At 50.4% G+C, this 57,671-nt stretch carries 52 protein-coding genes (2 of these 52 cut by a window edge); 22 read left to right on the top strand and 30 right to left on the bottom strand.

Annotation, left to right across the window (positions count from 1 at the left end; genetic code table 11):
- The 4 genes from dnaX to ABEB26_RS02540 all read left to right on the top strand — a co-directional run.
- On the top strand, positions 1 to 617 hold the 3' portion of the coding sequence (gene dnaX / locus ABEB26_RS02555) for a DNA polymerase III subunit gamma/tau (protein ID WP_345720380.1). Its footprint begins 1,117 nt before the window's first position; the window shows 617 of its 1,734 coding nt (coding positions 1,118-1,734); its start codon lies off the left edge, out of view; it ends in the stop codon at positions 615 to 617.
- A gap of 80 nt (positions 618 to 697) precedes the next feature.
- Positions 698 to 1,006 carry a YbaB/EbfC family nucleoid-associated protein gene (locus ABEB26_RS02550; protein WP_345720658.1) on the top strand — a complete coding sequence of 103 codons (309 nt, stop codon included), beginning with the start codon at positions 698 to 700 and terminating at the stop codon, positions 1,004 to 1,006.
- Between the two features lie 70 nt (positions 1,007 to 1,076).
- The gene (gene recR, locus ABEB26_RS02545) at positions 1,077 to 1,691 is read left to right on the top strand and encodes a recombination mediator RecR (RefSeq protein WP_345720379.1); all 615 of its coding nucleotides are present in this window, start codon (positions 1,077 to 1,079) and stop codon (positions 1,689 to 1,691) included.
- A gap of 83 nt (positions 1,692 to 1,774) precedes the next feature.
- Entirely contained in the window at positions 1,775 to 2,137 is a 363-nt protein-coding gene (locus ABEB26_RS02540; protein WP_345720377.1) for a roadblock/LC7 domain-containing protein, read from the top strand.
- 61 nt (positions 2,138 to 2,198) lie between these two features.
- Here the strand turns inward: ABEB26_RS02540 and ABEB26_RS02535 are convergent, their stop codons facing one another.
- From ABEB26_RS02535 to ABEB26_RS02510, 6 genes are all read right to left on the bottom strand, one after another.
- Complete coding sequence (locus ABEB26_RS02535; protein ID WP_345720376.1) at positions 2,199 to 3,461, bottom strand: glycosyltransferase family 87 protein; 1,263 nt, start codon at positions 3,459 to 3,461, stop codon at positions 2,199 to 2,201.
- Between the two features lie 21 nt (positions 3,462 to 3,482).
- Positions 3,483 to 6,419: a glutamine amidotransferase gene (locus ABEB26_RS02530; RefSeq protein ID WP_345720375.1), complete on the bottom strand. Its 2,937-nt coding sequence runs from the start codon at positions 6,417 to 6,419 to the stop codon at positions 3,483 to 3,485.
- Positions 6,420 to 6,688: 269 nt separating this feature from the next.
- Positions 6,689 to 7,651, bottom strand: coding sequence for a ferric reductase-like transmembrane domain-containing protein (locus tag ABEB26_RS02525; protein WP_345720374.1), 963 nt, complete (start codon positions 7,649 to 7,651; stop codon positions 6,689 to 6,691).
- Between the two features lie 5 nt (positions 7,652 to 7,656).
- On the bottom strand, positions 7,657 to 8,556 hold the full coding sequence (locus ABEB26_RS02520; protein WP_345720373.1) for an FAD:protein FMN transferase: 900 nt from the start codon (positions 8,554 to 8,556) through the stop codon (positions 7,657 to 7,659).
- Between the two features lie 9 nt (positions 8,557 to 8,565).
- Complete coding sequence (locus ABEB26_RS02515) at positions 8,566 to 9,015, bottom strand: hypothetical protein (RefSeq protein WP_345720372.1); 450 nt, start codon at positions 9,013 to 9,015, stop codon at positions 8,566 to 8,568.
- Positions 9,016 to 9,027: 12 nt separating this feature from the next.
- Positions 9,028 to 9,963 carry a PepSY domain-containing protein gene (locus ABEB26_RS02510; protein ID WP_345720371.1) on the bottom strand — a complete coding sequence of 312 codons (936 nt, stop codon included), beginning with the start codon at positions 9,961 to 9,963 and terminating at the stop codon, positions 9,028 to 9,030.
- Positions 9,964 to 10,113: 150 nt separating this feature from the next.
- Here ABEB26_RS02510 and ABEB26_RS02505 point away from each other — a divergent pair, with 150 nt between their 5' ends.
- Positions 10,114 to 10,794 (top strand): response regulator transcription factor, encoded by a 681-nt coding sequence (locus ABEB26_RS02505; RefSeq protein ID WP_345720370.1) that lies wholly within the window; start codon positions 10,114 to 10,116, stop codon positions 10,792 to 10,794.
- A complete protein-coding gene (locus ABEB26_RS02500; RefSeq protein WP_345720368.1) occupies positions 10,787 to 12,055 on the top strand; it encodes a sensor histidine kinase in 1,269 nt (422 codons plus the stop codon). Before ABEB26_RS02505 ends, ABEB26_RS02500 begins: the two co-directional genes overlap by 8 nt.
- 334 nt (positions 12,056 to 12,389) lie before the next feature.
- Here the strand turns inward: ABEB26_RS02500 and ABEB26_RS02495 are convergent, their stop codons facing one another.
- Together ABEB26_RS02495 and ABEB26_RS02490 are read right to left on the bottom strand one after the other, a co-directional pair.
- Entirely contained in the window at positions 12,390 to 14,030 is a 1,641-nt protein-coding gene (locus tag ABEB26_RS02495) for a GAF domain-containing sensor histidine kinase (RefSeq protein ID WP_345720367.1), read from the bottom strand.
- Positions 14,031 to 14,373: 343 nt separating this feature from the next.
- On the bottom strand, positions 14,374 to 14,781 hold the full coding sequence (locus tag ABEB26_RS02490; RefSeq protein WP_345720366.1) for a sulfite exporter TauE/SafE family protein: 408 nt from the start codon (positions 14,779 to 14,781) through the stop codon (positions 14,374 to 14,376).
- A gap of 77 nt (positions 14,782 to 14,858) precedes the next feature.
- On the opposite strand from ABEB26_RS02490, the gene rlmB reads away from it, so the two are divergent.
- From rlmB to ABEB26_RS02470, 4 genes are all read left to right on the top strand, one after another.
- Positions 14,859 to 15,596, top strand: coding sequence for a 23S rRNA (guanosine(2251)-2'-O)-methyltransferase RlmB (gene rlmB / locus ABEB26_RS02485; protein WP_345720365.1), 738 nt, complete (start codon positions 14,859 to 14,861; stop codon positions 15,594 to 15,596).
- 215 nt (positions 15,597 to 15,811) lie between these two features.
- The gene (locus ABEB26_RS02480) at positions 15,812 to 16,489 is read left to right on the top strand and encodes a M50 family metallopeptidase (RefSeq protein ID WP_345720364.1); all 678 of its coding nucleotides are present in this window, start codon (positions 15,812 to 15,814) and stop codon (positions 16,487 to 16,489) included.
- A gap of 66 nt (positions 16,490 to 16,555) precedes the next feature.
- The gene (acs, locus tag ABEB26_RS02475) at positions 16,556 to 18,649 is read left to right on the top strand and encodes an acetate--CoA ligase alpha subunit (RefSeq protein ID WP_345720362.1); all 2,094 of its coding nucleotides are present in this window, start codon (positions 16,556 to 16,558) and stop codon (positions 18,647 to 18,649) included.
- A 148-nt stretch (positions 18,650 to 18,797) separates the two neighbouring features.
- Entirely contained in the window at positions 18,798 to 19,859 is a 1,062-nt protein-coding gene (locus tag ABEB26_RS02470; protein WP_345720361.1) for a phosphotransacetylase family protein, read from the top strand.
- Between the two features lie 81 nt (positions 19,860 to 19,940).
- Here ABEB26_RS02470 and ABEB26_RS02465 read toward each other — a convergent pair whose 3' ends face one another.
- Together ABEB26_RS02465 and ABEB26_RS02460 are read right to left on the bottom strand one after the other, a co-directional pair.
- A complete protein-coding gene (locus ABEB26_RS02465; protein WP_345720360.1) occupies positions 19,941 to 22,256 on the bottom strand; it encodes a hypothetical protein in 2,316 nt (771 codons plus the stop codon).
- A gap of 334 nt (positions 22,257 to 22,590) precedes the next feature.
- The gene (locus ABEB26_RS02460) at positions 22,591 to 23,244 is read right to left on the bottom strand and encodes a Rossmann-fold NAD(P)-binding domain-containing protein (protein WP_345720359.1); all 654 of its coding nucleotides are present in this window, start codon (positions 23,242 to 23,244) and stop codon (positions 22,591 to 22,593) included.
- A 472-nt stretch (positions 23,245 to 23,716) separates the two neighbouring features.
- Between ABEB26_RS02460 and ABEB26_RS02455 the strand changes: the two genes are divergently transcribed.
- On the top strand, positions 23,717 to 24,211 hold the full coding sequence (locus ABEB26_RS02455) for a ferritin (protein ID WP_012191325.1): 495 nt from the start codon (positions 23,717 to 23,719) through the stop codon (positions 24,209 to 24,211).
- A gap of 49 nt (positions 24,212 to 24,260) precedes the next feature.
- On the opposite strand, the gene ABEB26_RS02450 is transcribed toward ABEB26_RS02455, so the two are convergent.
- The 11 genes from ABEB26_RS02450 to ABEB26_RS02400 form a co-directional block, all read right to left on the bottom strand.
- A complete protein-coding gene (locus ABEB26_RS02450; RefSeq protein ID WP_345720358.1) occupies positions 24,261 to 24,812 on the bottom strand; it encodes a hypothetical protein in 552 nt (183 codons plus the stop codon).
- Positions 24,813 to 24,928: 116 nt separating this feature from the next.
- Positions 24,929 to 25,327: a MaoC family dehydratase gene (locus tag ABEB26_RS02445; RefSeq protein ID WP_345720357.1), complete on the bottom strand. Its 399-nt coding sequence runs from the start codon at positions 25,325 to 25,327 to the stop codon at positions 24,929 to 24,931.
- Positions 25,328 to 25,531: 204 nt separating this feature from the next.
- On the bottom strand, positions 25,532 to 27,031 hold the full coding sequence (locus tag ABEB26_RS02440; RefSeq protein ID WP_345720356.1) for an acyl-CoA synthetase: 1,500 nt from the start codon (positions 27,029 to 27,031) through the stop codon (positions 25,532 to 25,534).
- A 228-nt stretch (positions 27,032 to 27,259) separates the two neighbouring features.
- A complete protein-coding gene (locus ABEB26_RS02435; protein WP_345720355.1) occupies positions 27,260 to 28,279 on the bottom strand; it encodes a 3-oxoacyl-ACP synthase in 1,020 nt (339 codons plus the stop codon).
- Positions 28,276 to 29,307, bottom strand: coding sequence for a branched-chain amino acid ABC transporter permease (locus ABEB26_RS02430; RefSeq protein WP_345720353.1), 1,032 nt, complete (start codon positions 29,305 to 29,307; stop codon positions 28,276 to 28,278). Before ABEB26_RS02430 ends, ABEB26_RS02435 begins: the two co-directional genes overlap by 4 nt.
- A 12-nt stretch (positions 29,308 to 29,319) precedes the next feature.
- Positions 29,320 to 30,375 (bottom strand): alpha/beta fold hydrolase, encoded by a 1,056-nt coding sequence (locus tag ABEB26_RS02425; protein ID WP_345720352.1) that lies wholly within the window; start codon positions 30,373 to 30,375, stop codon positions 29,320 to 29,322.
- A 707-nt stretch (positions 30,376 to 31,082) separates the two neighbouring features.
- Positions 31,083 to 32,135, bottom strand: coding sequence for a branched-chain amino acid ABC transporter permease (locus ABEB26_RS02420; RefSeq protein ID WP_345720351.1), 1,053 nt, complete (start codon positions 32,133 to 32,135; stop codon positions 31,083 to 31,085).
- Positions 32,136 to 32,147: 12 nt separating this feature from the next.
- Positions 32,148 to 32,852: an ABC transporter ATP-binding protein gene (locus ABEB26_RS02415; RefSeq protein WP_345720350.1), complete on the bottom strand. Its 705-nt coding sequence runs from the start codon at positions 32,850 to 32,852 to the stop codon at positions 32,148 to 32,150.
- Entirely contained in the window at positions 32,836 to 33,639 is an 804-nt protein-coding gene (locus tag ABEB26_RS02410) for an ABC transporter ATP-binding protein (protein ID WP_012191334.1), read from the bottom strand. The genes ABEB26_RS02415 and ABEB26_RS02410 overlap by 17 nt, the downstream gene beginning before the upstream one ends.
- Positions 33,640 to 33,780: 141 nt before the next feature.
- Positions 33,781 to 35,133 carry a substrate-binding domain-containing protein gene (locus ABEB26_RS02405; RefSeq protein WP_345720349.1) on the bottom strand — a complete coding sequence of 451 codons (1,353 nt, stop codon included), beginning with the start codon at positions 35,131 to 35,133 and terminating at the stop codon, positions 33,781 to 33,783.
- Positions 35,134 to 35,208: 75 nt separating this feature from the next.
- Positions 35,209 to 36,480, bottom strand: coding sequence for an AfsR/SARP family transcriptional regulator (locus ABEB26_RS02400; RefSeq protein WP_345720348.1), 1,272 nt, complete (start codon positions 36,478 to 36,480; stop codon positions 35,209 to 35,211).
- A 314-nt stretch (positions 36,481 to 36,794) separates the two neighbouring features.
- Between ABEB26_RS02400 and ABEB26_RS02395 the strand changes: the two genes are divergently transcribed.
- Positions 36,795 to 37,337: a DUF1697 domain-containing protein gene (locus ABEB26_RS02395; RefSeq protein ID WP_345720347.1), complete on the top strand. Its 543-nt coding sequence runs from the start codon at positions 36,795 to 36,797 to the stop codon at positions 37,335 to 37,337.
- A 33-nt stretch (positions 37,338 to 37,370) separates the two neighbouring features.
- On the opposite strand, the gene ABEB26_RS02390 is transcribed toward ABEB26_RS02395, so the two are convergent.
- Both ABEB26_RS02390 and ABEB26_RS02385 read right to left on the bottom strand, forming a co-directional pair.
- A complete protein-coding gene (locus ABEB26_RS02390) occupies positions 37,371 to 38,294 on the bottom strand; it encodes a hypothetical protein (protein ID WP_345720346.1) in 924 nt (307 codons plus the stop codon).
- 66 nt (positions 38,295 to 38,360) lie between these two features.
- The gene (locus ABEB26_RS02385; RefSeq protein ID WP_345720345.1) at positions 38,361 to 39,767 is read right to left on the bottom strand and encodes an ammonium transporter; all 1,407 of its coding nucleotides are present in this window, start codon (positions 39,765 to 39,767) and stop codon (positions 38,361 to 38,363) included.
- Positions 39,768 to 40,224: 457 nt separating this feature from the next.
- On the opposite strand from ABEB26_RS02385, the gene ABEB26_RS02380 reads away from it, so the two are divergent.
- The 4 genes from ABEB26_RS02380 (at position 40,225) to msrA (ending at position 43,082) form a co-directional block, all read left to right on the top strand.
- Entirely contained in the window at positions 40,225 to 40,395 is a 171-nt protein-coding gene (locus ABEB26_RS02380; RefSeq protein ID WP_345720344.1) for a peptide-methionine (S)-S-oxide reductase, read from the top strand.
- A 281-nt stretch (positions 40,396 to 40,676) separates the two neighbouring features.
- Entirely contained in the window at positions 40,677 to 41,195 is a 519-nt protein-coding gene (locus ABEB26_RS02375) for a hypothetical protein (RefSeq protein WP_345720343.1), read from the top strand.
- Between the two features lie 24 nt (positions 41,196 to 41,219).
- Positions 41,220 to 41,897 (top strand): hypothetical protein, encoded by a 678-nt coding sequence (locus tag ABEB26_RS02370; RefSeq protein ID WP_345720342.1) that lies wholly within the window; start codon positions 41,220 to 41,222, stop codon positions 41,895 to 41,897.
- A 729-nt stretch (positions 41,898 to 42,626) separates the two neighbouring features.
- On the top strand, positions 42,627 to 43,082 hold the full coding sequence (msrA, locus tag ABEB26_RS02365; RefSeq protein WP_345720341.1) for a peptide-methionine (S)-S-oxide reductase MsrA: 456 nt from the start codon (positions 42,627 to 42,629) through the stop codon (positions 43,080 to 43,082).
- Here the strand turns inward: msrA and ABEB26_RS02360 are convergent.
- Both ABEB26_RS02360 and ABEB26_RS02355 read right to left on the bottom strand, forming a co-directional pair.
- Positions 43,069 to 43,986: an NAD(P)/FAD-dependent oxidoreductase gene (locus tag ABEB26_RS02360; RefSeq protein ID WP_345720340.1), complete on the bottom strand. Its 918-nt coding sequence runs from the start codon at positions 43,984 to 43,986 to the stop codon at positions 43,069 to 43,071. The two genes, msrA and ABEB26_RS02360, sit on opposite strands and share 14 nt — an antisense overlap.
- 448 nt (positions 43,987 to 44,434) lie before the next feature.
- Complete coding sequence (locus tag ABEB26_RS02355) at positions 44,435 to 46,816, bottom strand: aldehyde dehydrogenase family protein (RefSeq protein ID WP_345720339.1); 2,382 nt, start codon at positions 46,814 to 46,816, stop codon at positions 44,435 to 44,437.
- Positions 46,817 to 47,136: 320 nt separating this feature from the next.
- Here ABEB26_RS02355 and ABEB26_RS02350 point away from each other — a divergent pair, with 320 nt between their 5' ends.
- On the top strand, positions 47,137 to 49,047 hold the full coding sequence (locus tag ABEB26_RS02350) for a protein kinase domain-containing protein (protein WP_345720338.1): 1,911 nt from the start codon (positions 47,137 to 47,139) through the stop codon (positions 49,045 to 49,047).
- Between the two features lie 117 nt (positions 49,048 to 49,164).
- Here ABEB26_RS02350 and ABEB26_RS02345 read toward each other — a convergent pair whose 3' ends face one another.
- Positions 49,165 to 49,536 (bottom strand): hypothetical protein, encoded by a 372-nt coding sequence (locus ABEB26_RS02345; protein WP_345720337.1) that lies wholly within the window; start codon positions 49,534 to 49,536, stop codon positions 49,165 to 49,167.
- Positions 49,537 to 49,742: 206 nt separating this feature from the next.
- Positions 49,743 to 50,900 (bottom strand): DNA replication/repair protein RecF, encoded by a 1,158-nt coding sequence (recF, locus tag ABEB26_RS02340; RefSeq protein ID WP_345720336.1) that lies wholly within the window; start codon positions 50,898 to 50,900, stop codon positions 49,743 to 49,745.
- 102 nt (positions 50,901 to 51,002) lie between these two features.
- Here recF and ABEB26_RS02335 point away from each other — a divergent pair, with 102 nt between their 5' ends.
- Positions 51,003 to 51,770, top strand: coding sequence for a serine hydrolase (locus ABEB26_RS02335; RefSeq protein ID WP_345720335.1), 768 nt, complete (start codon positions 51,003 to 51,005; stop codon positions 51,768 to 51,770).
- Positions 51,771 to 51,808: 38 nt separating this feature from the next.
- Here the strand turns inward: ABEB26_RS02335 and ABEB26_RS02330 are convergent, their stop codons facing one another.
- On the bottom strand, positions 51,809 to 52,177 hold the full coding sequence (locus ABEB26_RS02330) for a hypothetical protein (RefSeq protein ID WP_345720334.1): 369 nt from the start codon (positions 52,175 to 52,177) through the stop codon (positions 51,809 to 51,811).
- Between the two features lie 219 nt (positions 52,178 to 52,396).
- Between ABEB26_RS02330 and ABEB26_RS02325 the strand changes: the two genes are divergently transcribed.
- A complete protein-coding gene (locus ABEB26_RS02325; protein WP_345720333.1) occupies positions 52,397 to 53,281 on the top strand; it encodes a laccase domain-containing protein in 885 nt (294 codons plus the stop codon).
- On the opposite strand, the gene ABEB26_RS02320 is transcribed toward ABEB26_RS02325, so the two are convergent.
- A complete protein-coding gene (locus ABEB26_RS02320; protein ID WP_345720332.1) occupies positions 53,273 to 54,217 on the bottom strand; it encodes an MBOAT family protein in 945 nt (314 codons plus the stop codon). The two genes, ABEB26_RS02325 and ABEB26_RS02320, sit on opposite strands and share 9 nt — an antisense overlap.
- The gene (locus ABEB26_RS02315) at positions 54,214 to 54,729 is read right to left on the bottom strand and encodes a DinB family protein (RefSeq protein WP_345720331.1); all 516 of its coding nucleotides are present in this window, start codon (positions 54,727 to 54,729) and stop codon (positions 54,214 to 54,216) included. The genes ABEB26_RS02320 and ABEB26_RS02315 overlap by 4 nt, the downstream gene beginning before the upstream one ends.
- A 159-nt stretch (positions 54,730 to 54,888) precedes the next feature.
- Between ABEB26_RS02315 and ABEB26_RS02310 the strand changes: the two genes are divergently transcribed.
- The 3 genes from ABEB26_RS02310 to ABEB26_RS02300 all read left to right on the top strand — a co-directional run.
- On the top strand, positions 54,889 to 55,089 hold the full coding sequence (locus tag ABEB26_RS02310) for a hypothetical protein (RefSeq protein ID WP_345720330.1): 201 nt from the start codon (positions 54,889 to 54,891) through the stop codon (positions 55,087 to 55,089).
- A 200-nt stretch (positions 55,090 to 55,289) separates the two neighbouring features.
- Positions 55,290 to 57,074, top strand: a complete 1,785-nt coding sequence (locus ABEB26_RS02305) for an AMP-dependent synthetase/ligase (protein WP_345720329.1) — start codon at positions 55,290 to 55,292, stop codon at positions 57,072 to 57,074.
- A gap of 8 nt (positions 57,075 to 57,082) precedes the next feature.
- Positions 57,083 to 57,671, top strand: partial view of an MOSC domain-containing protein gene (locus tag ABEB26_RS02300; protein ID WP_345720328.1) — the 5' portion only. 71 nt of this gene lie beyond the right edge of the window; 589 of the gene's 660 nt are visible here — the first part of the coding sequence; the start codon lies at positions 57,083 to 57,085; its stop codon lies off the right edge, out of view.

Raw genomic sequence — 57,671 nt, 5'->3', positions numbered from 1 at the left:
TTCGTGGTACGGTGGCTCCAGCACCACGCCCGACTCCAGCCGTTGCACCACGCCCAGCCGAGCCAGCGCCAGTTCAACGTCAAACCCCAGCACCAAATGTTGTTGCTCCGCGCCAAGCTGAGCCAACAATTGTTGAGCAACCACCACCAGTTGTTGAACCAATCCCAGTGCCAGTTGCCGCCGTAGCAGTCCAACCAATGCCCGAAGCCGAGCAACATATCGTCTTGGCTGAATCGGAAATTTTGCTGGCTGAGGTTGAGGCGGTTTGGTTGCAAGTGATCGAAGATCTCAAGCCCTACAATCCGCGCTTGCAAGCGGTGCTCAAAAGCTGCGAACCATTGGCGCTCGAAGATAATACCTTGCTGATCGGCACGCCTTCGCCATTTCATACCAAACAACTCGACGACCAAACCCAACGGCGTTTGATCGAAGATTTACTGGCCAAAGCCGTGAATCGACAGATTTTTGTACGTGGCGAAGAAGCCAACCGCGATCAGCAAAATCGTGCCCGTGATGCTCGTCGCCAGCGCGAAGAGATCATGAAAGATCATGTGGTCAAGGCTGCCCGCAATATTTTCGATGCCCGCATTGTCGGGGTACAAGAGGATGGCAGCTGAACCAAGCCTACTTTGACATTTAGATTGAATTTCTTATACTTGCACTGCTTTAGGCTAGCACTATTCAACAAAGGAGTTTCATAATGGATCGCAAAATGCTCAATCAATTGCAACAAATGCAAAAGAAGTTGATGCAAGCTCAAGAAGATTTGGGCAAAACCTTGGTCGAAGGCAGCGCTGGCGGCGGCGTAATCGAAGTTAAGATGAACGGCCACCGCGAAATTCTCAGCATCGTTATCGCTCCAGAAGCGGTTGACCCCAACGAAATTGAAATGCTGCAAGACTTGCTGATGCTGGCAATTAACGATGCCTCAAAGAAGGCCGAAGAGCTTTCAAACGCCAAAATGGGGCCACTCACTGGCGGCTTGAATATTCCTGGCTTATTCTAAACGACTGTTTACCCCGACTCAGGGTGGTCGTGCGACCGCCCTGTTTTAACTTAACTGTGGAGCGTGTATTGTGGCATTTGGGTACGATACGATTACACCAGAACCAGTCGCAAAACTAATCGATGAATTTAATCGCTTGCCTGGAATTGGGCCAAAATCGGCCTCGCGCCTGGTTTTTTACCTGCTCCGCGCTAAACGTGAGCAATCTGAGCGCTTGGCCAACGCCATTATGGCCATGAAAGATAGCACGATCTTTTGTAATCGCTGCTTTAACATTACCGTCGAAGACCCTTGCCCAATTTGCACGAATGCCAATCGCAATGAGCGCCAAGTCTGTGTGGTCGAGGAGCCGCTCGATGTGGTGGCATTAGAGCGCACGGGTGAATTCAAAGGGCTGTATCATGTGCTGCACGGGGCAATCTCGCCAGTCGAAGGTATCAATCCTGAAGATTTGCGCATTCGTGAGTTGTTGGCTCGCTTGCGGGTTGAGCCAATCGAAGAAGTGATTCTCTCGACCAATCCCAATCTTGAGGGCGATGCAACGGCGGCCTATCTGGCACGCGAGATTATCCCCTTGGGCATTCGGGTAACGCGCTTGGCGCGGGGCTTGCCGATGGGCAGCGATCTCGAATATGCCGATGAAGTAACCTTGGGGCGAGCATTGCAAGGTCGTCGCGAAATGTAAGCCTGCCTTGCAGAGCGGGCGCGGTGTGGTATGATAGCTCAAACATCAGAACTCACTGCACAGTTTGTTGATAAGGAGCCACTATGGGGATGAAAGACATTTTGGCCAGCGCGATTGAAACCGTACCCGGTGTGAAATTGGCCGGAGTCGTGGGCACAGACGGGCTGGGCGTTGAAATGCTCCTCAACGATGTTGATGCAAACTTTAGCAAAGATATTGCTGAAGTGGAGCTGGGTGGCCTTGCTGCCGCCGCTGCGGGAGCCGCCTCGCGCTTAAAGGCTGGCCAGGTCCGTGATGTCGCGGTTGAGACCGATAATGCCACCTACTTGGCATCGCAAATCATCCCCGGCTACTTTGCTGTGTTGGCCGTCAATGGCGGTGGCAATCTTGGCCGCGCCCGCTTTGCGCTCAAACAATTGGTGGTTAAGCTCCAAGATACGCTGTAAACATCATAATCCTACGAGCGTTGCTTAAGCCTGCTGCTCGTAGGATTATTGTATTTAATGCTCAATCATGCAATTCGCTAGGTTGTAGAGCAATTTGTGGGCTTGGCAACAACGATTTTTGTTTGATAATCGTTTCCAACATTAGCAGCCAGAGCATCGATATCGCTGCAAATATCTCGATCACTGTCGATGTCTTGAAAATAATTAATATTATCAAGATTATAAAAAGCATTTGGAGCTTAGGCTTCTTCAAACTAGCCTGAAAGTAGATCATAAGTAAATAGATAATTGTTGGATAGATTGTAATAATATGATGAGTCCAAGAAAAAGGAGCAATCAAAAAGATGAGTGGCAGCGTTACAAAAACAATTTTCTCAAGCGCTTTGCGATCATTTTGATCAATGTATCGATAAACAACCAAGAAAGTAATAATGACTAAGGCGATACAAATGCCATAGGTCGCAGCTTTGGCGAATACTGGATAATTCATAACCTTGCTTGGATCTTGTTTGATCAAGATTTCAGCAAAAACTCCATTAACCCCTTTATTATCGAATAACGATACGTCGGTTAATCCCTCGGGATATTCACCATATCCTCCACTAGGCACAACATTCACAAGCCAATCGTTCCAGACAAAACTTGGAATAAATAACGTCGATCCAAGGGTTAGTAATATTAATAAGCTCGTTGTTGTAATTAATAATTTATATTTTTTATTAATCAAAAGAACAGGTAAAATAACAACTGGATACATTTTTAAAATAATTGCTAGCGCTAAAGCCAAACAGGCGATGGTTTGAAATGTATCTTTCAGCAGTATAAATATTAATAAAAATACTAGAACAATAACACTAACTTGACCACTATAGATATTTTCAATCAATGGGTAGGAATTATAGATGATAATCGTCAATAATAATGACTGAATTGATAGATATTTATAATTGAAAATCTTAATTAAAAGAAATATTGCTGCGATTATTGCAAGATGATTAATAATTGAATAAATAACTAGGGCATTTTTATACTCGAATAATGATAATGGATAGAATAATATAACACTTGGTGGTGGATAGAGAAATGGGAATATTTTCTTTTCAGTATTTGATTGTAGATAATTAAAATCATATGGCGAAACATGATGATTAAATAAGGCATCACTCGCCCAATAAAATGATGGGAAATCAATCGTTTTTTGCTCGCTAGTAATTTTTACGCCATATTCAAAAGTGAAATTAGCGATACTTAGCAGCGTAACAATGATTAATATCAGCTTGATCGACCACATGATTTTAGAATTCGGCGATTTAAGGCTCAGCATGGAGTTCAAGTCCTCATTAAACTATTGCCGCCGAGCACGGTTTTTAGCTGCACGTAGCCGCTCTAAGGGGTCAGTAATCTCATCAAGATTGACTGCTTTGGGTGGTGGCCCTTGGGTTGGGTTTGGTGCTGGCATACTCGGTTTGGGTGCTGGGTCAACCTTTGCAGGGATTGAAGGTGCTGCTTCTGGCTTGGGCTGGGCTACTGGCGGGGTATAATTGGCCCCAGGTTGATAGACTGGCGCATTTTTCGGGGTAATCGAGGCAGGCTCAGCCGCTGTTTGAGTTTGGCCCATTTTATTACGGGCACGCTGTTTGGCTGCTGCTAAATCGCCCATTGTTGGCGAAGGTGTGGCTTGACGACGACGCACTCCGGCCCAAGCTTGGCCTAATTGACCAAACCGCAAGCGTCGCACCGCAATATCGAGCAACAATAAAGCCAATGCGGCTAACAGCAAACTAAAGTGAATCGGTGTAGCCCGGGTCACTAAATCGAGTGAATGCTCAAAAACCTTAGTTGCATCAGTTAAAACGCGGCCTTGGCTACGTTGGGCAATCGTCGCCAGCAAATTGGGGTTGGCTTGGCCTTGGCGATATTCAGGCGAGTAGGGCACAATCACCCCTGCCGTTTCTTGAAATACCGCTTGGCCTTCGCGATTACGCCCACCTAATTGCAAAAAGTAGGTTCCCGCGCCCGGACTAGCAATTCGGCCTTGATAGATGCCAGCACTCACTTCAACCAAAGTCAAGCCCGATTGCACCCCACCATCGTTGACCACATTGCCATCAACCGTCAATCCAGTTAAGGGAGTATCATTGGCATCGCGGGCGTTTAAAATGATTTCCATCTCAGGGCCAACAAACGTTGTATTAACGCTAATCGTTTCATTGGAGATTACTGGCAGCGTCCAGCCAACAATTTGGGCCGCCAAGCGCTCGAATTGCTCCCAGCGTACTAAATTTGTACCCCATTTGCCTTTCATATCGCTCATCCAAGCAACTGAACGACCCAAGCCATATTGCCATTGGGCCAATAGCGGCGCATCTTCATCGGCCCACAAGACCATATTGGCATTTTGCTTGGGCATCGTACCGTTATAACCCAGCAGTTGTGGCCAATTGGCGGTATTCAGATCGGCCATAATCACGCTATCGCTACCAAGCAAGGGCAAGAAGGCTTTTTCGACAATATAGGGGGCCAGCGAAAGTTGGGCATCTTGCAGCACAATATCGGGCAACGATAATGCATCTTCAACCAGAAAGTGCCGCCCACCACCAGCCACCGCCACATTATTCAAAAAGCCAACATCGCCACCATTACCAATCGCAATTGTGCTGGTGGTAATGCCTAAACGCCGATGTTCATCGGTTAGGCGCACAGCATTTTCTTGTTGCTGCGAATCCGAGCCATCAGCCAGCAAAATAATGTGACGAATTGGCGCATTGCGGCCTTTGAGTACGTTGCCAGCAGCAACCAAACTATCGTGAACGTTGATCCCGCCGCCGCCAGTCACCCCACGGGCGATAATTTCGCTTTGGGCGACTTCGCGCTCTGAGCCAGCAACCGGCCCATATTGGTTTTGTACAGCGCTATCAAACGGCAAAACCGTAATTTCATCAAAATCGCGCAGCAATTGCACCACCCGCGCCGCGCCTTCAGAGGCCAAGGTTACTTTTTCGCGGCCACCAACCATTTCACCCATACTGCCCGAGATATCAAAGATCACCGCCACGCTAACTGGTGGGTATTTTTCACGATTACGCAATTGCATTTCTACGGGCAGCAATTCTTCGATTGGCGTGCTGGTGTAGCCGCCAATTCCAAAGCTATTTTCGCCGCCAAGCATCACAAAGCCGCGCCCAAGATCGCGCACAAAGGTTTGGAGGGCTTGCTGCGATTCATCGGCAATCAGGCGTTCGGGCACATTCGCCAAGACAACTGCTTCGTAATCGGCTAAATCGGCCAGGGTTGTGGGTAACCCGGTTGGGCCAACCACGCTTACCTGCAATTTGGCAGCCTCAAGCGCTGGCGCAATATTTTCGGCATCAGCAGGATCATTGGCAACGATCAGCACTTTGGGCGAACCTTGTAAATTAACCAAAGCAGTGGCTTCGTTATTTTGTTTGCGAATATCATTAGTTGGAATAATTTGCGCTGAAACTTTGTGAAACCCCTGATCGTTCAAAACCACGGTTGAGGTATATTCCAACGAGCCTTTGGGCAAGGCGAGGCTTGCTTCAGCATACAATTGACGATCAACTAAAATTCGAATGGTGGCAGCTTGGGCTTCGTTACTATCAATTTGCGCCACAATTTGTAGTTCTTGACCAACCCGCGCTTGACCAGGCATACGTAAGGCAGTGATGGCAACTTCAGCGCCGCCGATTTGAGCAATTTCAACTACATCGACCACAATCTGGCGATCGTGAGCCAACTCGAGTGCTTTGAGTGATTGACCACTATTCTCGCCACCATCGGAGAGCAAGACTACGCGTTTTTGAGTATCAGCAGGAAATAGCGCAAAACTTAAGGTCATCGCTTGCTCTAAATCAGTTCGGGCGGCAATTGGCACCGATTGAATCCGGCTAAGCGTGCGCACTTCCGAGGGCAAGCGTTCGATCAAGGCATTTTGGCCAAACACAATAATCGCCGCTTGATCATCTTTGGGCATGGTTTGCAGCGCATCAGCAATAAACTGATCTTGTAAACTACGCTGATTGGGAGTGATCGAATCTGAGGTATCAACCAAAAAAATCGTGGTGAGTTGTTGCACAGGAGAGATGATTTGTGCACCTGCCAGCGAGCCAATCAGGCTGATTAACAACAAACTGCGCAATAGCAATGAGCCGATTAAGCGGCTGCGCTGGAAACGCCGCCCGTTCATCCAGCCTAAGGCTACAACTGGGATGAGCAGCAATAAAAACCATAAATAGCTTGGCGCAACAAACGTAATCCCCATAGCAACACCTTTTAATCAAACTTCTCGATCAATCAATGTTGCTATGGTATCACGTTTGGCAAGCCTTAGCATTTTAGGCGCGGGTTCATTCAGAGTTTCTCTATTCTTGGAACATTCATTTCACTTTCAGTTCACCACCCCTCCGCCCCGCCTCAAGGCGGGGAACGCAGGGTGTTTTCATCCCCCTGCACCCCCTAAAGCACAATCGGCGGATCGAAGGGGAATATCGAAGAATCTCAAATGCTAGATGTAGGAGCAATGCATAAACTTTATGATAATACAGGTACGCTTGGCATTGGTTTATTGCGGCGGGTAATGAGGATGCGATAGATCGTCATAAATACAACGCTCGCACCTGTAGCCCAATACCACAAGCTCACTAAGGGTGTGCCGGTATCAGTGCCGCTAAAGATACCATGAGCCAAAACCATCAAAAACAGGCCAAAGCTGGCATAGTGAATTACCCGCCAAGCACTGCGGCCAATCCAGCGTTTGAGCCAAAAACTCACCGTCACCAGCGCTAAACCATATAACCCAAGCTGACCCAAGCCAACCCACAAGGGTTTGTATTGGCTACTGGCGAATGGCACAAGTAATTGTTTTAATGTGTAATTGCTATAGCCATCGCCAAGCAAAATCACCGTATGAAACAGCCCAAAGCCAATCCCCAAAATGCTAGCGTGCTGATGCAGATCGAGCATAGTCGGGCCACCATTCCACAAACGCGCAACTTTGCCTGTCAGTGAAAGCCCAAACAGCATCGAAAGCCAGACCAAGCTATAGGCTACCAAGCCACTTGAGCGCGAAAGATACCAAAAAGCTTTGGGTTGGTCACCAATCAACGAACTGCTGAGGCCAGGAATCCAGCGCGGCATAACTAAAACTGCCGCCACAATCCCAATAATCAAGGCAATCATCAAACTCATCAGGTTGGCGCTAACATCTTCAAGCATTTCTTCGGCGCTGGGAGTTGGCACATTTGGCGTAGCCTTGGCCCTTGGTGCTGGCGCAGCGACAGGCTGGGTTGTGCCCAGTGGCAAGGTTGCCATAACTGGACTTACTCCCGCTGATTCGTTTTTTTGGGCAGCATTTTGGGCGCGAATCGCCGCCAAACGCGCGGCTTTATCTTGAATCACAGGCTCGGTTGGCTCAATAGCTTGGGTTTTTTGGGCAGCATTTTGGGCACGAATCGCCGCCAAACGCGCGGCTTTATCAGGTTCTGAGGCACTCATCGGCGTTACTCCCAACGATAACTATTAAAACGTTCGCTACTATAGCTTTTGCCAGCGTGATCAAAGGCCAGTGCCGCAAAAGCAGGATGCTGATTAATCCAAGCCAAGCCAGGTTCGAGGCCCAGCAATACCACCATCTTGGCGGCAACTTCGGCTTGCACCGCGCTAGGAGCAATCACCGTGGCACTCAGCACGTCGCTGGTGCTTGGTTCGCCAGTACGCGGGTCGATTAAGTGATGTTGCCAGCGATCACCTTTGCGCCAGCGCCGATAATCAACTCCTGAGGTTGCCACCCCACCTGCTGCAAACCAGATCATGGCTTCGCACTGCTGGGTGCGTGGGTTTGGCACACCGATCGCCCAAGCCAAGCCATCTTGGCGCTGGCCTGCGGTTGCCAAATCGCCACCGACATCAACCAAGCAGGCCGCTTGAGTTGCCAATTGCTGCGCAGTTCGATCGGCGGCCCAACCCTTGGCAATGCCACCCAAATCAAGGGCGGTATCACGGGCTAGTTGCACCAAACGGCCTTGATCACGGCGTGAAATTGCCAACCATGCTTGCGGCTGATAGTGCCACGCCTGTAGTTGGTTGACCGCGTTGCTCAACAATTCAAATGAGCGATCGTATCCAGCCTGCAAAAGCGCAGGCAGCAGAGTTGGCACAACCAAGCCTTTGCTCCAAGCAGCGGCATCGAGCGCCAAACCCAGCACATCCCACAGGGTTTCGCTGACTGCTAGTGGCCGACCAGCCCGCTGATTGAGCCGCATCAATTCGCTATTTGGACGAAAACGGCTTAGTGTTTGCTCCCAAGTTTCAAACCATTCTGGCACTGCCGCCAGATCGATTGACTGATCGCTAAGCACCGCCACTTCACAACCCATTGCCCGAAAGATTAATTCGCCCATAAAACACCTTTAGCGTGATGAACGAGTGTTGCGTGATGGTGCAGCGGGAGCGGCTGGCGCTGGCACGGCGGTCGGTACGGGCGCAACTTGGCGCGGAGCGGCTGGCTGCGGCGCTGCTTGGCTCGGCACATTGCCACTGCTACCACCTGTTGCTGGCGCACTTGGTACACTCTGGTTAGGTGCGCTTGGCTGGGTGCTGCCGCCAGCACTAGCATTCGGAATTCGGATAATTCGATGACCGTTGCGGGTCAGTGGTGCAACCGTTGGCAAGCTGGGTAACTCAACTTGAGGTATTTCGGCTACCGCCACAATTGGCTCAGGTGTGGCAAGTTCGGCACTGAAATCGACCGCCTGTTGGTTAGAAAGCACTGCCCAGCCAGTGAGGGTCGCCGCGATTGCGGCAACACTCATGCTGGTATTGAGCATCAAACTGCTACGCCGTTTTGGTAAATTGCTCATCGGCTTATTTCCTTAGTTATCATCATCTTTTTTATCATCATCGTCTTTTTTATCGTCGTCCTTGTGGTCGTCACCACCACCATGATCATCATTGGAATCATCATTGCTGTCGTCGCTACCGCCGCTATCATCGCTACCGCCGGACTCAATTTTGGCATAGACCACACTGCCGCTGTAGGCATCGACATAGACGCGACTATCATTGGTAAAGCGCACTTCATAGACCAATGCGCCATGTTCTTCTTCCAACTCGACCTTGACGACCGTGCCGCCACCAAGGTAGGCCACCGCCGCACTTGCAGCAACATCGGGCGAAATCGTGCTTGGCGCTGGTGCGTTGGTTGGCGCAGGCGCTTGAGTTGGCGGTGCAACCGCCGTATTGGCCAAAACCGCGCCAGTATTCGCATCGATATAAACCAAGCCGCGATCCAGTCGGGCTTCGTAGGCAGGAGTACCAGCATAATTAACTAACTCTGGTGTGGTCAACAAACTGGCTCCAGGGGCAGCAGCCAAAGCCAATTGTCCAGCTTGATCGGGCGAAATAGCATATTGCGGCGCATTTGAGCGTTCGACCGGAGCCTGGGTTGGCTGAGCCGGAGCTTGCGAAACAGGTTGGGCGGCTGGCACTTGTGCAACTGGTTGTTGCGCCGGAGCAGGCTCGCGCACCACAATTGGCTCTTGCAAACGGGCATTGGCCTCGTCGATCGTGCGGTTGGCTTCTTCAATTCGTTGGCTGGCTTCCAATAATTGTTGTTGATAGGCTTGATCATTGGCCGTCGCAGTGGCCTGCACATCACTATCGCTGAGCATATTTGGTACAGTGTTATCCATATCTGCGGCCAATTCAATTGGGCTCGGCTGCGCCAACGAACGAACTACGCCAACCACAATCGCCAAAACAAAGGTTGTGAGTACGGCGGCAAGTAAAAGTGCAAACTTGGGTTTCATCAGAGCCTCCTGTTTGAATAACTGACCCAAGCATAGCAACAGATTCTTGGAATATTCTTGACGAAGCCTGTGAATTTTCCAAGAATCTTCCAAGAATTAATTATTAGACTAAACTGGCTGCATCAACCAAGATTATGCGAAGGAACCAGCATGCGGGTGTTGTTAATTGAAGATGATCGCAAATTAGCCCGTTTGATCGAGCGAGCATTGCGCGACGAGCATCATCAGGTCGATCTGGCCTACGAGGGCGATAGTGGCTTGGATATGGCGCTGCATGGCATGTACGATGTAGCGGTGATCGATTGGATGTTGCCTGAGCGCGATGGCCCCAGCATTTGTCGGGCAATTCGCGCCGCCAAACTCACCACTAGTTTGCTTTTATTGACGGCTCGTAGCCAAATCGAAGATCGAGTTACGGGCTTGGATAGCGGAGCCGATGATTATTTGAGCAAGCCGTTTGCCTTTGAGGAATTATTGGCACGAGTACGAGCCTTGGGGCGGCGCTTCAACAGCAATCTGAGCAGCGAAGAATTACGCTCAGGCGAGATTGTGCTTGATCTGCGTGCTCATACTGCGCGGCGAGCCAATCAGCAGCTCGATTTAACCGCCACCGAATGGAATTTGCTTGAATGTTTGATTCGCAATAGCAACCAAGCTCTGAGCCGCCAACAATTGCTCGATTATGTTTGGTCGTATGAGCGTGATGTGCAGCCTTCGATGGTCGATGTCTATATTTCGTATCTGCGGCGCAAACTTGAACAACCAGCCAAACGCGACCCCATCCAAACCGTGCGCGGGGTTGGCTATCGTTGGGTGAGCGACTATGCTTAATCGATTACGCTGGCGATTAACCTTAATTTATGCTTGCACCGCCTTGCTTTTGCTAGCAGCGGTTGGTGGCAGTGTCTATTGGATGACTGTGCGTTATTTTCGCTTTGCTACCGAACGGGCCTTGCTCGAACGTATGACCTTGGAGTTTGAGCAATTGGCAGCGCCCTTGCCACCCGCCTTGCAAGCCTATCGCCCACAGCAATTGCCCGATGAACGGCCAGTTGATAATGGAACATTGGCTAGCACCTTCGTTTTTACCATCGACCAAAACGGCCAAGTCTTCAACCCAAATCCGTGGAATCCGCCAATTCAGCCTGATCAAGCAGCGATTGAGGCGGCCAAGGCTGGCAAACTTGATTTACGCACGATCAACTTGGCTGATGGGACCCAAGTCGCTTTGTTGACCGAGAAATTAACGCGGAGCGATGGCCCTGCTTTTTTACAGGTTGGACGAGTGCTCAACGAGCAAGAAGCGGCGTTAAGCACGTTGTTAAAAGGCTTGGTTGCCTTATGGGCTGGCAGCGTGGTAGTTTTGGGCTGGTTTGGTTGGTGGTTGGCAGGGCGATCATTGCGGCCAGCCCAACAAGCTTGGGAGCGCCAACAAGCCTTTATCGCCAATGCCAGCCATGAATTGCGTGCCCCGCTGACCTTGATGCGAGCCAGCAGCGAAATTGCCCTGCGCGAATCGACTGACCCTGCTGAGCAACAAGAATTGCTTGAAGATATTTTGGCCGAAACCTATCACATGGCGCGTTTGGTCGAAGATTTGCTGTTGCTCTCACGGCTTGATGCTGCCAAAACCCATCTCCAGCGTGAAACTATCGATCTGGCCGAGTTATGCCAGGATGTGGCCAAAGATGCTGGGCGCTTGGCTCAAGATGCTGGGGTGGAGATACGTGTGGCCCATGCTGAGGGCCAGATCAAGGCTGATCGCACCCGCTTGCGCCAAGTTTTGTTAATTTTGCTCGATAATGCAATTGCCCATACGCCGCGTGGTGGGAGCGTGGTTATTCATGCTGAACGCAAGCAGGCTAGCTATCAAATTAGCGTAATCGATACTGGCAATGGCATTGAGCCGAAACATCTCAAGCATATTTTCGAGCGTTTTTATCGCGTTGATAGCGCTCGGATTGCTGGCGGACGGGGCAATGGGCTTGGTTTATCAATTGCCCAAGCACTAATTCAAGCCCACAATGGCACAATTGAGACCCAGAGCCAGGTGGGCACTGGCACGACGATGATGATTACATTACCAAAATAATCCATCGCTGCTACCAAGCAAATGGCTTTAGCAGATTCCGCTATAAGCCAATGATCCCATAGTTCATCGATAGATGGATAACTACCAACAATTGCCATGCCCTCACCCCCTGACCCCCTCTCCCGCACGCGAGGCGAGGGGAAACAGCTCAGCATGACGTATGGAATGCCCCTCGCCCACCGCAGTGGGAGAGGGGTTGGGGTGAGGGAACGGAGATCATTATTAAAAACCTACCCCCGTAAGGGTTTTCATCCCTCTGCGTTTCCCTCCGGCGAAGGGATGGAAGGATGGTGATCGTCAATCGATCTTGGAAATCTAGGATTGAACGATAGTCTTACTCATCCATTTCTTCAACCAACATGGGCACTCGAATGATAATCTGCGTACCTTCGCCTGCCGATGAACGAATCTCGCAGGAGCCGCCCGCCAGGGTTGCCCGTTCGCCCATATTCAACAACCCAAACGAGCCACGTTCCTCATACGAAGTCGTGATGCTCTTGAGATCGAAGCCAATGCCACTATCACGCACAACCGCCGTCAACATATGGCGCTCATGATCTTGAAAAAGCTCAATCCAGACCATCGAGGCTTTGGCATGTTTGCGAGCATTATTGACCGCTTCTTGGATAATCATAAAGGTGGCGGCGGCAGTTTGCGGGGCCAAACGACCAAGGAAATTGCCAGGCGTAAAACGCACTTGCATCCCCGATGGATCACGGAATTTGCTGGCGTATTCGTGCAAGGTTGCTACCAAGCCTTGAGTTTCGAGGCCCAACGGACGTAGCTCAAACAGCAGAGTCCGTAATTCTTGGTAGGTTTTTTTGACCAAGGCCGCTAATGAATTAAGCTCATCTTCGACGCGCTCGGGCATGGCCTGCATTAATTTTTTGATAAACTCGATGTTCATGGCAATTGCCGCGACCGATTGCGTTGGCCCATCGTGCAGATCGCGATTGATTTGATGGCGCACTTCTTCTTCTTTACGAATCAAGCGATCACGTTCTTCTTTGAGTTTGGTATAAAGATTGGCATTTTCAATCGAGATCGCCGCTTGGTTGGCGAGCATCGAGAGCGTGCGCAAATCGTGCTCGGTAAACGGGCCATTACGCTTATTGACCGCCTGAATTACGCCGACCGTTCGCTCGCGTGAACGCACTGGCACGGTCAGAATATTACGGGTTTGATGCGAAATATCGCTATCAACTTGGCGATAGAAGCGGGCATCATTTTGCGGATCATCAACGATCAAGCCTTGACCATGGGTTACAACCCAGCCAGCGAAGCCTTGATCCATTGGCATGCGATAGGAGCGCAATTCTTGGCTGTTGTTCGAAGGTGTTTCAAAATACAGCTCTTTATGCACTTCATCGACTAACAGCAACGAAGCACTTTCGCTATCGACAATTTGGGTCACTTTTTCAATAATCGTGCGCAAGAGGCTACGCAAATCAATATCGCTGGCAATCGACTGGCTCACTTGATAGAGCAAATTCATCTCATCAAGCTCGCTGCGCGTCGTGTTGAGCAAGGCGACGCGATCGGCGGCTCCACCAGCCACACCCACCAAAAGCAAGGCCAATTCACCCTCGTTCTCTGGGGATACGCGGTCGGCGGAAACAATGAGGTGCAACAGGCCAACCTCATCATCACCAGAACGCAAGGTTAATTCCACCAAGGCTAGCTCATCGTTAATCCCATAGACCCCTAAATCCTGCTCGCCGCCAGTTGTGCGCTCAAATACCGAGCGAGCTTGCTCGATCATTTCGTGACCATCGGCGGGCAATTCGCCATGCTCCAGCGAAAACGGCGCATTCAATGGGTCGATATAGAGCAATGCCCCTGCTTGGGCCGGCCAAAACTCTATTAAACGTTGTAAAAACGAATCAAGCAGATCTTGCGGGTTTTGGTAGGCGGTTGCCGTGAGCAACTGACTGAATGTTTGCCAGCGTTGAGCATCGAGAGTTATAGATGGCATTACCGAGCCTCCTTGCAGTATCAACTCAATCTACCCTAGCCATGCAACAGCGTCAAGCCTTGATCATAGTTAAACGTTCTCGCTAAAACCACTATTTTAGATCCTTCGTGATCCGACTACATGCTACCGATTGCCCTTTAGGGGGTGCAGGGAGATGAAAACCTCCTGCGTTTCCCTCCGGCGGAGGGACGGAAGGGTCGCGAAGTAAAGATATCTACTAGCTGAATCGAGAACGAATAAACTTCAATACTTAATGTGTATTAGCAAAGTTGTGCAACGATGGCTCAATCAACTAATCGTCATGTTGGTTAATGGCGGATGCTTGCCAATTATCTAACAGCAGTTATTTCATAAACAAATAGCGAGCACCGATGATAAACAGAAATGCCCCATAAAGCTTTTTCATGGTCGCCGATGAAATTGGCGCAGCAATTTTGGCTCCGAAATAGGTTCCTACTAGCAAGCCAAGGGCAATAATGATCGACGCACGCCAATCTAAATTGCCCTCTTTATAGTAAACAAACGCGCCGAGCAAACCAACTGGCAAAATTTGTGCGCCAATCGATGTGCCTGTCGCAAATTTCTGATCAAGCGCCAGCAATAGCACCATGGCTGGCACCATAATCGCCCCGCCACCAATCCCAAACATGCCGCCAGCCACTCCAGCGACTAACCCAATCAGAAGAAGATTGATAATCATGCCAACGCTTAGTGTAATCACGCGCTTTTGCTCCTTCGGTTGCTGATCCATGTCATTCCTCCATTGACAGCTTGCCGCTATAATAGCGCAAACTGGCCAATAACTTAGCACCGAATAGGATTCACACCTTGGAATTATTATATGGACGAAATGCGGTTTTAGAGGCGTTACGCGCAAATCGGCGCAAATTGGGTCGCTTGCTAATTGCCGATGGCATCAAAGAGGGCGAATCGATGCAGGCGATCAATACAATTGCCCGCGAACGCCGAATTCAAGTTGCCAAAGTTCAGCGTGGCGAGCTTGATAAACGCACGGCTGGCGCAAATCATCAGGGGATTGCGCTCGAATGCGGCGAATACCCCTATGTTGAAGTTGACGACATTATTGAGCTAGCCCGTGAGCGTGGTGAGCAACCGCTAATCTTGATTTTCGACCATTTGCAAGATCCACAAAATATTGGCACGCTGATGCGCACTGCTGAAATTGTAGGTGCGCATGGGATTATCTTCCCTGATCGGCGCTCAGCCAGCATTACGCCAGCGGTGATTAATGCTTCAGCCGGGGCAGTTGAGCATTTGTATGTGGCCCAAATTACCAACATTGCCCAAACCATCAAACACCTGCAAGAGTACAATATTTGGGTGGCGGGCGTTGAAGATGATGAGCGGGCAGTCGATTTTGATAAGGCCAATTTGCGTGGAGCCTTAGCCTTGGTGATTGGCGCGGAAGGCCCAGGCTTGGCTCGCTTAACCCGCGAACGCTGCGATTTGTTGGTGCGATTGCCGATGCGTGGCAAGGTTGCTTCACTCAACGCCGCCACTGCTGGCTCGATCATTTTGTATCATGCTTGGCGAGTGAGGGTCTAGAGGCTAGGGATCAGGGGCTAGGGGTCAGGGGCTAGGGATTTATTAGAGTACAGAACATAGAGCCTAGAGCATAAATTCTTTGTGTTTGTCGCTGGTTCCACCTTTCATGCTCTTTGTAGATCAAACACTGACCCCTCATCCCTGAATCCTGACCCCTTCGTGCTCTTCGTGTCCTTCGTGGATCAATCGCTATACTACGCCCGTGGAGAAACACCATGCTACGCAACAACGAACTATGGATCGCGATTGCCATCGCGGTAACCTCAACGATCATCGCGCGGTTGCCAGTGCTGCATTGGCTGGTTTATCCGTTTGAGCTATTCAATACCTTTGTGCACGAGCTTGGTCATGGCTTTGCCTCGCTGTTGACTGGCGGCAAACTCGATCGGCTAGAAGTTTATTCAAATGGCGAGGGCGTGGCCTGGACAGCGGGCGGCATTCGCTGGATTGTGTCCAGTGCTGGTTATTTGAGCAGCGCCTTGGTTGGCGGCGCATTATTAATTCTTTCAGCACGTGGGATTAGCGCCGATCGGGTTACATTAATTATTGGAATTGCATTGTTTGTGCTGTGTGGCTTGTTTGTGCGCAATATTTTTGGAATTATTGTTGGTATTTTGCTGGCCGGAGCCTTTATTGCCGCTAGTTATAAATTGGCGCTGCACTGGAACGAATGGCTGCTATTGGTCTTGGGCGTACAAACCATCTTAAATGCTCTCGATAGTTTATGGGATTTGCTGCGACTTTCATCTTACCGCCGTCATGTCACCAGCGATGCCCTGATTATGCAACAAGCAACCGGAGTTCCAGCTATTTTATGGGCCTTGCTCTGGAGTGGCATCGCCCTCTTGATTTTATGGCAGGCCATTCGATTTGCCTACTTCCGTGACATTTAGCCCATTCAAGCGCCGCCAGATGTGATATGCTCTAGGGGTGATCGAAGTAACCCGGAGGCAATCGCTATGCTGGAGGAGATTTTCGCTCCGCAATCGGTGGCCGTGGTGGGAGCATCTCCCGATCCATCACGTCTTGGTCACCGTGTCCTCAAAAATGTAATCGACAATGGCTATAAAGGGCGAATCTATCCGATTCATCCTACTGCCAGTGCAGTTTTAGGCCAAACGGCCTACCCGTCGGTCGCTGCTGTTCCCAATGATGTTGAATTGGCAGTTTTGGTTATTCCACCGCAGCATGTCTTAAATGTGGTCGAAGAATGCGGTCAAAAAGGTGTGCGCGGTTTAGTCGTGATCACCGCAGGTTTCAAGGAAGTCGGCGGTGAAGGGGTTAAACTTGAACACCAATTGGTAGAGATTGTGCAACGCTACGGCATGCGCATGGTCGGCCCCAATTGTCTTGGTGTGATTGATACCGTTAGCGATTTGAATGCTTCGTTTGCAGCATTAATGCCCGCTGATGGTGAAATTGCCTTTATGTCACAATCGGGTGCGGTTTGTACCGCCATCCTCGATTGGAGCAAAGAGGCCAATATTGGCTTTTCGCGCTTCGTCAGCCTTGGCAATAAATCCGATGTTGATGAAGTGGCATTGTTGCAGGCTTGGGGCAACGACCCCCAGAATAAAGTAATTTTGGCCTATTTGGAAGGCATTTCCGATGGCCCCGGCTTTATTCAGGCCGCCCGCGAAGTGACCAAACGCACCCCAGTTATCGCGATTAAAAGCGGTACGACGGCAGCAGGCACACGGGCAATTTCCTCGCATACCGGCTCATTGGCGGGCAGCGAAAGCGCCTACGAATCGGCATTTGGCCAAAGCGGAATCATTCGTGCTCGCACAATGGAGCAATTGTTTGATTTTGCCTTGGTGTTTGCCTACCAACCCTTGCTGACTGGCTCACGGATTGCAATTGTCACCAATGCTGGTGGGCCTGGGATTATTGCGACCGACGCGATTGAACGGGCTGGTTTGCAAATGGCCGAATTTACCCCCGCAACCATCAGCCATTTACAAGCCAATTTACCAGCCACCGCCAATGTCTACAATCCAATCGACGTAATCGGCGATGCTAAAGCTGATCGCTATCGCATTGGGATTCAGGCGGCCTTGACCGACCCAAATGTTGATGCGGTGTTGGTGCTGTTTACGCCGCAAGCTGGCAGCGAAGCCGAAGCCACAGTTGAAGCGATGGCCGAGCTTTCAGCCAATCAGAGCAAACCGATTGTCGCCAGTTTTATGGGCGCATATAGCATCAAGCCAGCGCTCAAACTGCTCAATCAATATAAAATCCCCAACTACGAATTCCCTGAACGAGCGGTATCGGCCTTGGAAGCCATGTGGCAACATCGCCGCTGGCGCGAACAACCAGCCATGACCTACGCTCGTTTTGATGTTGATAAAGAGCATGTCCGCGAATTGTTTGCTCAAGTGCGCGAGGCCGGAAGAGTTGAGCTTGGCGAAATCGAAGCGCGTGAAGTGATGGCGGCTTATGGCATGCGCTTGCCCGATAGTCGGCTTTCGCGTTCGCCCGAAGAAGCTGCCGAAATTGCCAAGGAAATTGGTTTTCCAGTGGTGATGAAAATTAGTTCGCCCGATATTCTGCACAAAAGCGATATTGGCGGGGTACGTGTGGGGATTGCCGACCCGCAAGCTGCCAGCGATAGCTACGAATTAATTGCCTATCGTGCCCGTAAATTCAGTCCGAACGCCCGCATTTGGGGGGTTTTAGTGCAGGAAATGGCGCGTAAAGGCCGCGAAGTGCTGGTTGGGGTCAGCCGTGATCCGCAATTTGGGGCGCTGATTGGCGTGGGCATGGGTGGCATTTATGTTGAAGTGCTCAAAGATGTGGTATTTCGACTTGCGCCATTGAGCCGCGAAGAAGTGCGCGAACAGCTACGGGCAATTCGTTCGTTTCCACTATTGCAGGGCGTGCGTGGCGAGCAAACCGCTGATTTAGAAGCGGTTGAAGATATTGTGCTGCGCGTCAGCCAACTGGTTAGCGACTTCCCCGAAATCGTCGAAATGGATATTAATCCGTTGGTTGTCTACAACCGTGGCGAAGGCGTAATCGTGCTCGATGCCCGCATTATTCTGCAAGGATAGATTGAAAGGATGAAGGATGAGGGATGAAGGATGAAGCGTGAATAATTGGGCATGGATGGATTATTTGAGCCTTATTAAGTTCTTGATGATCCAGCCTATTTTCATCCCTCATCCTTCATCCTTCATCCTTTGATAAAGGAGTTTCGCTATGGCAACGCTGTATGTTGCATCAACAGAATCATATGTTGGCAAGAGTGCAGTTTGTGCTGCCTTGTTGCGCCAACTCAAGGATCGCAAGATCGATGCTGGCTACATGAAGCCAGTCAGTGTTTCGGTCACCCACACGCCTGAAGGCGCTTTCGATGAAGATGCTGCCTTTATTCGCGAGAGCTTCGGCCTGAGCGAGCCATTGGAGCAAATCGCGCCAGTGCTGTTGCGCCGCACCACGATCGAAAGCATTTTGCGCGGCGAGCAGCACGATTGGGCTGGGGCGGTGCAACAAGCGTTCCAAGCAATCAGCAGCCAACATCAAGTGACGATCGTTGAAGGCACGAATAGTTGGGCTGAAGGCTCGTTGGTTGAGTTGAGCGCCGATCGGGTGGCCGATTTGATCGATGCGCCGATGGTCTTGGTTTCACGCTATCGCACGACGCTCACGGTCGATGCAATTTTGTCGGTGCAACGCTTCGTCGGCAAACGGCTCAAGGGCGTAATTCTTAACCAAATCGAAGAAACCCGCCTCGACTTTGTGCAATCGCATGTTGTGCCGTTCCTTGAGCAGCATGGCATCGCGGTTTTGGGCTTATTGCCGCAAGATAGTGCGCTATCAGGCATTCCAGTTGAAGATTTGGTGGCTGAGCTTGGTGGCAATGTGATTGGAGCCGATTTTGGCAAAGGCAAAATCATCGAATCGCTGATGATTGGGGCGATGGGAGCCGAAGCGGGCTTATCGCACTTTCGCCGTCGCGCCAACAAAGCCGTAATCACCGGTGGCGACCGCACCGATTTGCAACTGGCGGCCTTGGAAACCTCAACCAACGCCTTGGTATTGACAGGCAACTTCCGCCCACAACAATCGGTGATTGATCGCGCCGAACAACGCAACGTGCCGATCATCACAATTGCTGATGACACCTTGACCGCAGTTGAGCGAATTGAAAATATGTTTGGGCATATTCGCTTGCATGAACGTACCAAACTCGAACGCTTCACCAAACTCATGGCCGAGCGCTGCGATTGGTCGCGCTTGGATGCGATTTTGGGCTTGTAAGTCGGTTTAAGCAGCAAAATCCCCGTGTTCAACGATAGAACACGGGGATTTTTAGTTTAGCCTTGAAGCGAAGAATTAAGTTTAGCGGTAGCGCCATTGTTCGTAGTGTTGGCCAACATTGCCCATCTCGACTTGCCAATCGGCGGGATTGCTAGGAGTGTAGGTCAGCACGCGGCGCTCGAAGGCCTGCACCAGCACAGTTTGCTCAACGCCGCCAACATAGACTTTGGCCCAATAGGCTTCGCTGATTGGGTAGCCCAAAGCAAAAACCCAATCCATCACTTGGCCGTTTTGGGTGCGCCCATTTTGGTTGATCAAGCCTTGGCGATTGACAAAATCCCAGAAGGCGCTGGGGATGTTATGGCCTGTTTGCGGAACATAATGCACCAATTTGGCTGCGTCACTTACACCGCCAGCATAAGCGCTCACTTTGCCACTGCGGGCTAATTGCTGATCGGCGAATTGGCCAGTGCGATCGCTAGTTGCGCCCAACAAATTACTAAAACTGGCGTAGGTTGGAGCCGAAGCAGCGCCTAAATCGCCAGCAATATTAATTTGGGCCGGACTGCGCTGCACATAATTGCTATCGCCAATTTGAATCTGTCCCTGAATCAATTCCTTAGCCAGCAAGCCGTTGGTCACAAACCATTGGCTTTGGCGGTCGGCCTCGAAATCGCTAATTTCCATGCGCGATTTATCGAAATATTGGACTTGGCGCAAACCACCAGGCGCTTGATCATAAACTTCAGCGCGTGCTTGACCGCTGCTTGGCCCCCATAACCACGAACGCACTGCTTGGCCACTCGCCACCGGAGCATCGGCATAAGCCCAAACCTTGTTAAAGGCTGGGTCGGCAAATTTGCCATTGCTGCGCGTATCGAAGTTGGGCAATTTGTTGCTCGATGAATTTGTTGGCGTTGGATAGGCCGAGGTTGGCGTGCGGGTCGCCGTGCCAGTCGCGGTTGCCGTGCGATCAGGATCGCTGGTTGGCGTAACATCATCCTCGAAAGTTGGCGTAATATCATCTTCGAAGGTAGCAGTCGGCTGCATGGTCGGTTCGCCTTGATTGGCGTTGGTCTTGATTTGGAAGGTCAAGGTGTAATCGATAAACTGATTGCCAACATCGCCAACATTTTTAACTTGCACAAAATAGAAACCATCGACAAATGGCGCAAAATCGATCCGCGAATCTAAGCCTGATTCATAATCATCGTTGAAATCGATAATCGTTGTGCCGTCGCGATCAGCCAACACCATCACCGTATCAGCACCAACGCTAAGTTCCGAGGTGAAGATCGAATATTCTTTGCCAGCCTTGCCGAAGAATTTGACCCAATCGGCATCGCCACGTGGGCACAACCGATGGTCGGGATGGACTTCGCCAACCACAATCAACGGTGCAATTTCAGGCAAGCCATCTGGCTCATACAAATCTTTACAAATTTCGGGGATGAGCGTTGGCGTGGGGCCGTAACTTTCGCTATTCAACACCACCGTATAGAGCGCATCAATAAAGCCGCGCCCAGCGGAATCGCGCACCTTGACGTAGTATTGGCCGTTGGCAGGCGCACGCCACGATTGAATCCGTGGCTTGATATCGCTGGGGTCGTTATTGCGTGGAAAATCGTCGTTAAAGGCCAGTTGATTGCCATTGCTATCGTAGAGCGTCAACGAAAGATCCAGCCCATCGACCATTTGCGAAACATCGATTGTATAGACTTTGCCCTCTAAACCGCCAAATAAGAGCCAATCTTCGTCGCCAACTGGACAAATCGCGTGCACTTGCGGCACATCGACTTCGATTCGGCGGGCTTGGCTACGGGTGTTATTTGGCTCAAATTTATCGTTGAGTGTACCGCCATTGCCATCGCAAATCCGCCCAGGCGTACCAGTGTTAGTCGCAGTTGGGGCAGTTGCTGTTGGTGTATTGGTACGGGTTGGCGTTGCAGTCGGAGCTACTACTCTAATTTGAATATCAATAAGCCGTGTTAATGAGGTTACCCCAGATGTATCCGCAACCCTTAATCTTAAGGCATAGGTTTGTAATGCAACTGCTGGGCCAATAGTAATATTTGCAATAACGGTTACTGAAGCTCCTGCTGGAACATCATTAATATCAGCAGGATCAACAGCAGTAATTCCTGCTGTTGTTGGATCAAATCTAAACCGGAAATCTAAAACCTCAGAGTTAGTAGAGTTATTATAAGTTTGAAAAGTGAGCTGAATAGTTGATCCAGGAGTAGTAGTTACATCAAAAAAACTAGGATCAACAAAAAAATTAGGCACATTCGGGGCTTGCGGCTGGACTTGGGGTGGCGTTACAGGCCGCGCCCATACACCGAGCGGGGTTAACAAGCCAGCTAGCACCACGAAAATCAATAAACGCGCACGTTTCATAGGCAACTTCTCCGCTTCAAGGCTGGTTAATTGACGAATGGGTTAAAAAGAGCAGCATTGCTATTCTAGCCCATTATAACGTCAAATATTGATTTTGGGGCAAGTTAATGATAATTGATTCAATTACTAGACACTCATCGATCACCACCCTTCCGTCCCGCCTCAAGGCGGGAGACGCAGGGTGTTTTCATCCCCCTGCACCCCCTAAAGTACAATCAGGGAACGACATCCATCCACCGATGAACTACAGATTATGTGTTCGACGCGAAAACCGACCGTTACAAGCTACCCCCGTTCTCGCCCAGCGAGGCGAGGGATCGGGTTGAGGGCACATTTAAAGCTGATTGATCATGCTATTTTCGATAATTGGCTGGGGTGCACCGTGTTGGGTAACTCGTAGCATAGCCTGGGCTAGTTGCTCAGTCGTGGTCACATATTGCGGAATCAAGCGTTTAAACACGGGATACAGCGGGCTGGTAAGCGCATACAGCAGCCGATACCAACGCGTTTTGGAAACTACGCCATGCTGAGGTTGGATAAAACCCGGGCGAAACATATAGGCCGCACGAAAGGGCAACGCTAATAAGGCTTGCTCGGTTTGGCCTTTGACGCGTGCCCACATCGCCCGCGAATTAACCTCAGTACCCGAACCCGAAATATAGCTAAAGCTTGATTGCGGGTTTAATCGCGCCAAGGTTTGGGCCACATGCAAGGTCAAATCATAGGTGATTGAGCGATAAGCCGCCTCGGTCATGCCTGCCGCCGAAACGCCCAAACAAAAAAAACAGGCATCATAGCCCACCAACTCATGCTCGATTGAGCCGAGTTGATACAAATTGCTATGCACAATTTCGGCTAGTTTGGGGTGGCGTTGGCCTGTGGGCGTGCGGCCAACACACAACACTTGCTCCACCGCTGAATTCAACAAACACTCACGTAGCAGACCTTGCCCAACCATGCCCGTAGCCCCAAAAATCATTGTTTTCATCAAAATTTCCCTTATGTTCCCAAGTAATTCCTTAAACATAAACCTAACGTAACGATTACCAATCATAACAGCGGCTATCCACAGCACACATATTTGGGGGTGAAGGGTGATGAAAACCCCTTGCGTTCCCCGCCTTGAGGCGGGGCGGAGGGGTGGTGATCAATAAGCAGCTAATTGATTGGGAAAGCTAAGTTCCAAATTAAGCCTAGCACGATTTACGGGCAAATAACTGAATGGTTCATTCGGTTGGCAATTTGACATGCCCTCACCCCCAACCCCTCGCCCACTGCGGCGGGCGAGGGGTTGGGGGTAAGGAAACGAGCACTGGTTGTCAAGCCCATAGCCAAACATAGCCCCAAATTCGTATCCTTCGTGGATCAAATACAGCTGGCTAAGCCCTTGTTTTTCGGCGCTAGATAGCCTAAACTACCCACATTAGCAGAGGTCTTCATAGCGAAGGAGTTCGCAGCGTATGATTAATCCAACCATTGAAGCCGCGATTAACGATCAGATCAAGCATGAATTTGAGTCGGCCTACCTGTATCTCTCGATGTCGGCCTACTTCGAGTCGGTTAATTTGAGTGGCTTTGCTCATTGGATGCGCCTGCAGTACGAAGAAGAAACCGTGCACGCCATGAAGCTGTTCGATTATCTGCATGATCGTGGTGGCCGCGCTGTGCTGCAAGCCATGGCCCAGCCGCAATCGAGCTTCAATTCTTCACTTGAAGTGTTTGAAATGGCCTTGCATCACGAACAACGAGTTACCGCGTTGATCAACTCGCTCTACGATTTGGCGATCAAAGAGAATGATCATGCCACCCAAATTCACTTGCAATGGTTTATTACCGAGCAAGTCGAGGAAGAAAAGAGTGCCTCGGATGTGGTCGAAAAGCTCAAAATGGCTGGCGATCACCCAGGTGCCTTGTTTTTACTCAATGAACAATTAGGCAGTCGCGCCGCTGAATAGACTCTCCTGCTAGCAAAAGGCCCGCAGCTTAATTGCGGGCCTTATTCATTTAACTTGATTTAGCTTGTCGCCAGCGCCACAGAAATAACAACAAGACTGCCCCAATATTTAAGCCAACTGCGAGATTTTTGAGCGTAAAACACCATGTCCAGAGCATTGCCACAGTTGGCAGTTGATTTGGATATTGCAGCAACATCAGAGCTTCAGAGCTATTCTCGGCATAATCGGCAAAGAAATACAGGCTGGCCAAGGCTGGTAGCCAACGTTGCCAAGCTTGAGCATCACGAGTCAGTCGCAGCAACGCTAGCCCAAAAAAGAGCCAAATGCCGATTGGCAGCAGCATGTCGGGCACAATTAGCCACAAATGGCTGCTACGATGTTCGCCATAATTGCTAATTAATGTGTAGGCTAGTTCGGGCGTAACGCTGGGCTTGGCTGAAAATGCGTTCGCGCCACCGCCCAAATCCAACAAGCCAAAGCCCCCAGTCCACGAATGAAACCGGGTTGCCAACAAATTACTAATCACTAATTGGGTCATGGCTACACCAAAGGCCAGCCAAATCAGGCGTGGTTGGGCAAATTTGTGCAAAAATTTGGGCATACGTTGCTCACGATCAGATTAAATTCAGCCAAAGCATAGCGATAATCGAAACCAGCTGTCAAGCATGAAAAAACCGCCCAAATTTGAGCGGCTGTTGGGTTAGTTTATGCTTGATTTTAGCTTGGCAGCAGTACAATCGCCTCGCCCTCGATCAAGATTTTGGCTTCTTCATTCAGCAATTGAGTGATTAATGTAGCGATTGGTTTATCGTCGCGCAGGCTTTTGATTTCGGCATAGGCCGTGACCGTATCGCCAATGTAAATCGGGCTACGAAAAGCCAAGGTTTGGTTGAGGTAAATCGTGCCTGGACCAGGCAAATGCATACCAATCACCGCTGATATCAGGCCAGCGCCCAGCATACCATGAGCGATCCGTCGCCCAAAACGTGATTCACGCGCAGCAACTTCGTCGATATGCACCGGGTTGGCATCGCCCGAAATTCCCGCAAACAAAATAATATCGGCTTCGGTGATGGTTTTGCGCAAACGAGCGCTTTGGCCAATTGTATAGCTCATAGTTGAAATCCTTTAATAAGGGATCAGGGGCTAGGATTCAGGGATCAGTTTTGATCCACGAAGGACATGAAGGCACACGAAGAACCGTTTTTAGCCACAGGTTCGCACTGATGGATATGATTATTCTGCCATGCTGCGCGTCTGAATACTGACTGCTGACCCCTAGTCCCTGACCCCTCATCCCTATGTTCTATGTTCTATGCTCTAATACCCAAACAACTTGCGTAATTCAGGCTTGACGACTTTACCACTGGCGTTATGCGGCAACTCAGACAGAAAATAAATCGATTTGGGGGTTTTGTAGCTGGCAAGGCGTTCGCGGCAGAAGGCGATCAGCCTAGCCTCATCAAGCTGCGTGCTTGGCCGCAACACCACTAAAGCCCGCCCAACCTCGCCCCAACGACTGTCGGGTATGCCAATCACGGCGCATTCTTGCACCGCTGGGTGCTGATAGAGCACGTTTTCAACCTCGGCTGGATAAACATTCTCGCCGCCAGAAATATACATATCCTTCTTGCGATCGACGATGTAGAAATAGCCTTCAGCATCAACCCGCGCCAGATCGCCAGTGTAGAACCAACCTTTTTGCAGGGCTTGAGCGGTTGCCACCGGATTGCGCCAATAGCCATTGCACACCGTCGGGCCATATAAAATCAACTCGCCAATGCTGTTGGTTGGTACATCGCGGCCAGCCTCATCGACAATGCGTGCATCGAGGTGAAAAATCGGCTTGCCCACCGAGCCAGCCTTACGAATTGCATCCTCTGGGTTGAGCGTGAAGCAATTAACCGAAACTTCGGTTAGGCCATAGCCTTGGCGAAAGGGAATATTGCGCTGTTGATAGGCTTCGATCAAGGGAATTGGGCAGGGCGAGCCGCCTGCAATGCAAAAACGCAGGCTGCTGAGGTTGGTTTGGGCAAAATTGGGCGCTTGCAGCAGCATCTCAAACATCGTCGGCACGGCAAAAAAGATCGTCACATGCTCTTGCTCAATCAATTGCAAACAGCGCTCGGGATTCCACTCTTGCATCAAAACCATTGTGCCGCCTGCATGTAAAATTGGCAGGGTTAGCACATTCAAGCCGCCAGTATGAAACAACGGCGTATGAATAATGCTCACATCATCGGCATGCAAGTCCCAGCCAACATTGGTATTGAGCGAATTCCAAACGAGCACTCGATGCGAAAGAACCGCACCTTTGGGTGCGCCAGTTGTGCCTGAGGTATACAAAATCAGGTGTGGATCATCGAGATCAACCGATTCGCTGATCGGCAAATCGCTGGTTTGGGCCAGCAGTTGATCATATTCAGGCCCAAATTGCACAGCCTGCTTGATTGGAGTTTGGCTACGCAAGGTTGGCAGCATCGGCGCAAATTGAGCATCGTAGAGCAACACGCTTGCTGCGCTATCCTTGAGCATATAGATTAATTCATGCTCGGTTAAGCGCCAATTGAGTGGCACTAAAATCGCCCCAAGCTTACCAGTGGCGAATAAGGCATCGAGGTAGCCAATTTGATTTTTGGCCAAAATCGCCACTCGATCGCCTTTGCCTACGCCAAAGCGCTGGCGCAAACTGGCCGCCAAACGATTGGCACGGCTATTCAATTGGCGGTAGCTATAGCGCTCGCCATCGCGGTCGTCAACCAGCGCTAGTCGCTCTGGCGTAAGCAACTCGCGCTTGCCAAGCCAGTCACCAATGTACATTGCAATGCTCCTTTAATCAGAGGTCAGGGCTAGGATTTTGATCCACGAAGGACACGAAGTGACACGAAGGTTGGAACCACGAAGAACGCAAAGGATGCTAAGAGCTTCAAAATCTATCCATTTCATCCTTCACCCTCATACTTCATATTTTTGAATCTCTGCGCCTCTGCGTTATAACCCTATACCTATAACTTTTCATCCCTCATAATTCATCCTTCATCCTTCGGTTTACCCCCACCGCACGGCACTCGCGGCCCAGGTATAGCCAGTGCCAGCACCTGCCAACACCACCAAATCGCCAGCTTTGAGCAAGCCACGTTGCTGAGCCAAATCGAGCGCCAATTGCTGATCAACCGATTGAATATGACCATAATCATCAAGGTAGATCGCTTGATCGGGGCGTAACCCTAAATCGTGCAATAAACCGTTGTGAAACGATGGCTTCATATGGGTCAGCGCCAGAAAATCAATGTCTGAGCGACGATAGCCTGAACGAGTGACAGCCTGATCGATCACTTGGACAAAATTGGGTTGGGAAACTAAACCCAAGCGATCACGCATATCTTCAAGCTGCAAGACATCAAGTTGATGGTAGCCTGCTTCGACCGTAGCTTGGCTGGTTGGGAAGCGAGCGCCACCACCGCGCATCACCACATTTTCGCTGAACGAGCCATCGACCAGCACCGCCGATTCGAGCACTTGGTTGGTGGCATAATCGCGACGCAGCAGCATTGCCGAAGCACCCGCCCCAAAGTTGAACATAAAGCGGGCTTTTTGGTTGTCATAACGTATAAGCTCATTCTCGCGGGCTGCCGAAACCAACAACACATTGCGCAGCATTGGGTCGGCTCGCATTTGATCGCGGGCAGTTTTGATGGCGACTGGCGAGCCAGCGCATAAGGCATAAATTTCATAGGCATACGCCCGTTTAGCCCCAATCAGATGTTGAATTTTGGCTGCCGCCGACCAAACTACATAATCTTTGTATTCGCTGCCGTGATAAATGATCAAATCAACATCCATGGGATCAAGTTCGGCAAGCGCTAAGGCTTTACGAGCAGCCTCAGCCGCCATGGCCGATGGTGTATCGTGGGCTTCGGCCAAGTGTTTTTGGCGAATACCTAGCTTTTCGATCACCACGGTTTCGGGGATGTTGGCGGCTAAGGCGATTTGGCTAGCAGTCTCAACGGCTGCTGGCAGATAGGTCGCGATCGCAGCAATGCCAATTGGTGGAAATTCGTAGGTCATGATTCAGCCTTTGGTTTCATGGCTTGGCGTAGACGTTCGACTGAGCTACGGCTGGTTTTGCCGCGCAACTTGCGAATTGCTCCCATCAAGCCAGCCGGGAAGAATAACACCAGCACCACATACACGATGCCAAATACTAAGTCGGGGCGTAACCAGGCTGGCAAAAGTGCCTGCATAAATTCGCCTTTGAGTCCATGATCAAGCAAGCGGATGGTCGCAGCGCCGAGCATTGGCCCAATCAGCGTGCCAATCCCGCCGATAATCGTCATCAATAAGGCTTGAATCGTGAGATTAACGCTGAGCATCTCGAAGCTGGCACTTTTTTCGTACAGCACCATCAACATCCCTGCCAAGGCAGCAATTGTTGAAGAAATTGCAGTTGCCAATAATTTGAAATGCAGGGTGTTATAGCCCAAGGCTGTGGCGCGTGGCTCGTTCTCGCGAATTGCCACAAATACCCGCCCGGTTGGCGAGTTGATCAAGCGCCGCGCCGCATAATACAGGCCAACCATACAAGCCAAGGTCAAAAAGTAGAAGCGCAGCCGATAGGTCGTGGCATCAATCGCTGTTGGCACGACAATCCCTTGCAAGCCGATTTCGCCGCCCGTAATTGGCTTGAGCTTGGGATCATCGGCTTTGAACAGGATGAAGGCAATTTCGGCGAGCGCCAGGGTGATCATCGAAAAATAAACTCCGCTGACCCGTAGCGACAACGCGCCCACGGCTGCCCCAATAGTTGCGCCAACCACAATCACCGCTGCAATTACAATCAGCATCGAGGGCGGCTCGGCTTGGCGCAACAAAATGGCGGCGGTATAGCCACCAGCGCCAAAAAACAGCGCATGCCCAAACGAAATCATGCCAGTGTAGCCCATCAGCAAATCGTAGCTCAGGGCATAAATCGCCAGAATAAAAATCTGAATGAAAACCCCTTGCCAAAAGCGGGTAGTATCGGCGGCAAAGGCAAATGGCAAGCTTGCAAGGCCGCCAATCGCCACAAGTGGCAGTAATGGGCACAAACGCTGCATAGCAAACCTCGCCTAAACTTGAGTCAGAAAATCGAGTAAGGCCGTATTGAACAAGCTGGGCTGTTCGATCTGTGGCGAGTGACCACAATTTGCCAGCACGGTTTCTTGATATTGGCCACCGTGAGCGGCATAGTTTTCAAGCACTGCCCGCATTTGGCCAACCATTGGCTGGGCTGGATGAGTTTCCGCGCCAGGCCAACCTGGTACAAAGCCCAATTGCCCAAGCATACACAAATCAAACATCGACGCATCGGAGACAATTTGATCAGCATCGCCGCGAATCCATAGCACTGGTGGTTGGGGCTGAATGCTGGCAAAACTGCTTTGGTTGAGATATTTGGGCGAGAGCGCATTGTTAACGCCGCCTGTACCTGGGGCAACCATCGGCCAATTAGCTGAAGCCACCAAATCGCCAGGGTAGTTTTGGGGCGAGCAATAGGTCTGAAGCATTTCATCGACAAATAGATCTTCACGGCTTGAGCGGAACGGTGGTTTGAAGTAGAAGTTATTCATAATTGTGCGCGGCGAAACTGGGCCATCGCCACGATCGGCATTTTTTAGCGCTTCGACAAAGGCAGCATTGGCCGTACCACCACCGCTTCCAGCGTAATCGGGGCTGTTGGGTTGGCCGTCGAGGCCTTGGGTGCCACCATAACCATAAGGCGAGCCAGGCGCAACGAGGGTCAACGAACGCACATTCGCAGTGTAATCGAGGGCATATTGCAGCACCACATTACCACCTAACGACCACCCAACCAAGTGCGGTTGGCGCAGGTTGAGGGTTTGCAACAGGCTATCGAGATCGTCGCTGAAGTCACGGACACCACGGGTTGCATCAAGCGGCAAGCGCTCCGAGCGACCATAGCTACGCATATCAGGGGCAATCACATAATAATCGTTAGGCAAGGCCAGCATCAATTCTTCCCAAAAACGGGCAGCTGAAACATTACCATGCACTAAAACAATTGGCTGTTTGCTTGAATCGCCACGCTCAATCACATGCATCGCCAAGCGCGGCGTTTGAACAACACGGGCGGTTAATCCAGCTAACAATGGTGGATTGAGCATGGGTTTTCTCCGTAATAGGTAGGGATCGGGGGTTGGGTCTGGAGATCGGGTAGAGGATCGATTTTCCGATCTCCACCACTGATTCCCAAGCATTGAGTTTCTCCACCCTTCCGTCCCTCCACTGGAGGGAAACGCAGGAGGTTTTCATCCCCCTGCACCCCCTAAAGCACAATTATTGGTCAGCAATCATTTTTGATGAACTTGAAAATCTGCGAGTTGTTGCTTACGATCTTCGTGTTCTTCGCGTGCTTCGCGGTTCCGATCCCCGACCCTCAATAACCGACCCCTAGTTTTTATTGAAATTGAGTTTCTCCACCCTTCCGTCCCTCCGCTGGAGGGAAACGCAGGAGGTTTTCATCCCCCTGCACCCCCTAAAGCACAATTATTAGTTGGCAATAGTTGCTTGATGAACTTGAAAATCTGCGAGTTGTTGCTTACGATCTTCGTGTTCTTCGCGTGCTTCGCGGTTCCGATCCCCGACCCTCAATAACCGACCCCTAGTTTTTATTGAAATTGAGTTTCTCCACCCTTCCGTCCCTCCGCTGGAGGGAAACGCAGGAGGTTTTCATCCCCCTGCACCCCCTAAAGCACAATTATTGGTCAGCAATCATTTTTGATGAACTTGAAAATCTGCGAGTTGTTGCTTACGATCTTCGTGTTCTTCGCGTGCTTCGCGGTTCCGATCCCCGACAGCCGCCCCCCGCCATCTAGTTTTTATTAAAAATTCCGCCGGGCTTGAGCAAGAGCACAACCGCCATTACCAGCACGGTTGAGGCCGAGGCGATCGCGGTTGGTAGGCCTGTTTCCAGCACTAAATGGTCGCTGAACGTTCGAGCTAGCCCAATCAACAACGCGCCGGCGGCTGCTCCGCTATAGCTGCCCAAACCGCCAATTACGACCACGATAAAGGCAAAAAGCTGGTATTCCAAGCCCATTTCGGGGTAAACCCCAATAAACGAGGCTGCTACCGCACCGCCCAAAGCCGCCAAGCCACTGCCAAAGCCAAACACGCCCGTAAAGACCCGCCGCACATTGATGCCCATGGCCTCAACCATGGCGCTATCTTGCACCCCAGCCCGAATCGTGAGTCCAATCCGTGAGCGGCGCAGCACCAAGGCGATTAGCACCGCCAACGAAACGCTTAGGCAGATCAAAAACAGGCTATAGCTGGGAAAACGGCGACCGAGCAGGCTCAGGCTTTCGGTCAACATTGGCGGCTTGATTGGAGCACGGCTGAGTGAACCCCAAGCCGGAATCGTGCGCACCAAGGCATCAAACACAAACACCAAGCCCAAAGTTAGCAAGACTTGGTAAATTGGGCGTTTGTAAAGTGGGCGAATTAGGCTGATTTCGATTAAGCTGCCAACTGCTGCGCCCACTAATGTGCCAACAATCAAGCCAATGATAAAGCGCAGATTGCCGCTGGCGATGGTGATTGGCCAATGCCCAGCATAGGTTGGATCAAGCCAGACATTGCAGGTCCAAGCGCAGTAGCCACCGAGCATAAACAGCGAGCCATGGGCAAAATTCAGCACATCCATCAAGCCGAAAATTAACGATAACCCCGCTGAGATCATAAAATAGATCGCGGCCAAGGTCAGGCCTGGCAACAAAATACCAGTAATCAGCTTGGGCCAACTCGCAGGCGCAACCATCAGCACTGTGGCGAAAATCAGCACAAAAACTGCTGGAATAACCAGTGGGGCTAAGCGTGCGCGCAAAGGTTTGGTTTGAATTGTCGGGGGAGCAGCAACAGCCATACTCAACACCTTTTAGGCAGCACCAAGATAGCGCTGAATTAATTGGGGATTACCCCGCAGCGCCGTCATTGTGCCATGATCAACAGTTCGGCCATCATCGAGCATATAGTAGGCTTGGCTGATGGCGCTGGCCATGCGGAAGTTTTGTTCAACCAACACCACGGTGGTATGTTCGCTCAGCGCAGTAATTGCTCGCATCATCTGTTCGATAATCACTGGAGCAAGGCCTTCGCTAGGCTCATCGATCAACAGCAATTGAGTTTCGGCAACCAAAGCCCGCGCAATCGCCAACATTTGTTGCTGACCGCCCGAAAGCTGACTGCCTAGCAACCGCTCAAGCCGCTGCAAATCGGGAAACAAGCTAAAGATCAAATCGCCCCGTCGGCGTAAATCGCCACGCTTGCGCTCAGCCAAAATCAAATGCTCAGTCACGGTCAAATCGCGGAAAATTGCGCGATGCTCTGGCACATAGCCAATGCCCAGTTGAGCAATGCTGAAGGTGCGCAAGCCATTGAGGTGTTGCCCAGCAAAGCGAATTGAGCCTGCTTGCGGTGGCGTTAAGCCCATAATTGATTTGAGTGTGGTGGTTTTGCCAGCGCCGTTGCGCCCAAGAATGGCGGTAATTGAGCCTTGCTCGGCCTGCAACGAGACATCATGCAAAATATGATATTGACCGATGAAGGTCTGAAGTTGCTCAACTTCAAGAATTGGTGTCATGGGCGACCTCGTGAGGCTGGGTTAACACATCATCATACAATTCGCCGAGGTAGGCTTGCTGCACCCGTGGATCGGCGGCAATCGCTTGGGGCGTGCCTTCGGCCAGCACACTGCCACCGTGCATCACCGTTATTTGATCGGAAATGCTCATTACCACGTCCATGCGATGCTCAACCAGAATAATCGTATGTTGGCCGCTTTGGCGGAGTTGCTGAATAATCTCGATCAATTCGGGCACTTGGTTGGCAGCCATACCAGCGGTTGGCTCATCGAGCAACAATAGCCGAGGCTCACTGGCGAGCAGCAGGGCTAATTCGAGTTTACGTTTATCGCCGTGCGGCAAAGCACTAGCCAGCACTTGCTCAACCCCGCGCAAACCTACCAACTTGAGCGCCGCCTGTGCTCGTTCGTGATAACGCTCGAACCGATCGCTGTGCTGCCAAAATTTAAAAGTATCGCGGCCTCGCGCTTGGGCGGCCAAACGCACATTTTCGGCCACGCTCAGCGAGGGAAACAAACTGGTAATTTGGTAGGCGCGGCCAATGCCAAGGTGAATCATGCGGTGCAAGGGTAGGCCAGTAATCTCGTTACCAGCAAAAAACACCTTGCCGCTGCTAGGCTTAATCGCGCCACTAATCATGTTGAAGAAGGTCGTTTTACCCGCCCCATTTGGCCCAATAACCGAGTGAAACGAACCTTCTTCAACTGCGATGCTTACATCACGCACCGCCTGCAAACCACCAAACGAACGTGAAAGATGTTCAGTTTTCAACAAAACGTTTGGCATTGAAAAATCCTTTATTGAGCGAGGGGTTAGGGATCAGGGGCTAGGGATCAGAAGCTTGTCTGGACGATTTCCCTAACTACTGACCCCTGACCCCTAATTACTGACCCCTAATTACTGACCCCTAATTACTGACCCCTCGGCTTACTCCGTCACCATCACAGGTGGGGCGGTTTGTTCTGCGCTGCGTTCTTGCAGTAACTCAAAGAACTTAGCATCTGGGTCGGTAATGCTGATCAATTTGACCATGTACATCGGCTGGAGCGCTTGGTGATCTTCTTTGCGGAAGGTGTAGGTGCCTTTTGGCCCTTCAAAGCTCATACCTTCAAGCGCCGCGATCAAGGCATCGGCGTTGGTATCGCCCTTGGTTGCTTCTAAGCCGCGCACGGTTGCAATGCCTGAGGCCATGCCGCCAGCGGTGAAGAGATCGGGGTATGAGCCATATTTGGCTTTGTGTTGCTCAACCAACCAATCGTTGACTTCATTCTTGGGCAGGGTGTAGTGGTAGGCAATCATGCCAACTGAGCCAACTGCATCGGCATAGACCATCGGCATGGTCACGTTATCTCCAAAGCCGGTGGCCAAGGTTAATTTATCGAGCACGCCTTGCTCTTGCATTTGCTGGAACAAGCGTGGGAAGTTGGCTCCGGCCCAGGTAACCATCAACACTTTGGCCTGTTTTTCGTCGGCAGCATCGAGCAATTTTTGCAAATATGGGGTAAAGTCGGTCGTATCGGCAGGAATAAACACATCATCCGAGACGAAGGTGCCACCGTTGGCTTCGATGATCGAGCGCCACGAAGCAGCTGAGCCTTTGCCAAAGTCGGTGTCGGGAGCCAATTGCACAAACTCTTTGCCGACGTTCTCGACCATATACGGGCCTGCGGTCAAGGCATCTTGCAAGGTGTTGCGGCCAGTGCGGAAGACGAAGCGATTGAAATTCGAGCCAGTAATTTGTGGTCCAGCAGCCGGATCAATCATCGCAATGATGTTGTTTTCTTTGGCAATTTCAATCACGGTTAAGGCTGATGAAGTTGAGGCACAGCATTGCAGCAATTCCACGCCATCTTTTTCAATCAACTCGCGGGCCAACTGACGAGCGCGTTCGGGGTTGTTTTCGTCGTCTTTGACAATCACTTCAATTGGGCGGCCAGCAACTTGCATCGTGCCGTTGGTGGCATACTCCAAGCCCAACATAAAGCCATTGATTTCTTGGGTTCCATACAACGATAAAGCCTTGGATTGATCGGTGATCAGGCCAATTTTGATTGGCTTGCCAGTCGCGGCAGCGCTATCGCTGGTTGCCGCGGCGGTTGGTTCGGTGCTTTCTGTCGTTGCGGCAGGCGCGGTCGTCGCGGGAGGAGCTTGGGTGGCTTGGGCCGAATCGCTGGTTGGATTGGTGGCGGCAGTTGGTTCAACTCCAGTGCCACTGCTACAAGCAGCCAACAGCTGAATTGCAGTAACCAGAATTACCAACATCGAAATCAAACGCTTCATTACGTGCGTCCTCCTTTGGACTATGCAATTGAAGTAGCTCTCACTTCAGCATAGCAAAGGCTAGTTACACTTGAGTTACAGTTGATGCAGCGTTTGTTCGGCTCGTTGGTAGCTAGCTTTGGTGGCGGGCATTGGCGCTAAGCCCAAATCGTGTTCAAGCACTTGTTGGCAACGTTGATAGCTGCGTTGCAATTGCACCCGATTGCCAAGTTGGGCATAGGCCATAAAACTCGCTTGATAGGCGCTTTCTTGATAGGGATCAGCCTGCAAAGCGGCTTCGGCCCAATCCAAGGCCTCGTTTGGTTGCTGTTCAGCCAACAATAATTGGGCTAATTGGCAGGCAGCTTGGACAAAATTATTGCGCAATTGCTCACGCACAGCATTGGCCCAATCGCTATACAAACAATCGCCCAAAAAATCGCCAGCATATAAATTGAGTGCTTGGCGATAGTAATTAATTGCTTCTGGTGGCTTGCTAGCTTGGTTGGCACGTTGCAGCAATTGCTCAAAGCGCAGCACATCGAGCTGAATTGGCGCAGTATCAAACGCCAAACGATAGGCAGTATTGCGGCGTTGAATGTAGCTTGAAGCTTGGCGGGTCGGGCGTTCTGGCTCTAACACAGCGGTTAGCGCATTCAAGGCAACTTTAAATTGGGCTTCGGCTTGATTTGGCGCTAAATCAGGCCAGAATAGATCGCAAATTTGCTCACGCTGAATCCATTGGCCACGCTGGGTAATTAAGATACCGAGCAAGGCAATTGCCGACTTGCGGCCCCAATTGAGCACCTCGCTTGAGCCACGCCAGGCCCGCATTTGGCCAAAGGCTTGCAAATGCAGCACCTGCGGGGCTTGCCAACGGCTGGGTGGCAAAATTAAGTTAGGTTGTTCGTGGATGATAATGCCGCTGCTGGCTGGCTCACTGCCTAGTTGCCCAAGCTCTTGCAAGGCATTAATTCGCGCTTCGGTCATCACCAACATGCCTAGCGAAATAATTGTGTGAGTCCGTTCGAGCCACCATGCCAAAGCCTCTGGCTCGCGATCCAAGGCCTGCTTTAAAAATTGGGTCATCACGTTGGTTGAAAGGTGGGTGACGAGCATACTGTGAACTGGTGAGATGCCTTGTTGGGCACGTTGCACCGCCACCTCACGCCAATAATCGGCATAGGTCGAGGTTGTGCCTTGGGCTAGATCAATTTCAATTGAATGAATGGCATTGTAGAGCGCCATTTTAACATGCTGCTGCGGCAAGCTGGCATACACAGGCACATGGTTAGCAACAATTTGCTCGGACACATGATCAACAAAATCGGGCAAGAGTTGATGAAAAACACGTACTACCTGTTGCATACGCTACTCCTCAGCGGTGAGGTGATGGTTGGTCGAAGCAGGTGGGGTGGCTGAGCCTTGAAGCAATATTATAGCAGAGCCACGAAAATCAAAAGGCAGAAGGCAAAAATCAAAAGAGGGGCTAGGGATCAGGGGTCGGGGATCAGGGCGCAGGAGCTTAACTAATAAGTATTGACTTAACATAATCTGTAACTGGGAATGTACCTTCGTGTCCTTCGTGCTCTTCGTGGTTAAAAAAGCTCTGCACCGCTGCGGTTACAATAGATTGTATGTTCTATGCTCTCTGTTCTATGTTCTCTACACGCGAGGTAACAATGAGCACCATTGCCTTTTTACGCGCAATCAACATTACCAACCACTTTGTGAAAATGGAAGATTTACGGGCTGTTTTGCTGGCCCATGGTTTTACCAATGTTCAGACCTATATTCAATCGGGCAATGTGGTTTTTGATGATCCAACCCAAAGCTATGCCGAGGCCGAGCACTTGATTGCAACCCAACTTGAGGCCCGTTTTGGCTTTGCAGTCGCAACATTTCTGCGTTCTGCCGCCGAATTGGCCGAGCTTGAACAAGCTTGCCCATTTACGCCAAGCGAGATCGATCCGCAAGCAGCGATCTATGTGACCTTTGTGCAGCACGAACTAGATGCCGAAGCCCAGGCGCGGCTAGACCAGTATCAAAGTGAGTTGGATACATTTCGGATCACAGGGCGACATGTTTGGTGGTTGCGGCATAAACAACGGGGGGAAAGCAAGTTTAGTGGGGCAAAATTGGAGCGGGCGCTCAAACAGGCCGGAACTGCCCGTAATATCACCACCATTCGCGCGATGATCGCCAAATATGGGTTTACCAAGTAGCTGGCTTCCAGCATTTGAAAGCCAGCTCGTGGATTATTCAGCAATCAGGCCGCGCCGTTTGAAGTCGGCAGTTACCCGCGCCGTCAGATCGTAGAGATTCTCGCCAAGGAACAAGCTTGGGCGTAGTTCATCGCGATCGCGGCGTTTTTCAACGGCGAGCCAAGTTGGGCCATATTGATAGACATTTAAGCTAACAGCGCCCAGCACAATTGGCTCATTGACCGCAGTTAAATCTTTTTTCCAAATTTCCCACGGCTCAGCAAACATGCGGTCAACCCGTAGATCGTGTTCGTGGAACAGTCGTTTGTCTTTGATCAAGGCTTTGGCGACCAAGGCATGCAAGCCCATCAAGGCGTTTGGCTCGCTCAAGGGCACTGCATGGCGCTTGCTCGCCGCAAAGGCATACAGTTCTTGATCATTGGCAAACACAGGTGCCCAGAAATCGGTTTGGCCAGTAATCCGCTTTTTGAAATAACAGGTCGGGCGAATCAAGCCCATTGTTTTGGCATCAACGCCGCGCACGTGCAGCTTATCGCTCGCGCCAGGTCGGCCAAGCACCCCAGTCAAATGCAAATATTCATTCAAATATTCGCGCACTTTGGCAAGCTCAACATGGCGAAAAACTGGGCCACCAGGGGTTGTTGCCAGCACATCATCACCAATGCTATAAATGGGATAAACTTGACGCGAACGGCGGGCAATAAACACGTAGGTTGGGAGGCGGGCCAAGTTGACCAAGGCTTTGAGTACAGGCACTGCTTGACGTAAAGCCGTCTCAGGATCAGCATCCTCAACCCGAAAGCCTGCAATCTCCAATTCGTAGAGTTTTTGCTCAGGTGAGTGATAGATCGGCAATTCTAAAGTTTGCTGCTGAATCAACGTGCCAGGGGCATAATCGGCGCTCACCACATAGGGTTGGAGGGGAGTTTCAGGTTTGGCGCTGACTGCAAGTTGCATAATCGCTCCTTGATGCTAACGATGCGCTGACTGAGGCTGGCTCAATCAGCGCATACTTGCATTGGTTTATTTGGTTGAAGAAAGTTCCGGCATCATTGAGCGAGCACCAGCTACGCCAGCAACAGGCGTGCCAAACTCTGGGTACGAAACCGTGTCGTGCTCGGAAATATCCAAGCCTTCGATTTCTTCTTGCTCGGAAACCCGAATGCCCAAGGTCTTTTTCAGCACATAGAAAACGATGAACATGGTTGTGAAGGCCCAAGCGCCAACTGCCAAAACCCCAATCGCTTGCGTGCCAAGCAGACCCAAACCACCGCCATAGAACAAGCCAGCAGCATCGCCCATGCCAGTCAAGCCACCAACAGCGGGGCTAGCAAACAAGCCTACTGCCAAGGTTCCGAAAATCCCATTGAAACAGTGAACCGGAATTGCACCAACTGGGTCATCGAGTTTCAAGACTTTTTCAAGGAAGATCGAACCATAGACGAAGATGATCCCGCCGAGCAAGCCGATGAACAATGCACCAACTGGGGTAACATTGGCACAGCCTGCGGTAATCGCGACCAAACCAGCCAATGCACCGTTGGCAGCAACGCTCGTATCAGGGTGACCAGTGATCAACCAGTTGATGATCAAGGCTGAGAGTGCGCCAACGGCGGCGGCCATGTTGGTAGTGACGGCGATATAGCCAATGCTTTCGTTCATGCCCGAGAGGGTGCTACCTGGGTTGAAGCCAAACCAGCCAACCCACAGAATAAAGACCCCAAGCACGCCAAGGGTCAAACTGTGGCCTGGAATAACGTTGCTTGATCCATCTTTGTTGAATTTACCTAAGCGTGGCCCAAGCAAAATCGTACCTGCTAAGGCAGCCCAGCCACCAACGCTATGCACAATTGTCGAGCCAGCAAAGTCGATAAAACCAAGCTCAAACAACCAACCGCCACCCCATTGCCAGTGACCCGAAATTGGGTAGACAATGCCACAGATGATGGCGCTGTAAATCAGGTAAGAGATAAATTTGAAGCGTTCGGCGACCGCGCCCGACACAATTGTGGCGGCGGTGGCGGCAAACACCAATTGGAAGAAGAAACCAACCCAATCTTTGCCGCTGCCAGTTGCTGGGCTAAAGTTGCTGAGGAAGAAGTTGTCGGTGCCGATGAAGCCACCTGCTGATGCACCATACATCAAGCCAAAGCCAATTGCAAAGAACAACACCGTGCCAACACAAAAATCCATCAAGTTTTTCATCAAGATGTTGGCTGCATTCTTAGAACGAGTAAAGCCACTTTCCACCAAGGCAAAGCCTGCCTGCATGAAAAAGACCAAGACCGCTGCAATCAACAACCAAATAATATCAATTTGGGTGGTGATTGTTTCGGTTGCTACCGGTGCGGCTTCTTGGGCAAAGGTTGCAGTGGGTATTGCTAGCGAAGCAACTGCTGCGGGTACAATCCAGCGTCGTCGTCGAAACATTAGAACCTCCCTTGATGACGGGTAATGATTGGCTACGATGCGATACACGACGATCAAGCAATGGGTCGGTACCCATTGGTTTGATCAAGCTAACAAATGCTTCGCCATTGAAGATTTCGGTGGAGTTCATCGAGTATGACCAACGTGCGAGGTAACTGCACATTCGAGCAATATGCCGAGAGGCATTTGTGCAATAATGCTAGTGTTTGGGTCGGTTTCGATATTTTGTTTGGTTCATTACTGATGTGTCACTATCTTATCTAAACAATCTAGTAAGATTTATCGCCATGTTGCCTAAACTATTCATGCTTTGATTTGTGCAGTTTGTACATTTTTATTTAAATTTTCGGCAGTCATACGCCTAGAATTAGAGTTTTTGATCAAGCTGCACTGTTACTACTATCAATAATGCCCAAGCAATTAGGCAGTTTAGCTAATTTCTGCTAAGGTAGGTTGTATGAACGAACGGATAATTGTTGGTGCTGGTTGTTTTTGGGGAATTGAAGCAGCTTTTGGGGAGCTTGCAGGCATTGTCCAAACTCAAGCTGGCTATGCTGGTGGTCTTCCCATCTGTTTGTTGGCAGCACGATACGTCGAGAGCGTCGGCTTCGAAATCCTCAGCCATTAAACTGCTTTGCGCCATAGCGTACTGCTTTTCGTCATAGCATTTCACGCCCAACCTCATGCAACAATGCCGCCAGATGCCCCTGTCTCCGACTTTTCATACTCGCCCATAGGTCACGGATATTGCAACATTTTTTCTGATCTTCGCGCGTTTCGCCGCTTTCTCGATGAACAAAAAAGGTGTTACAGGATTGTTACAGATTTATCAGATTGATCTGAGCAGTGCGTTGGTAGTATTGATGCTGTGTTCGGAATTGGCCGACACAACGGTTTCTAGGAGTACATATGATCAGTCGGAAATTTCTTTTGGCGGTTGTAGCAGTTTTGACTCTTATTCCCTCAATCAGCAATGCTTGGGAGGGGACTCGACCAGCCTTTGCTCCTTCTACAGGTTCTACAACGTGGTGGCATGGGTCTCAAGGTGTTGTCGCTTATAGTTCCTTTTCATGGAATCTCAATGCCAAAGTTAATTTATTGAACTGGGATGCACGCTTTGATTGGACTGCAGATTGCGATCGGATAGATGGTCCACAAGAGCCTGATCAAGTTCATGTTAATGCGCATCAAACTGATGTTCCTAACAATGGTGTCTATCGGTATAACGATTGTGGGGATGCTGCAATCTTTGAAGAAACCGAGTTAGATATCAGGGAAACGGGTGTTGTGGTAGATCGTCAATATTATTGGCAAGTGTACTTCGATGCTCGAAAAACAGGATTCATTGATGGAGAGATTAATATCAGCATGGAGGCGGGACTTGGCCACTGGTGGCTCGAAAAAGAAAAATATTGGTACAATCGATAGCTTTATAGTTATAGGAGAATAGTAATGCTTAAGTATATTAAGACGGCTGGAGTTATTTTATCTTTACTATTTATAGCTCAGACGTTTGCTGTAGATAGTGACTCAAAATCTGCTAAGTGCAAGAAAATTATGATTGAAGAAGGTGTTTCCGATGATCGGCTTTATACATATGCACTCATTGGATCAACTTGCTCTAATTTAGCAAGAGTAGACGTTGCTGTTGACTTCAATAATGAAAATATAAAGGATCAGTATAAGAAGCATAACAACAATCTTACGCGGAATGCCAAGAGCGATGTTGGTGTCATTCCAGTAAATATCACGTTCAATGAGCCAGTTACTATCGAGAAGGCTCAATCTATTATCGATGCGCAGAATATTAACCTTGAGTCATATATTATTGGGGTTGTCGATAGCACAAATAAGAAACACTCGTTTGTTGAATGGCCTGAAAGTGATATCATTTCTTCAGAAGCACAGATTCAGCAAAAACTTGCAGCTGATCAAACTGCTAAGGGGGTTCTGGTAATTACTGGTTTTATTGATCTTCGTGTCGCCAATCTCGACTCCATGGCCAATGATAAATCTGTTTACATGGTAGATTTGACTGCAAGCCAGCTTATCCAAAAATTGCAAAAGAAATATGACCTAGCTATAACTACGGTCAATCTTCCTTCTCCTTATTGGGATATGAATTGGTAGCATTATGGAGTAAAGCGCTTTTCACAAGAGGATAGCGCTTTAGAGAAGAATGATATGTATAATGTTCCTAGTGCACAGCAATCCAACGTAGCCCTCCGAATAGTATTGTCACTGCTTGCTGGAGTTCTTGTATCTGCAACCCTATTCACATTTTTACGTGAACCGGTGCTTGGCGTGAGTCCACAGTACTTGATAATGCCTCGTCTCGATACTGTGAGACAGCGTATGTTTGTCTACGCTGTCTATGGTGTTGGCTCACTGATCGCTTGCGCAGTATATTCCAAAAAGTTGAGTGTTTCGATCGTCAATAGCGTGATTTCATATAGTGTGGTATTGCTGTTTATCGAAGGCTATCGTCCTGAGGCGTGGGAGTTAGTTCCTCGCGGATATGTGCAAAGATATGCAGAACTAATGTTGCTATCCTGGCTTGTACATCTTTGTTGGAATGCTATCGGTCGTTTTATCCGAACTCCATGGCAGGAAAGCTGATTTAACGTAACTCTGGATGTGATGAGTTGGCTCTAATGCTGAGTAAACCGCTGCCCAGATCGGACGCGATCTCAGATTAGCATTAGGCCTATTGCGCCAGTGGCTCAAAACAGCATATTGCCCATGCGGCAGACGACCGTGCGTGTATGCGGCACGTCTGCCGCCCTAAATCAGTTCACCATCCCTATTCCCGCTGGATTGGCGACATCACCGCGATTCCACTAGCGATAGGTATGCACAATGCTCGAACGAATTATTGTTGGCGCTGGTTGTTTTTGGGGAGTTGAAGCGGCTTTTGGATCGCTTGCAGGCATTGTCCAAACTCAAACTGGCTATGCTGGTGGCTGGATAGCGCAGCCAAGCTATGAGGATGTTTGCGCAGGATCGACAGGTCATGCCGAAGTGGTTGAATTACATGTTGATCCAGCGATCATCAGTTTCAATGAACTATTAACCCACTTTTGGGCTATGCTAGAGCCACCAGCCAGCCCCGACCCACAATATCGAGCAATAATTATTTGTAGCAATGCTGCTCAGTTGGAGCTAGCTCTGGCCAGTAAGCTAGCTCAACCACAGCTTGTTGATTACTTCGTCGAATTCGGGCTGGATTTGCCGTTTTACCCCGCCGAAGAATATCATCAACAGTGCTATCGCAAATGGCGTGATCGCTTTGAACGCCGTTCTAAAGCTGTTTGAGCATATCTTGAATTAGTTCATGGTTGATGCCTGCGCCTGCCATCGCGCCTCCTGCCGCTGCATTGATTGCTTGTTGCATGCCTGCGGTCGCATCACCAGCAGCATACACGCCTGGCACGCTGGTTTGTCCCAACATTTGCACCTTGATCAAGCCTGGCATATGGGGATTATCGGAAACTTCACAGCCTAGTTGGGCTGGTAGTTGGCTACGTTGGCGTTGAGGTACGCCAATCAACAAACCGCTGCGGGCCAATGGCTCGCCTTGATCAAAGATCAAATGGGTCAATTGCCCAGCGGCTTGTTCAATCCCAACCAAGCGATCTTCGCGAATTGACAAATTGAGTTTCGCCAAGATTTGGCGTTGCTCAGGGCTAAGTTGAGCCTCGCCATTGGTACAAACCACCAAATCGCTGCTCCAGTTGTGCAACAAGGTCGCAACGTGAAACAAACGCTCAGCATCGGGCACTAACACCGCCAACGGTTGATCGCGCACTTCCCAGCCATGGCAGTAGGGGCAGTGAAATACGCTTGATCCCCATAATTCGGCGAGGCCTTCGATTGGCGGCAATTCGTCGATCACGCCCGAAGCTAGCAACAATTTGCGGCTGCTAATTTCGCTGCCATCATCAAGCTTCACCACAAAACCACCGTCGATCGCTTGGGCATGCTCAGCAGTTGCGAACCGCACCTGCACGCTAGGGTAGGGCTTGAGTTGCTCGCGGCCAATTTGGCGCAATTCAGCAGGCAAAATCCCATCACGTGAGAGAAAATTATGCACGCCAGGCGATTGAGCATTGCGCGGCTGCTGACTATCGAGCACTAACACACTGCGTCGCGCCCGCCCCAAAACCAAGGCCGCACTTAAACCCGCCACGCTGCCACCAACAATAATCACATCAAACATTTGCACACCCCTTATTGATACATAATATCAATATATAAGCTTTTGCTAAAATGTCAAATTTGTAGTGAACATTACAGAGAATACATGGTAATTAATTTTGCTGGGAATCGTCGTCGATTGTCATGCCCTCACCTCTGCTCGCGCACGTGAGGCAAGGAGGAGCCACCAAACCAAAAGCCCCTCGCCCGCCGTAGTGGGAGAGGGGTGCTTTCAAGGGTAGGTTTTTAACAATGATTGGGTGAAATTTAGAGTCGATTGCCATGCCCTCACCCCCTAGCCCCCTCTCCCGCACGCGAGCGAGGGGGAACCATCCGATCATGACCATTGGGATGCCCCTCGCCCGCCGCCGTGGGAGAGGGGTTGGGGTGAGGGAACTTAAGTACACCAACTAAAACAGCAAGCCCGACTCCACTCAAAGAATCGGGCTAAAGCGACTGGTAAACCATAATTACGCGCCGTAGGGAACCCAAATGTTTTTGATTTGGCTGGCATGGCGTAAGAATTCTTCGCCCTCGCCAACCCGTCGATCGAGCCATTCGCGAGGTTCACCATAGTTGACCCAGGTTTGTTTGAGGTTGCCGATTGAACTGCGCTCGACCATGGCGCTGCCCTCAGCATTGCCCCAATACCACAAACCATCAACGTCGTTGTGCTCGGCCAGCACTTTGGCTAGGCTATCGCGGTCGCCAGTGATAATGTTGACTACGCCTGCTGGTACATCGCTGGTGTCGAGCACTTGATACAAATCGGTGGCCGAAAGTGGATGCTCTGGCGATGGAATAATAATCGCGCTGTTGCCCAAGGCAATTGCTGGGGCCAACAACGAAATTGTGCCCAACAAGGGATATTCACTGGGACAAACCAAGCCAAGCACGCCGAGCGATTCGACCATGGCAAGGGTTGCGTTGCGCACAGGTGTGGCATGCACAGCCCCATCATATTTATCGGCCCAAGCAGCGTAGGTAAATAAGCGCTCGATTGATGTTTCGACTTCGAGATCGGCATCGTTGCGGCCTGTTTGTTGGCGAATGCGTTGGGCAAATTCGGCGGCCCGTGCCCCAAGGTTTTCAGCTAAGAAATAGAGCACTTGCGCCCGATTGTAGGCGGTTGCTGCCGACCAACTGCTGGCGGCACTTCGCGCCACTTCGACCGCGTTGCGAATATCTTTGCGACTGCCATCGCCCACTTCGCCCAGGGTTTCGCCATTGATCCCAACCACAATCCGGCTATAGCCTGAATCGGGGCGAGCTTGCTTGCCGCCAATATAGATTTTGGGGGTGCGATCGAGCGCTGGCAAGCCGTTGCTGGTGGGAGTTGCAATCGGTGCGGGTGCTGGACTGGCCTTAGTTTTGAGTTTTTTGACCTCAGATTTTTTGAGGTATTCGTACAAGCCCTCTTTGCCACCTTCACGGCCATAGCCACTCTCGCGATAACCACCGAAGCCAGCTGCTGCATCAAACAGATTGGTGCTGTTGATCCAGACTACGCCTGCTTTGACCCGTGCGGCGGCGTGGAGTGCTACATTAATATCTTCGCTCCAAATGCTGGCGGCCAAACCAAAACGGGTATTGTTGGCAATGGCAATCGCTTCATCAGGTGTGCGGAAGGTCATCGTGACCAAGACTGGCCCGAAAATTTCAACTTGGGCCAAGGTTGAGGCGGGAGCCACGTTGGTAAACAAGGTTGGCGGATAGAAATAGCCATCAGTTGGGCAAGCCCACGAGGGTTGCCATTTGATTGAACCTTCGCTTTCGCCTTCGGCCACCAGTTGCTCGATTTTTTGTAATTGGGCTGGGGCAACAATCGCACCAATATCGATCGCTTTATCTAAAGGATCGCCGATGCGCAGTTGCTCCATACGAGTGCGCAACTTGCCAATCAGCTTATCAGCGATGTTTTCTTGCACCAACAAACGTGAGCCAGCGCAACAAACTTGGCCTTGATTGAACCAAATCGCATCAACCACGCCTTCGACCACGCTATCTAAATCGGCATTATCAAACACGATAAAGGGCGATTTGCCGCCAAGCTCCAAGGAAAGTTTTTTGCCGCTGCCAGCGGTGGCGCTACGAATAATTTTGCCAACTTCGGTTGAGCCAGTAAAGGCAATTTTGGCAATATCGGGGTGCTTGACGATTTGCTCGCCAACTTTACCATCGCCAGTTACGATGTTGACCACGCCCTTGGGCAAACCAATCTCATGGCAAATTTCGGCAAATGCCAAGGCCGTTAATGAAGTCCATTCGGCAGGTTTCAATACCACCGTGTTACCCATCGCCAAGGCTGGGGCAATCTTCCAAGCCAACATCAACAGCGGAAAATTCCACGGAATAATTTGGCCGACCACGCCCAACGGTTCGTAGCCTGCTAAATCGCTTTCTTGCAATTGTGCCCAACCAGCGTGATAGTAGAAATGACGCGCGACTAATGGAATATCGATATCGCGAGTTTCGCGGATTGGCTTGCCATTATCGAGGGTTTCGAGCACGGCGAAGCGCCGCGAATGTTTTTGAATTTGGCGAGCCAAGGCATACAAATAGCGAGCACGCACATGGCCGCTGGTTTGCGACCAAGCTGGAAAGGCCGCCTTGGCGGCAGCAACCGCAGCGTTTACTTCATCGCTGCTCGCTTGGGTTACTTGGGCCAATACGCTGCGATTAGCCGGGTTGATCGAATCGAACAAGCGCTCGTTGGCAACTTCAGTCCATGTACCATTAATATATAGCCCAAAACGACGGCTATGGGCATCTAGCCACTCGTGGGCTGGAGCAGCAGATTCGGGTGCTGGGCCATAGCTCATTGTTTCGTAAATCTCCAGCAATGTGCTCATCGTCGAGTCCTCGTTGTGTGTATTCAATCATTTTGCGCCATCCTAACAGGCTTGGTCAATTCACGCAAAGGTGAAGGCCGAGGGATCTGCAGTCAGGGATCAGGCGCTAGTTCAGCTTAATCTAAGAAAACTATCCAGTATTGTTTAGCTACATATTGTACGAATAACGTTCTGATCCCCAACTACCAACGACCGATCCTCATAAGCGCCAACTATTACAATTTCAAAACAAATGTGCTAAAATAGATTAATTCGCGCAATCATGGCAAGGTCAATGTGCTATACTGCCGATGAAATGTGCAACTAGAGGAGCGACCGCAATGAGTGCCCCTGCATCTCGGGCTAAAACAACTGCGACACCGCGCCGCGACGATGATCATGAACTGCGCAATTATCGCTTGGAAGAGCGGATAGGCCAGGAAGAGTTAACGACCATCTATCGCGCTCGCCACCTAACCCTTGATCGCCCGGTTGAGGTGCATGTGTTACGCCGTTCAGATTGGGTTTCGGTCAGCCGATTTGGGCAGGCCGCCCGTTTGGCTGCTCGGCTCAAACATCCAACAATTGTGCCAGTGATTGATGCTGGTCACGATGATCGGTTTGGCTATTATTTGGTTACACCGCCGCTCGGTGGGCGCTTGTTGCAAGAGGTGCTTGAAGATGGGGCGCTTTCAATTGGCGACGCTGTGCGTATTTTCAGCGATATCGCCAAAGCCCTCGATACGATTCACGCTGAAAAAATTGTGCACCGCGATATTCAGCCAGGCACAATTGTCGTTACCGAGACGATCCATGATCAAACAGTTACCCGTCATGGTTTTTTGACCAACTTCAGCTTGGCTTGGAGCAGCGATGGCCCTGATCTTTCACAGCTTGAAGAGGCTGATTATTTGACGGCTTACGCTCCACCAGAGCAAGATTTTAAGCAAAATGCCACCGAACCAAGCCTTGATATTTATGCCTTGGGTGCAGTGCTCTACCATATGTTAACTGGTGAAGTACCCCCAGCGCCTGGCCAAACCCCCAAATCCTTAGGCGATTTCAATCCAGCCTTAGCTTCTGCTGATCGGGTGTTGCGGCGTTTGCTCTCGCCTCAAGCCTCGGTGCGTTATAGTTCAGCGAATCAAGCTGCGGCAGCCTTACGTCAAGCCTTGCGCGAAGCCTTGCCCACCGAAACCAGTACGACCCTTGCACCAATCACCGCCAGCAGTGTTGAAAGCGAATGGCTCGAAAATCCGGTCGAAACGGTGTTGGTTGGGATTCTTGATGGCGATTTTGTGCAGCGAGGCCGTGAGTGGGGTCGCCAATTGCACGAGCCAACTAATTTGCGCACTGTGCTCAATCGCTGGAGCGGCCAAAATATGCTGCGGCGACGCGATTTAGGCAACGCACTTGTGCCCGAACGGGTGGTCAGCTACAACTTTTATACCTACGAACTACGGGCCTATTATGAAACCCGCACCACGCCAGAACCACGCGAAAAGCCCTATCAAGGCAGCCGTATCAGCACCAGTCAAAACCCACCTGGCGTTTGGCAAGTGATTTTGCCTGATCCCCAGCCATTTGATGAAATTCGCCCAACCGAGATGATTATTCCCAACTCCGAGCGGGTTGAGATGTGTATTTATTGTGGTGGCAAGGGCGATTTGCACTGTACCAAATGCCATGGGCGAGGCTTGCTTGAAACCAAACGGGTACAAACCAACCCCGATGGCAGCAAAGAACGCCGCACGGTCACGGTCGATTGCCCTGAATGTGAAGGCGAAGGCCAAGCCGATTGTGGGCGTTGCCAAGGTTCAGGCCAAGTTTTAACCGAAGATGTATTTTATTGGTCGCGTTGGGGCAAGCTTTGGGAAAACACCGACGATGAGGCTGGCTTGCCGTTAGCCGATATTCGTGAAAAATCGCAGCAAGTCTATACCGCCCAAATTGATGTGCGCGATACCAAATGGCATGCGATTGCACCATTGCATGAATTATTGCAGGCTGCCGAAAATGTCGATGCAGATCAGCAAACCCGCTTATTGCATGCCGAATTAACGATTCATGGTACACCCGTGACTGAGGTCGATTATACCGAGCGCAATCAAGCCCATACCTTATATATGATTGGCTTTGAGCCAACGATTGTTCGCGGCAATTTTACCTTGTTTGATCGCGAACGGATTGTGTTGTATAGCGTGATTGGGGTTTTAGTGTTGATTGCAGTGATTGGATTTTTGATCTTCTAAATTGCATGTGCCGTCCTCAATTTCTTCCTCCTAAATCGAGGACGGCGTAACCCTCGCTCAATCCTTCAATCCCACAAGCGCTATTGCTTGTTTGTTTCGCTGCATCGTGATCATCCTTTAGCGCTGATAGAGCCGCATAAACCCAACTCGGCTTTGGGGTTGCAATTGCAAGGGTGTATCTAAATTATGCACAGCTACCCCATCGAGCATGAGCCAACAATCGCCAGCCCGAAACGCGGCTTCAGCTTGGCTGCGCACATGTTCAGCAGCAATCATGGTGTTTGGCGTGGGTTTGGCAATCAAATAATTAAGGGCAATACTCGGAAGATTGGCTTGCTGGCTTTGGCTCAGTTCGTGGTGTACATGCTCTTGCAGCAATTGCCGCGCCGAAATTTGGCCTGCTGGCAGGGGAATTAGGCTTGGCGCGGTGCGAAGTTCATTGCCAAGGCCAAGTAGGTGGGTGGTCACTGCGACACAGTTCGTACTCATAACACATCCTTCAACACAATTTGCGTGACGAACTAGAGCATAGCGTAGACTTGTGTCAACTAGTGTCACAATATTTGAAAGGATGAAGGATGAATATCACAAATAAGCCTGCTTTTTTGATCTTTATTTGCAACTACGAAGCCCACGAGGCTGAATAACAAGGATTATGCCCCTCATCCCTCATCCTTCATCCTTCATAATTGCCTTTAGGCAGGGAAGATCTGGCCATGATCAACATGCATTCGGGTGATTTGGCTCAGAAAATTGGGCGAAAAATCATCAAGATCGGTAGCGGTGATTAGGGTTTGTTGCTGTGGCCGCACAATTGTGGTCAATAGATGTTCACGGCGTTTTTGATCAAGCTCTGAAAGCAAATCGTCAAGCAGCAATACTGGCCGATCACCAGTGCGGCTATGCATCAATTCGGCTTCGGCCAGCCGCAAAGCTAAGGTCGAGGCCCGTTGCTGACCACGCGAGCCAAAACTGCCAACTTCACGCTCGGCCAATTGAATCGACAGATCATCGCGATGTGGGCCGATTAACGTCACTCCACGCTCGCGCTCTTCGCGGTGGAGCTGCTTCAAAGCTGCTTGAAAACTTGGCACATCGTGAGCAGGCGTGGTATCCAAATAGCTCAAACGCAAAGCTAAATCACTGCCGCTGATCTCGGCATACAAACCTTGAGCAAGCTGATCAAGTGTGGTGACTGCGCGGCGGCGTTCGCGCAGCACATAGACTCCAGCTTTGGCTAGCTCCTCATCCCAAAATGCTAGATCTTGTTCGCTGGCGGCGCGGCCACGCTCACGACTGGTGCGCAATAGGCCATTACGCTGGGTCAGCACTTGGTTGTAGCGCGAAAGGGCACGAACATAACGGCCATCGATCTGCGAAAGCGTCACATCGAGGTAGCGCCGCCGCTCAGCAGGCGCACCCGTGACTAACTCCAAATCTTGAGGCGCGAACATCACCACCCGCAACTGACCAATCAGATCGAGCGCTCGACGAGCAATTTTGTTGATCCGAATGGTTTTGCTGGTAGTTGGGGCTAAATCGCCATCAGCGCCAAATTTGCGTTGCAGCACAATTTCAATCGTTTGCATGTCGGCCTCTGGTTGCGGTTGTAGGCTTGCGGCCAAACGAGCAAACGGCGGCAAGCCAAGATCGCCTGCTGCTTCAAGCGCAATTAATTCGCGTTCAACCGAGGCGCGTAACGAGCGAGTTGTAGCCAAATAGTATAATGCTTCCAGAATTGTTGTTTTGCCCGCTGCATTGGCCCCATAGAACAAACACACGCCTGGAGGCAAGGCTAAATTGAGGCTGCGATAAATTCGAAAGTCTTGGAGTTGCAGGCGAGAAACATACATACACGGTCACCCAAACGCTAAAATGCAAACAATAGAGCTATTTTAAACCCAAACCTGATTAATAAAAAGTCAAATTGGGCCTTTTCGGGCAAGGAATGCGCCATGCAATCGATCGATCGCTTAATTATGGGGTTTGCTGGGCAATGGTCGGTTGATTTTCGCAGTTGCACTGGCCCAATTTATTATCAATATCAACCGACCTTGCAACTACCGTCGGCCAGTTTGATCAAATTATTCTTGGCCTGGCAATGGTATACAACCAATCAGCCTGCATTCGACGTATTGATCAGCAAGCAACTGATTGTCGATCCTGATGGCTCGTTGGCCCAGGCAATTGGCACAACATTTAGTAGTAATCAACTGATTCATTTAATGCTCAAGCAATCGGAAAATAACGCCACCAATTTGTTATTAGCTCAATTGGGCGGAATTCCGGCAGCAAACAACTGGTTACAGCAAGCAGGTTATCAAGCAACGCGCTGGGGGCGGATTATGCTCGATTTTCAGGCGCGTCAGCAGGGCTTTGAAAACTATACTAGTGCCGAAGAACTAACAAGGCTGTTACACACCATGACTGATGTCATAGCCAAGGGGGGATCAATGGCTAGTACCCTCGTAAAGAGTCTCGTTAACTCAGCGAGTGACGATAAAATAGCTGCAAGCCTACCACCAGCGGTAGTATGCGCCCACAAATCGGGGGAGCTAGCCGACCTTGAACACGATGCAGCATTAATCTACAACGCTGGCATGTGGGATAGTTTGGTGATCATGGCAGCGGCAGTACCCGACCCAACTACGGCACGTCAACAGATTCGCCAGCTAACCAGCGAACTCTGGCCTAATAAAAAACCTGTTCCACCACAGGGGTGAAACAGGAAACATGGGTGGGGGAGTAAATGGCTATTGGCCTATTGCGGGCCGTAGATATCAAGGGCAATATTATTACGATTGCTCGGATCAATTTTGACTGGCAAGACTGCGCCGGGCTGAAATTGTGGAATCGATATCATGGGAATAACCGCCTTAGTTTCGGTCTGATATTGACCCAACGGGCCATCAATTTGCAAAACTAAGCCAACTTGCGGATTATTATTAACCATCATGCCAGTTTGATAAACATTGATAATTGTGGCTTGGCCTGGTAAACCTTGTTGCAACAACTTTTTATTCGGGCCAAAGGCGCGACGGAGGACTACAATCAGCACAAAACTAAAGACCAACCCGCCAATCGTCCAAATCATGATCGAGTTCATGGTGTCACTAACTATGTTCTGCATAACCACCTCCATAGCGAAAAAGTACTAAGAAGACCAGTACCGTGGTGTACGTGCTAAAGGTTGAAATGTCGCAGCTAGCTAGATGGCTATTGTATGCTTAACGATCAGGAAAGTCGAGAGTTAATTTTGGCTCATCGTCCGACGAGACTGATCTCTTTACATTGATTTTAGCGATACGGTATACTAATCAGAATCGTATACCTGCGCAGGGACTATTCCATGCTGAATGTGCCATCTGTTGCATCATCACTTGATCCTGAGGTTGCCTCACCGATTGTTCGTGTTTCCGGCTTAGTCGGGCTGCCGTTTTTACAGCATGGTTTTTCGACCCGAACCTGTGGGAATCTTGCAACCCGTTATGGCCCGCCTGCCGAAGTTGGGGCAGCGCGGCGTACTTTTGCGCGGGTCGCCGGAATTGATGCAGGCCGCGTGGCGCATTTTGCTCTGACCCATAGTTCCCGCGTGGGCTTGGTCAGCGATCCCGATAGCATGCCAATCGATAGCACGCCGCATCGGATTTCGGTGCGAGGCTTGTTGGCCGATGCCTCACCGCGTGATCTGAGTTTTATCAATGCTCAAGGCATTCCCAATCAACAAGGGGTTGATAGCCTGATTACTACGACGCGCAATTTGGCGCTGTTTATGGTGGTCGGTGATGCTGCTCCAGTGATTATTACCACGCGCCAAGGCAAGGCGGTGGCCTTGGTCAATGTTGGCTTGGTTGGCACGGTCAACAATGTTTTAGAGAATACGATTGAGGCATTGTGCCATTTGGTTGCCTGCCAACCTAGCGATTTGATCGTTGGCATCGGCCCAACGGTTGGCCCATGTTGCTATGCACTGGCGCAATCGCTGACATGGGCACAGGTCGTTTCTCCGGCCTTTTTCCAACGCCACGGCCCCAATGCTCCAGGCATTATCATCCGCGATGAGCAATATTTCTTCGATTTACCCCGCATGATCAGCTTTTTGCTCGAACAAACCGGTGTGCAAACCAGCAATATCCATTCAATCGACCTTTGCACTGCTTGCCCTGATACGGCCTTTTTTGGCCATTATGCTGGGGTTGCTGGACGTTTCGGGGCGTTAGTAGCGCTACGTTAGATGTTCGGCAAACAGGGCCAAAATTAGTTCAGGTCGAAACAATAACGGCGCAGGAATGATGATCCAACTCAACGTCCAGCTTGCTTGGCGACGATCCGAATGGCGTAACCAAGCCCGCACGCTGCGCAGCCGCTCCAAACTGGTCGCCCCAATTTGCACCACAAAATAGCCGAGTGGCCAGCCCCAACCACCTGCCGCCGGATAGCTCAACAGCAATTCGTGCAACAAGCCTGAAGCGATAAAGACCACCGCCGCCGCCCAGCGCCAACCAATGATTGGCTTGAGTGGTTGCCAAAACACCAAACTTAACACCGTATGCACGGCTAAATTCCAGCGCTTGCCCCACCACTCGCTGACCGAACGGGCATAGATTGGTTGCAAAAATAAGTGCTGAACTTGCCAGCCAAAGGCCTGCCAGAGCGTCAAATACAGTCGCGTAACCCCAAAAAACAGGCCAATTACTAAGCCAACTAAGGCCAGCCAACAGCGCCAAAGTAGCCATACTGCGCTGCTTGGAGCAGGCAACCACCAAGCCAGCAAGCCAATTGCCAGCCCTACACTTAGCCATAATATGCCAATTAGTAGATTTTTGCGCCAAGCAAGATCAGGCTGGCGCGGCAATTCCCATGGCTCAAGCTCCATCCCTAACCACAAAATAAATCCCAAGCTGCGCCAGAAACCTAGTTGTTTGGTTTGGGCATGGGGGCTATAGAGCAAACGCCAGCCTTTAAATGCTAGGTAGCATGGAATCCACACGGCGAAAATTCGACCCCAAATCTGCCACGGTTGGCTTAACCAAAGCCCATTGCCAATCGCAAACAGGGCTAAAAACCAAGCTGCCCAGCGTCGTTGCTGAGCATCTCGGAGTAGCTGTGGCAGGCTCAATAGCGCCAGCCCAGTGCTACATAAAACACTAATTAGCCAAAGCACCCTCATCGAGCGTCGTTGCCTTGAATTGGCTCAAGCCGCAAGATCGCCTGACGTAGTTGGGCCATATAGTCCATTTCTTCGAGATCGAGGTTGGCTCGTTCGACCGCCAATTGGCTTAAGCTAACCAAGCCACGCTCAGGATCGTTGATTTTGCGCTCCCATTGGGCGCTGGTTAGGCTGCGCAATAAGCCCAAGCTGGTTTCGCGGCTATCCATAAAGCTACCCAATTCCTCAGCTGGATTGAGCACAAAGGCTTTGGGATAGCGGTTGAAAATCGTGTTGATGCTAGGATTGTCAGTCTTCAAGGCTTTTTCGAAGACTTCAATTAATTCTGCTTCACCACGGCGGAGACTGGCAATTACATGGGCTAATGAGCGCTCAAAGCCTTGTGGTCGCTCTTGCTGAACATCAGGTTGCAAGCCAGAAACCCGCACCCGCACATTATCGAGCGTGCTGGCCATCACCGATAAAGCCCATAATTCGTTATGAATTGGATCGTAAACATCTGAATGTGCCATGATCAAATATCCCCTTAATTGGCAATCGACATGCAGTGCTAAGTATAGCAAAGACTAGCCATCTAATAACGGAATTGCTTGGTCAAACCACTTGCCGCGCAACCCAAAAAACTGTATCATACCCCTAGATTCCACCACAGTGCATAAACGGGAGCCTTCATGCAGGTTTTTGTCCACCTCGATGAGTTATTAACACCAGCATTGCTTCAACAACATCAACGACATATTGTTGATTTTTTGGAGATGGAAGGCATTACGCCTGAAGCCGAGGTTGGGCGAACCAAAGTCAATGAACGCGCCGCCAAAGAATTACTGGCTGAATTAGCCCATGATCTGGATCAAGCACCAGAAAACGAATAGTTAAGCGAATCCCTCACCCCTAGCCCCCTCTCCCGCAGAGTGAGGCGAGGGGGAACCGCTAGGCTAAAAGCCCCTCTCCCACCGCAGTGGGAGAGGGGTTGGGGTGAGGGATCAATCTACACTTTACTCTCCAACTAGCTAGCTAACCACAGCCGTTGTCGTTCGCCGTTGAATTGTTGCAAAGGTCTTGGAGGTAGCCAATGTCATTTCGTAATCTGGGTGAGTTGTTTCGCGAGCGTTCACAAGCCTTTGCCCATCTCAATCGCTGGCGAACTCGCCGTAATGGCGAATGGATTACCTGCACCAACGCCGAACATCAACGCCATGTCTATCAGTTGATGGCTGGTTTTCAACAGTTGGGGCTGCAAAAAGGCGATCGCGTGGGCATTATGTCCAATACCAGTGTCGATTGGGTCGAATCGGATTGGGCGTTGGTCTGTTCAGGGGCTGTGCCAGTTTCAATTTATCCCTCGTTGATGGCCGATACGGTGGCCTTTATCGCTCAAGATGCCGACCTCAAATTCTTGCTGATCGAAAATCGCGAGCAATACGATAAATTGCAAAAAGTCCGTTCACAGCTTGAGCATATCGAACGAGTGATTATTTTTGATGGCCGCGATTTGCCCAGCGACGACCCATGGATTTTGTCACTGACCAGTTTGCGACGCATGGCCACCAGCGATTCTACCGCCCAAGAGGTCTTTGCTACCAACTGCGCCCAACAAATCGAGCCAGAAGATTTGGCGACAATTGTGTATACCTCGGGTACAACTGGCAATCCTAAAGGCGCAATGTTGGCGCATCGGGCCTTGCTCGGCGAACTAACCGCGATTCGCACGACCATGGCCATGCAAGCTGGCGATGATGATGTCTTGTTTTTGCCCGCCGCCCATATTTTTGGCCGCTTGCAGCATATGTGTGGGGTCGATAATGGCCTCAACACCGCAATCATCGAATCGATCAAGCAAGTGCTCGAAGATGTCCAAGCGATCAAGCCAACCTTTTTCTTCAGCGTCCCACGCATGTACGAAAAGATTTTCAGCACCGCACAGGCTCGCGCCGAAGCTAGCCCAATTCGCAAACGGATTTTTGCCTGGGCACTCGGCATTGCTCGCCAAATGAGCCGCTACAAAGGCCAAAAAGCAGCGGTTCCGGCAGCATTCAAGCTGAAATATGCCTTGGCTGATCGCTTGGTGTTTACCAAAGTTCGCAACTTGTTGGGTGGCAATATTCGCTATGCAATTACTGGCGGCGCTCCGCTCGACATCGAAATTTTGGAATTTTTCAACGGCGCGGGCGTGCTGTTGCTCGAAGGGTGGGGCTTGACCGAAACTTCTGCTGCGGTAACTGCCAATCGCCCCGATGATTATCGGCTGGGCACGGTTGGCAAGGTGTTTCCTGGCAACGAAATCAAAATCGCCGACGATGGCGAAGTGCTCGTGCGTGGCAATCTGATTCTAACTGGCTACTACAACAACCCTGAAAAGACCAACGAAGCCTTGATTGATGGTTGGTTTCACACTGGCGACATCGGCAAAATCGATGCTGATGGCTTTTTGAGCATCGTTGATCGCAAAAAAGATTTGCTGATTACCGCATCGGGCAAAAATATTGCGCCGCAAGCCGTCGAAGCTGCCTTCAAAAATAGCCCGTACATTTCGCAATGTGCTGTCTTTGGCGATCGCCGCCCCTATTTGGTGGCGTTGTTCACATTGGATATGGAAGCCGTCACAGCTTGGGCCAATCGTGAGCATGTGCCAGTTGATGCGAATTTACATAAGCATCCTAAATTGGTTGCTGCGATTGAACACGAAGTGCAAACAATCAACCCAAGCTTGCCTTCGTTTGAGCAAATCAAGGCCTATGAAATTTTGCCCGAAGATTTTACAATTGAAAATGATTTGCTCACGCCAACGCTCAAAATTCGTCGCCGCCAAATCTACGAGCGCTTCGCCAAGAGTTTTGAGCAATTGTACAAACGTTAGAGGCTTTTGTGATTACGATTGAAACTTTAGCGATCGGCCAACCCCAAACCTACCACGATGCCAAAGGCGCTTGGTCGTCGGCGATTGGCCGCCAAGCGATCACCACGCCAGTGCGCTTGGAGCAATTGGGCCATGTTGGGGATGCTGTGGCCGACACCAAAAACCATGGCGGCCCAGATAAAGCGGTTTGTTGCCAGCCCGCTAGCCATTACCCACTCTGGCAAGCAGAATATGGCTTAGCCGATGATCACCCGATGTTGCAAGCCAGTGGCATTGGCGAAAATTGGACGCTCAACAATGTAACCGAGCAAGATGTGTGTATTGGTGATAGTTTCAAGGTTGGTAGCGCAATTGTGCAAATTTGTGCGCCACGCTACCCCTGCACCAAACAAGATCGCAAGCTTGGCCTCGACGGTTTGCAACAACGCACAGTTGCTACCTTGCGCAGTGGCTTTTATCTACGGGTTTTGCAAGCAGGCGAGGTGCAAGTTGGCGCTGTACTGGAGTTGATCGAGCGTCCGCATCCCACGATTACGGTGCATAAAGTCAATCAACATCTACATCACGAACGCGATGAAGTCTTTGGCCGTCAACTTT

It is taken from the genome of Herpetosiphon gulosus, from assembly GCF_039545135.1.
In the GTDB taxonomy this organism is placed as follows: Bacteria; Chloroflexota; Chloroflexia; order Chloroflexales; family Herpetosiphonaceae; genus Herpetosiphon; species Herpetosiphon gulosus.
The sequence above is the reverse complement of the archived record's forward strand: the minus strand, read 5'-3'. Positions and strand labels throughout refer to the sequence as shown.

Bases quoted from the DNA above. Each gene is read 5' to 3' on its own strand.
- ABEB26_RS02540 (WP_345720377.1), top strand. From the start codon at position 1,775: ATGGGGATGAAAGACATTTTGGCCAGCGCGATTGAAACCGTACCCGGT.
- ABEB26_RS02535 (WP_345720376.1), bottom strand. From the start codon at position 3,461: ATGCTGAGCCTTAAATCGCCGAATTCTAAAATCATGTGGTCGATCAAG.
- ABEB26_RS02530 (WP_345720375.1), bottom strand. From the start codon at position 6,419: ATGGGGATTACGTTTGTTGCGCCAAGCTATTTATGGTTTTTATTGCTG.
- ABEB26_RS02525 (WP_345720374.1), bottom strand. From the start codon at position 7,651: ATGAGTGCCTCAGAACCTGATAAAGCCGCGCGTTTGGCGGCGATTCGT.
- ABEB26_RS02520 (WP_345720373.1), bottom strand. From the start codon at position 8,556: ATGGGCGAATTAATCTTTCGGGCAATGGGTTGTGAAGTGGCGGTGCTT.
- ABEB26_RS02515 (WP_345720372.1), bottom strand. From the start codon at position 9,015: ATGAGCAATTTACCAAAACGGCGTAGCAGTTTGATGCTCAATACCAGC.
- ABEB26_RS02510 (WP_345720371.1), bottom strand. From the start codon at position 9,963: ATGAAACCCAAGTTTGCACTTTTACTTGCCGCCGTACTCACAACCTTT.
- ABEB26_RS02505 (WP_345720370.1), top strand. From the start codon at position 10,114: ATGCGGGTGTTGTTAATTGAAGATGATCGCAAATTAGCCCGTTTGATC.
- ABEB26_RS02500 (WP_345720368.1), top strand. From the start codon at position 10,787: ATGCTTAATCGATTACGCTGGCGATTAACCTTAATTTATGCTTGCACC.
- ABEB26_RS02495 (WP_345720367.1), bottom strand. From the start codon at position 14,030: ATGCCATCTATAACTCTCGATGCTCAACGCTGGCAAACATTCAGTCAG.
- ABEB26_RS02490 (WP_345720366.1), bottom strand. From the start codon at position 14,781: ATGGATCAGCAACCGAAGGAGCAAAAGCGCGTGATTACACTAAGCGTT.
- ABEB26_RS02480 (WP_345720364.1), top strand. From the start codon at position 15,812: ATGCTACGCAACAACGAACTATGGATCGCGATTGCCATCGCGGTAACC.
- acs (WP_345720362.1), top strand. From the start codon at position 16,556: ATGCTGGAGGAGATTTTCGCTCCGCAATCGGTGGCCGTGGTGGGAGCA.
- ABEB26_RS02470 (WP_345720361.1), top strand. From the start codon at position 18,798: ATGGCAACGCTGTATGTTGCATCAACAGAATCATATGTTGGCAAGAGT.
- ABEB26_RS02465 (WP_345720360.1), bottom strand. From the start codon at position 22,256: ATGAAACGTGCGCGTTTATTGATTTTCGTGGTGCTAGCTGGCTTGTTA.
- ABEB26_RS02460 (WP_345720359.1), bottom strand. From the start codon at position 23,244: ATGAAAACAATGATTTTTGGGGCTACGGGCATGGTTGGGCAAGGTCTG.
- ABEB26_RS02455 (WP_012191325.1), top strand. From the start codon at position 23,717: ATGATTAATCCAACCATTGAAGCCGCGATTAACGATCAGATCAAGCAT.
- ABEB26_RS02450 (WP_345720358.1), bottom strand. From the start codon at position 24,812: ATGCCCAAATTTTTGCACAAATTTGCCCAACCACGCCTGATTTGGCTG.
- ABEB26_RS02445 (WP_345720357.1), bottom strand. From the start codon at position 25,327: ATGAGCTATACAATTGGCCAAAGCGCTCGTTTGCGCAAAACCATCACC.
- ABEB26_RS02440 (WP_345720356.1), bottom strand. From the start codon at position 27,031: ATGTACATTGGTGACTGGCTTGGCAAGCGCGAGTTGCTTACGCCAGAG.
- ABEB26_RS02435 (WP_345720355.1), bottom strand. From the start codon at position 28,279: ATGACCTACGAATTTCCACCAATTGGCATTGCTGCGATCGCGACCTAT.
- ABEB26_RS02430 (WP_345720353.1), bottom strand. From the start codon at position 29,307: ATGCAGCGTTTGTGCCCATTACTGCCACTTGTGGCGATTGGCGGCCTT.
- ABEB26_RS02425 (WP_345720352.1), bottom strand. From the start codon at position 30,375: ATGCTCAATCCACCATTGTTAGCTGGATTAACCGCCCGTGTTGTTCAA.
- ABEB26_RS02420 (WP_345720351.1), bottom strand. From the start codon at position 32,135: ATGGCTGTTGCTGCTCCCCCGACAATTCAAACCAAACCTTTGCGCGCA.
- ABEB26_RS02415 (WP_345720350.1), bottom strand. From the start codon at position 32,852: ATGACACCAATTCTTGAAGTTGAGCAACTTCAGACCTTCATCGGTCAA.
- ABEB26_RS02410 (WP_012191334.1), bottom strand. From the start codon at position 33,639: ATGCCAAACGTTTTGTTGAAAACTGAACATCTTTCACGTTCGTTTGGT.
- ABEB26_RS02405 (WP_345720349.1), bottom strand. From the start codon at position 35,133: ATGAAGCGTTTGATTTCGATGTTGGTAATTCTGGTTACTGCAATTCAG.
- ABEB26_RS02400 (WP_345720348.1), bottom strand. From the start codon at position 36,480: ATGCAACAGGTAGTACGTGTTTTTCATCAACTCTTGCCCGATTTTGTT.
- ABEB26_RS02395 (WP_345720347.1), top strand. From the start codon at position 36,795: ATGAGCACCATTGCCTTTTTACGCGCAATCAACATTACCAACCACTTT.
- ABEB26_RS02390 (WP_345720346.1), bottom strand. From the start codon at position 38,294: ATGCAACTTGCAGTCAGCGCCAAACCTGAAACTCCCCTCCAACCCTAT.
- ABEB26_RS02385 (WP_345720345.1), bottom strand. From the start codon at position 39,767: ATGTTTCGACGACGACGCTGGATTGTACCCGCAGCAGTTGCTTCGCTA.
- ABEB26_RS02380 (WP_345720344.1), top strand. From the start codon at position 40,225: ATGAACGAACGGATAATTGTTGGTGCTGGTTGTTTTTGGGGAATTGAA.
- ABEB26_RS02375 (WP_345720343.1), top strand. From the start codon at position 40,677: ATGATCAGTCGGAAATTTCTTTTGGCGGTTGTAGCAGTTTTGACTCTT.
- ABEB26_RS02370 (WP_345720342.1), top strand. From the start codon at position 41,220: ATGCTTAAGTATATTAAGACGGCTGGAGTTATTTTATCTTTACTATTT.
- msrA (WP_345720341.1), top strand. From the start codon at position 42,627: ATGCTCGAACGAATTATTGTTGGCGCTGGTTGTTTTTGGGGAGTTGAA.
- ABEB26_RS02360 (WP_345720340.1), bottom strand. From the start codon at position 43,986: ATGTTTGATGTGATTATTGTTGGTGGCAGCGTGGCGGGTTTAAGTGCG.
- ABEB26_RS02355 (WP_345720339.1), bottom strand. From the start codon at position 46,816: ATGAGCACATTGCTGGAGATTTACGAAACAATGAGCTATGGCCCAGCA.
- ABEB26_RS02350 (WP_345720338.1), top strand. From the start codon at position 47,137: ATGAGTGCCCCTGCATCTCGGGCTAAAACAACTGCGACACCGCGCCGC.
- ABEB26_RS02345 (WP_345720337.1), bottom strand. From the start codon at position 49,536: ATGAGTACGAACTGTGTCGCAGTGACCACCCACCTACTTGGCCTTGGC.
- recF (WP_345720336.1), bottom strand. From the start codon at position 50,900: ATGTATGTTTCTCGCCTGCAACTCCAAGACTTTCGAATTTATCGCAGC.
- ABEB26_RS02335 (WP_345720335.1), top strand. From the start codon at position 51,003: ATGCAATCGATCGATCGCTTAATTATGGGGTTTGCTGGGCAATGGTCG.
- ABEB26_RS02330 (WP_345720334.1), bottom strand. From the start codon at position 52,177: ATGCAGAACATAGTTAGTGACACCATGAACTCGATCATGATTTGGACG.
- ABEB26_RS02325 (WP_345720333.1), top strand. From the start codon at position 52,397: ATGCTGAATGTGCCATCTGTTGCATCATCACTTGATCCTGAGGTTGCC.
- ABEB26_RS02320 (WP_345720332.1), bottom strand. From the start codon at position 54,217: ATGAGGGTGCTTTGGCTAATTAGTGTTTTATGTAGCACTGGGCTGGCG.
- ABEB26_RS02315 (WP_345720331.1), bottom strand. From the start codon at position 54,729: ATGGCACATTCAGATGTTTACGATCCAATTCATAACGAATTATGGGCT.
- ABEB26_RS02310 (WP_345720330.1), top strand. From the start codon at position 54,889: ATGCAGGTTTTTGTCCACCTCGATGAGTTATTAACACCAGCATTGCTT.
- ABEB26_RS02305 (WP_345720329.1), top strand. From the start codon at position 55,290: ATGTCATTTCGTAATCTGGGTGAGTTGTTTCGCGAGCGTTCACAAGCC.